The 55,402-nt window shown below is 66.8% G+C and carries 53 protein-coding genes and 2 pseudogenes (1 of these 55 cut by a window edge); 26 read left to right on the top strand and 29 right to left on the bottom strand.

The genetic code is table 11. The features are described 5' to 3' along the window. The 4 genes in view from ligK to BLW05_RS22525 are tightly spaced (at most 55 nt apart) and all read right to left on the bottom strand, a layout consistent with a single transcriptional unit that may run on beyond the window. On the bottom strand, positions 1–115 hold the 5' end (the start) of the coding sequence (ligK, locus tag BLW05_RS22540) for a 4-carboxy-4-hydroxy-2-oxoadipate aldolase/oxaloacetate decarboxylase (RefSeq protein WP_093165801.1). Its footprint begins 569 nt before the window's first position; 115 of the gene's 684 nt are visible here — the first part of the coding sequence; its start codon is at positions 113–115; its stop codon lies off the left edge, out of view. A 23-nt stretch (positions 116–138) separates the two neighbouring features. Beyond that, positions 139–1,167, bottom strand: a complete 1,029-nt coding sequence (locus tag BLW05_RS22535) for an amidohydrolase family protein (protein ID WP_093165800.1) — start codon at positions 1,165–1,167, stop codon at positions 139–141. A 55-nt stretch (positions 1,168–1,222) separates the two neighbouring features. Beyond that, positions 1,223–2,605, bottom strand: coding sequence for an MFS transporter (locus tag BLW05_RS22530; RefSeq protein ID WP_093165799.1), 1,383 nt, complete (start codon positions 2,603–2,605; stop codon positions 1,223–1,225). Between the two features lie 43 nt (positions 2,606–2,648). Continuing rightward, entirely contained in the window at positions 2,649–3,341 is a 693-nt protein-coding gene (locus BLW05_RS22525; RefSeq protein WP_093165798.1) for a substrate-binding domain-containing protein, read from the bottom strand. 185 nt (positions 3,342–3,526) lie between these two features. Here BLW05_RS22525 and BLW05_RS22520 point away from each other — a divergent pair, with 185 nt between their 5' ends. Together BLW05_RS22520 and BLW05_RS22510 are read left to right on the top strand one after the other, a co-directional pair. Further along, entirely contained in the window at positions 3,527–4,423 is an 897-nt protein-coding gene (locus BLW05_RS22520) for a LysR substrate-binding domain-containing protein (RefSeq protein ID WP_093165797.1), read from the top strand. 662 nt (positions 4,424–5,085) lie between these two features. Next, complete coding sequence (locus tag BLW05_RS22510; protein WP_093165796.1) at positions 5,086–6,201, top strand: S1C family serine protease; 1,116 nt, start codon at positions 5,086–5,088, stop codon at positions 6,199–6,201. A gap of 40 nt (positions 6,202–6,241) precedes the next feature. On the opposite strand, the gene BLW05_RS22505 is transcribed toward BLW05_RS22510, so the two are convergent. From BLW05_RS22505 to BLW05_RS22490, 4 genes are all read right to left on the bottom strand, one after another. Continuing rightward, a complete protein-coding gene (locus tag BLW05_RS22505; protein ID WP_093165795.1) occupies positions 6,242–7,183 on the bottom strand; it encodes a 3-hydroxyacyl-CoA dehydrogenase NAD-binding domain-containing protein in 942 nt (313 codons plus the stop codon). Positions 7,184–7,196: 13 nt separating this feature from the next. After that, on the bottom strand, positions 7,197–8,087 hold the full coding sequence (locus BLW05_RS22500; protein ID WP_093165794.1) for a beta-keto acid cleavage family enzyme: 891 nt from the start codon (positions 8,085–8,087) through the stop codon (positions 7,197–7,199). 44 nt (positions 8,088–8,131) lie between these two features. After that, on the bottom strand, positions 8,132–9,496 hold the full coding sequence (locus BLW05_RS22495) for an MFS transporter (protein ID WP_093165793.1): 1,365 nt from the start codon (positions 9,494–9,496) through the stop codon (positions 8,132–8,134). 129 nt (positions 9,497–9,625) lie between these two features. Continuing rightward, positions 9,626–10,330, bottom strand: a complete 705-nt coding sequence (locus BLW05_RS22490) for a Crp/Fnr family transcriptional regulator (protein WP_093165792.1) — start codon at positions 10,328–10,330, stop codon at positions 9,626–9,628. A gap of 126 nt (positions 10,331–10,456) precedes the next feature. Here BLW05_RS22490 and BLW05_RS22485 point away from each other — a divergent pair, with 126 nt between their 5' ends. From BLW05_RS22485 to BLW05_RS22475, 3 genes are read left to right on the top strand one after another with little or no spacing between them, the layout of a single operon-like run. Beyond that, positions 10,457–10,870, top strand: coding sequence for an acyl-CoA thioesterase (locus BLW05_RS22485; protein ID WP_093165791.1), 414 nt, complete (start codon positions 10,457–10,459; stop codon positions 10,868–10,870). A 34-nt stretch (positions 10,871–10,904) separates the two neighbouring features. Then, positions 10,905–11,678, top strand: a complete 774-nt coding sequence (locus BLW05_RS22480) for an SDR family oxidoreductase (protein WP_093165790.1) — start codon at positions 10,905–10,907, stop codon at positions 11,676–11,678. 33 nt (positions 11,679–11,711) lie between these two features. Next, positions 11,712–13,595, top strand: coding sequence for an FAD-binding monooxygenase (locus tag BLW05_RS22475; RefSeq protein WP_093165789.1), 1,884 nt, complete (start codon positions 11,712–11,714; stop codon positions 13,593–13,595). Positions 13,596–13,625: 30 nt separating this feature from the next. Here BLW05_RS22475 and BLW05_RS22470 read toward each other — a convergent pair whose 3' ends face one another. Beyond that, positions 13,626–14,522 (bottom strand): hypothetical protein, encoded by an 897-nt coding sequence (locus BLW05_RS22470; protein WP_093165788.1) that lies wholly within the window; start codon positions 14,520–14,522, stop codon positions 13,626–13,628. Positions 14,523–14,537: 15 nt separating this feature from the next. Further along, entirely contained in the window at positions 14,538–15,218 is a 681-nt protein-coding gene (locus BLW05_RS22465) for a TetR/AcrR family transcriptional regulator (protein ID WP_093165787.1), read from the bottom strand. Between the two features lie 144 nt (positions 15,219–15,362). On the opposite strand from BLW05_RS22465, the gene BLW05_RS22460 reads away from it, so the two are divergent. Genes BLW05_RS22460 through BLW05_RS22440 form a run of 5 tightly spaced genes read left to right on the top strand, consistent with a single transcriptional unit; the run spans position 15,363 to position 22,884 of the window. After that, entirely contained in the window at positions 15,363–17,189 is a 1,827-nt protein-coding gene (locus tag BLW05_RS22460; protein WP_093165786.1) for a tannase/feruloyl esterase family alpha/beta hydrolase, read from the top strand. Between the two features lie 34 nt (positions 17,190–17,223). Further along, on the top strand, positions 17,224–18,855 hold the full coding sequence (locus BLW05_RS22455) for a carboxylesterase/lipase family protein (protein ID WP_093165785.1): 1,632 nt from the start codon (positions 17,224–17,226) through the stop codon (positions 18,853–18,855). A 9-nt stretch (positions 18,856–18,864) separates the two neighbouring features. Continuing rightward, complete coding sequence (locus BLW05_RS22450) at positions 18,865–20,766, top strand: TRAP transporter large permease (protein ID WP_177142776.1); 1,902 nt, start codon at positions 18,865–18,867, stop codon at positions 20,764–20,766. Between the two features lie 58 nt (positions 20,767–20,824). Then, a complete protein-coding gene (locus BLW05_RS22445) occupies positions 20,825–21,853 on the top strand; it encodes a TRAP transporter substrate-binding protein (RefSeq protein ID WP_093165783.1) in 1,029 nt (342 codons plus the stop codon). Between the two features lie 5 nt (positions 21,854–21,858). Next, complete coding sequence (locus BLW05_RS22440) at positions 21,859–22,884, top strand: Gfo/Idh/MocA family protein (RefSeq protein WP_093165782.1); 1,026 nt, start codon at positions 21,859–21,861, stop codon at positions 22,882–22,884. Between the two features lie 17 nt (positions 22,885–22,901). Here BLW05_RS22440 and BLW05_RS22435 read toward each other — a convergent pair whose 3' ends face one another. Beyond that, complete coding sequence (locus BLW05_RS22435) at positions 22,902–23,792, bottom strand: helix-turn-helix domain-containing protein (RefSeq protein ID WP_093165781.1); 891 nt, start codon at positions 23,790–23,792, stop codon at positions 22,902–22,904. Between the two features lie 112 nt (positions 23,793–23,904). Between BLW05_RS22435 and BLW05_RS22430 the strand changes: the two genes are divergently transcribed. Genes BLW05_RS22430 through BLW05_RS22420 form a run of 3 tightly spaced genes read left to right on the top strand, consistent with a single transcriptional unit; the run spans position 23,905 to position 26,865 of the window. Then, positions 23,905–24,738: an SDR family NAD(P)-dependent oxidoreductase gene (locus tag BLW05_RS22430; protein ID WP_093165780.1), complete on the top strand. Its 834-nt coding sequence runs from the start codon at positions 23,905–23,907 to the stop codon at positions 24,736–24,738. A 22-nt stretch (positions 24,739–24,760) separates the two neighbouring features. Beyond that, positions 24,761–26,518, top strand: coding sequence for an FAD-dependent oxidoreductase (locus tag BLW05_RS22425; RefSeq protein WP_093165779.1), 1,758 nt, complete (start codon positions 24,761–24,763; stop codon positions 26,516–26,518). After that, the gene (locus BLW05_RS22420; RefSeq protein ID WP_093165778.1) at positions 26,515–26,865 is read left to right on the top strand and encodes an NIPSNAP family protein; all 351 of its coding nucleotides are present in this window, start codon (positions 26,515–26,517) and stop codon (positions 26,863–26,865) included. Before BLW05_RS22425 ends, BLW05_RS22420 begins: the two co-directional genes overlap by 4 nt. On the opposite strand, the gene BLW05_RS22415 is transcribed toward BLW05_RS22420, so the two are convergent. Genes BLW05_RS22415 through BLW05_RS22385 form a run of 7 tightly spaced genes read right to left on the bottom strand, consistent with a single transcriptional unit; the run spans position 26,849 to position 34,847 of the window. After that, a complete protein-coding gene (locus BLW05_RS22415) occupies positions 26,849–28,441 on the bottom strand; it encodes an acyl CoA:acetate/3-ketoacid CoA transferase (protein ID WP_093165777.1) in 1,593 nt (530 codons plus the stop codon). The two genes, BLW05_RS22420 and BLW05_RS22415, sit on opposite strands and share 17 nt — an antisense overlap. 11 nt (positions 28,442–28,452) lie before the next feature. After that, on the bottom strand, positions 28,453–29,613 hold the full coding sequence (locus tag BLW05_RS22410) for an acyl-CoA dehydrogenase family protein (RefSeq protein ID WP_093165776.1): 1,161 nt from the start codon (positions 29,611–29,613) through the stop codon (positions 28,453–28,455). 38 nt (positions 29,614–29,651) lie between these two features. Then, positions 29,652–30,470, bottom strand: coding sequence for a sugar phosphate isomerase/epimerase family protein (locus BLW05_RS22405; RefSeq protein WP_093165775.1), 819 nt, complete (start codon positions 30,468–30,470; stop codon positions 29,652–29,654). A gap of 9 nt (positions 30,471–30,479) precedes the next feature. Next, a complete protein-coding gene (locus tag BLW05_RS22400; RefSeq protein WP_093165774.1) occupies positions 30,480–31,106 on the bottom strand; it encodes an NIPSNAP family protein in 627 nt (208 codons plus the stop codon). After that, a complete protein-coding gene (locus tag BLW05_RS22395; protein ID WP_093165773.1) occupies positions 31,091–32,926 on the bottom strand; it encodes an FAD-dependent oxidoreductase in 1,836 nt (611 codons plus the stop codon). Before BLW05_RS22395 ends, BLW05_RS22400 begins: the two co-directional genes overlap by 16 nt. Before the next feature lie 14 nt (positions 32,927–32,940). Beyond that, complete coding sequence (locus BLW05_RS22390; RefSeq protein WP_093165772.1) at positions 32,941–33,771, bottom strand: IclR family transcriptional regulator; 831 nt, start codon at positions 33,769–33,771, stop codon at positions 32,941–32,943. Then, entirely contained in the window at positions 33,768–34,847 is a 1,080-nt protein-coding gene (locus BLW05_RS22385; protein ID WP_093165771.1) for a Gfo/Idh/MocA family protein, read from the bottom strand. Before BLW05_RS22385 ends, BLW05_RS22390 begins: the two co-directional genes overlap by 4 nt. Before the next feature lie 133 nt (positions 34,848–34,980). On the opposite strand from BLW05_RS22385, the gene BLW05_RS22380 reads away from it, so the two are divergent. The 10 genes from BLW05_RS22380 to BLW05_RS22335 all read left to right on the top strand — a co-directional run bounded on the left by BLW05_RS22380 (position 34,981) and on the right by BLW05_RS22335 (position 45,070). Further along, a complete protein-coding gene (locus BLW05_RS22380; RefSeq protein ID WP_093165770.1) occupies positions 34,981–35,781 on the top strand; it encodes a shikimate dehydrogenase family protein in 801 nt (266 codons plus the stop codon). Position 35,782: 1 nt separating this feature from the next. Continuing rightward, positions 35,783–37,555 (top strand): FAD-dependent oxidoreductase, encoded by a 1,773-nt coding sequence (locus BLW05_RS22375; RefSeq protein ID WP_093165769.1) that lies wholly within the window; start codon positions 35,783–35,785, stop codon positions 37,553–37,555. A gap of 260 nt (positions 37,556–37,815) precedes the next feature. Further along, entirely contained in the window at positions 37,816–38,619 is an 804-nt protein-coding gene (locus BLW05_RS22370; protein WP_093165768.1) for an SDR family NAD(P)-dependent oxidoreductase, read from the top strand. A gap of 19 nt (positions 38,620–38,638) precedes the next feature. Then, complete coding sequence (locus BLW05_RS22365; protein ID WP_093165767.1) at positions 38,639–39,490, top strand: branched-chain amino acid ABC transporter permease; 852 nt, start codon at positions 38,639–38,641, stop codon at positions 39,488–39,490. A 142-nt stretch (positions 39,491–39,632) separates the two neighbouring features. Beyond that, positions 39,633–40,613 (top strand): branched-chain amino acid ABC transporter permease, encoded by a 981-nt coding sequence (locus BLW05_RS22360; protein ID WP_093165766.1) that lies wholly within the window; start codon positions 39,633–39,635, stop codon positions 40,611–40,613. A gap of 13 nt (positions 40,614–40,626) precedes the next feature. After that, on the top strand, positions 40,627–41,346 hold the full coding sequence (locus BLW05_RS22355; protein ID WP_093165765.1) for an ABC transporter ATP-binding protein: 720 nt from the start codon (positions 40,627–40,629) through the stop codon (positions 41,344–41,346). After that, positions 41,346–42,050: an ABC transporter ATP-binding protein gene (locus tag BLW05_RS22350; protein ID WP_093165764.1), complete on the top strand. Its 705-nt coding sequence runs from the start codon at positions 41,346–41,348 to the stop codon at positions 42,048–42,050. The genes BLW05_RS22355 and BLW05_RS22350 overlap by 1 nt, the downstream gene beginning before the upstream one ends. Before the next feature lie 74 nt (positions 42,051–42,124). Next, the gene (locus BLW05_RS22345; RefSeq protein ID WP_093165763.1) at positions 42,125–43,327 is read left to right on the top strand and encodes an ABC transporter substrate-binding protein; all 1,203 of its coding nucleotides are present in this window, start codon (positions 42,125–42,127) and stop codon (positions 43,325–43,327) included. Between the two features lie 13 nt (positions 43,328–43,340). Then, entirely contained in the window at positions 43,341–44,249 is a 909-nt protein-coding gene (locus BLW05_RS22340) for an NAD-dependent epimerase/dehydratase family protein (protein ID WP_093165762.1), read from the top strand. After that, positions 44,246–45,070 (top strand): SDR family NAD(P)-dependent oxidoreductase, encoded by an 825-nt coding sequence (locus BLW05_RS22335; protein ID WP_093165761.1) that lies wholly within the window; start codon positions 44,246–44,248, stop codon positions 45,068–45,070. The genes BLW05_RS22340 and BLW05_RS22335 overlap by 4 nt, the downstream gene beginning before the upstream one ends. A 72-nt stretch (positions 45,071–45,142) precedes the next feature. On the opposite strand, the gene BLW05_RS22330 is transcribed toward BLW05_RS22335, so the two are convergent. The 4 genes from BLW05_RS22330 to BLW05_RS36040 all read right to left on the bottom strand — a co-directional run bounded on the left by BLW05_RS22330 (position 45,143) and on the right by BLW05_RS36040 (position 47,570). Next, the gene (locus BLW05_RS22330) at positions 45,143–45,499 is read right to left on the bottom strand and encodes a hypothetical protein (protein ID WP_093165760.1); all 357 of its coding nucleotides are present in this window, start codon (positions 45,497–45,499) and stop codon (positions 45,143–45,145) included. Between the two features lie 122 nt (positions 45,500–45,621). Further along, positions 45,622–46,467 carry a hypothetical protein gene (locus BLW05_RS22325; protein ID WP_143044897.1) on the bottom strand — a complete coding sequence of 282 codons (846 nt, stop codon included), beginning with the start codon at positions 46,465–46,467 and terminating at the stop codon, positions 45,622–45,624. A gap of 242 nt (positions 46,468–46,709) precedes the next feature. Beyond that, entirely contained in the window at positions 46,710–47,258 is a 549-nt protein-coding gene (locus BLW05_RS22320; RefSeq protein ID WP_093165758.1) for a hypothetical protein, read from the bottom strand. Between the two features lie 144 nt (positions 47,259–47,402). Continuing rightward, entirely contained in the window at positions 47,403–47,570 is a 168-nt protein-coding gene (locus tag BLW05_RS36040) for a hypothetical protein (protein ID WP_177142775.1), read from the bottom strand. Between BLW05_RS36040 and BLW05_RS22315 the strand changes: the two genes are divergently transcribed. Beyond that, the gene (locus BLW05_RS22315) at positions 47,569–48,192 is read left to right on the top strand and encodes a LuxR C-terminal-related transcriptional regulator (RefSeq protein ID WP_093165757.1); all 624 of its coding nucleotides are present in this window, start codon (positions 47,569–47,571) and stop codon (positions 48,190–48,192) included. The genes BLW05_RS36040 and BLW05_RS22315 overlap by 2 nt on opposite strands. A 21-nt stretch (positions 48,193–48,213) precedes the next feature. On the opposite strand, the gene BLW05_RS22310 is transcribed toward BLW05_RS22315, so the two are convergent. The 4 genes from BLW05_RS22310 to BLW05_RS22295 all read right to left on the bottom strand — a co-directional run bounded on the left by BLW05_RS22310 (position 48,214) and on the right by BLW05_RS22295 (position 50,386). Beyond that, positions 48,214–48,963: a peptidoglycan DD-metalloendopeptidase family protein gene (locus BLW05_RS22310; RefSeq protein ID WP_093165756.1), complete on the bottom strand. Its 750-nt coding sequence runs from the start codon at positions 48,961–48,963 to the stop codon at positions 48,214–48,216. Positions 48,964–49,009: 46 nt separating this feature from the next. Continuing rightward, the gene (locus tag BLW05_RS22305) at positions 49,010–49,213 is read right to left on the bottom strand and encodes a hypothetical protein (RefSeq protein ID WP_093165755.1); all 204 of its coding nucleotides are present in this window, start codon (positions 49,211–49,213) and stop codon (positions 49,010–49,012) included. Between the two features lie 103 nt (positions 49,214–49,316). Then, a complete protein-coding gene (locus BLW05_RS22300) occupies positions 49,317–49,955 on the bottom strand; it encodes a hypothetical protein (RefSeq protein WP_093165754.1) in 639 nt (212 codons plus the stop codon). A 194-nt stretch (positions 49,956–50,149) separates the two neighbouring features. Continuing rightward, on the bottom strand, positions 50,150–50,386 hold the full coding sequence (locus tag BLW05_RS22295; protein ID WP_093165922.1) for a hypothetical protein: 237 nt from the start codon (positions 50,384–50,386) through the stop codon (positions 50,150–50,152). 158 nt (positions 50,387–50,544) lie between these two features. On the opposite strand from BLW05_RS22295, the gene gltS reads away from it, so the two are divergent. Continuing rightward, a complete protein-coding gene (gene gltS, locus BLW05_RS22290; RefSeq protein ID WP_093165753.1) occupies positions 50,545–51,759 on the top strand; it encodes a sodium/glutamate symporter in 1,215 nt (404 codons plus the stop codon). Positions 51,760–51,765: 6 nt separating this feature from the next. Here the strand turns inward: gltS and BLW05_RS22285 are convergent, their stop codons facing one another. Together BLW05_RS22285 and BLW05_RS36535 are read right to left on the bottom strand one after the other, a co-directional pair. Beyond that, a complete protein-coding gene (locus BLW05_RS22285; protein ID WP_143044896.1) occupies positions 51,766–52,212 on the bottom strand; it encodes a GAF domain-containing protein in 447 nt (148 codons plus the stop codon). Between the two features lie 950 nt (positions 52,213–53,162). Then, a pseudogene (locus BLW05_RS36535) lies at positions 53,163–53,553 on the bottom strand (phosphohydrolase). A 549-nt stretch (positions 53,554–54,102) separates the two neighbouring features. Between BLW05_RS36535 and BLW05_RS22275 the strand changes: the two are divergent. Then, entirely contained in the window at positions 54,103–54,303 is a 201-nt protein-coding gene (locus BLW05_RS22275) for a hypothetical protein (RefSeq protein ID WP_093165751.1), read from the top strand. 331 nt (positions 54,304–54,634) lie between these two features. Here BLW05_RS22275 and BLW05_RS36030 read toward each other — a convergent pair. Further along, positions 54,635–55,402: pseudogene (locus BLW05_RS36030) on the bottom strand (aminopeptidase); the annotation flags it as partial.

Here is a 55,402-nt window from a genome sequence, read left to right as displayed (position 1 = left end):
GGCCGACGCGGCCCATGGCCTCGTGCACGGTGGCCGAGCCGAGTGCGGCCAGCGCGTCGGCCGTTTCGCGATCGGTGCGCTGGATGTTGCGATAGACAACGCCGAGTTCATACATGTTCGTTCTCCTAGATTGCTGGATTACTTGCCCTTGGCCTTCAAGGCGGCGTCGAGGCGCGGGAAGACACGCCGTGCATTGCCCTCGAACACCATGTAGCGCTGCTCGTCCGTGAGGTTGGCGGTGGCGCTCACATAGCGCTTGGTGTCGTCGTAGTAGTTGCCGGTCTCCGGATCGATGCCGCGCACCGCGCCGATCATCTCGCTCGCGAACAGGATGTTCTCGACCGGGATCACCTTGGTCAGCAGGTCGATGCCCGGCTGGTGGTACACGCAGGTGTCGAAGAAGATGTTCTTCAGGATGTGCTCGGAGAGCAGCGGCTTCTTCATCTCCTGCGCCAGGCCGCGGAAGCGGCCCCAGTGGTAAGGCACTGCGCCGCCGCCGTGCGGAATGACGAACCTGAGCGTCGGGAAGTCCTTGAACAGGTCGCCCTGGATGCACTGCATGACCGCGGTGGTGTCGGCGTTCAGGTAGTGCGCGCCGGTCGTGTGGAAGCAGGCGTTGCAGCTCGTGCTGACGTGGATCATGGCCGGGATGTCGTACTCGACCATCTTCTCGTAGATGGGGTACCAGTGGCGATCGGTCAGCGGCGGGCTGTTCCAGTGGCCGCCCGAGGGGTCCGGGTTGAGGTTGATGCCGACGAAGCCGTATTCCTTGACGCATTTCTCCAGTTCGGGAATGCAGGTCTTCGGATCGACGCCCGGCGATTGCGGCAGCATGGCCGCGCCGATGAAGTTGTCTGGGAACAGCTGGCTCACGCGATGGCACAGCTCGTTGCAGATCGCGGCCCAGGTGCTGGAGACCTCGAAGTCGCCGATGTGGTGCGCCATGAAGCTCGCGCGCGGGCTGAAGATGGTGAGGTCGGAACCGCGCTCCTTCATCAGACGCAGCTGGTTCGTCTCGATCGATTCACGCAGCTCGTCGTCGCTGATCTTCAGGTCGGCAGGATTCGGTTTGGCCGATGGGTCCTTGATGCCGGCGATCTGGGCATTGCGCCAGTTCTCCAGCGCCTTCGGCGCCGTCGTGTAGTGGCCGTGGCAGTCGATGATCATGCTTGAGCTCCTGTTCTGTTTTGCAGTAGGTGAATATGTTCGGCCTGTTTGCCGGTCAGTGGGCGACAACCTGCATCGCCGCACCGCCCGCCGGGCCGGTCACGCGGTTCTTGATGAGCAGCGCCGCCGCGGCGATCAGCCCGGGGATGCCCACGATCAGGAAGACCTGCGGCAGTTCCAGGTGACGACGGGAGAGTTCCGCGACCAGGAACGAACCGGCGATGCCGCCGAAGCGACCGATGCCGAGCATCCAGGAAACACCGCTCGCCCGTCCGGACGTGGGATAGAACTCAGCCGCCAGTGCCTGCATCGACGACTGCGAGGCGTTCATGATCAGGCCAGCCAGGAACACTGCCACCACGAGCGATGCCACGCCGGAGCCGAGCACCTGCCCGATCAGCGCCACCGCGATGGCGGTCAGGAAGTAGCCGACCGCAATGATGAGGTTGGCGTTCCAACGGTCCATCAGCAGACCGAAGAAGATGGCGCCCACGCCGCCCAGCTGGAACAGCGCCGCGACGATCGAAGCCTGTGCGGGCGGGATGCCGGACTCCTTGAACAGCACCGGCATCCAGTTCACCAGCCCGTAGACGATGACCAGGCCCATGAAGTAGGCGATCCAGAGCATCAGCGTGCCGACGATGAACTTGCTGGTGAAGATCAGCCGCAGGCCCTGCGGACCGGCCTCGCCTGCCGCATGGGCCGGCTCGCGCATTTCATCGAGCGTGAAACTCTCTACCTTCGCGGCGCGCGGCGTGATGCGGGACAGCACCTTGCGAATTCGGTCGGCCGGATAGCGGCGCGCGACCATGAAGCGCACCGACTCGGGAAGCGCCACCAGCATCAGCACCGCCAGCAGCAGGGGCACGATGCCGCCGAGGATCAGCAGGCTGCGCCAGCCGAAATGGGGAATCAGCCAGGCCGCGAAAAAGCCGCCGAAGGCCGAACCCACGGGGAACCCGCAGAACATGCAATTGGTGATGAAGGACCGCTTGCTGTCTGGACAATATTCATTCATCAGCGTCACCGCGTTGGGCATCGCCGCACCGAGGCCGAGACCGGTGATGAAACGCCAGATCGTCAGGGACGTCAACGAGCCGGAACTGGCCGACACGAGGGAGGCCGCGCCCATGATCACGACCGCGACGGTCAGCACGCTCTTGCGGCCGAAGCGATCGGCCAGCGGGCCCGCGCTCAGTGCGCCGAACGCCAGCCCGAACAGGGCGGCGCTCAGCACCGGGCCGAGATCGCCCTTGTCGATGCCCCACTCGCTGATGAGCGACGGCGCGATGAAGCCGATGGCCGCCGTATCGAAGCCGTCGAGCAGCACGATGAGAAAGCACAACCCGAACACCATCCATTGGTAGGGCGTGAAGGGGGTTTCATTGAGCAGGGTCTGGACATTCGCCTGCGATCCGCGAAGAGTCGTTTCAGTCATTGCGTCTCCCGTTTGTTGTGTGATCGGTTGAAGAAAACTGCGCTCAGGCCGCGTCCATGCCCTGGCGCCGCTTGGCCTCGGCCGCTTCGGGCGAGGCCATGAAAGTCAGCAGGCGGCGCACGGCGTCGGCGTTCGCCGAACCGGCCACGATGCCGCCTGAGAAGGTGGTGGTGATCTGGATCTCTGCCGGCAGCGGGCCGACCACGTCGATGCCTTGCAGGCTGATCAGTTCGCTCAACTGCTGGAAGCCGAGCGCGACTTGCCCCTGGGCCACCAGCGAGCCGACGGGGACGCCGGGCGGGGCCTGCACCGTGCGCTCGCGCACCTGTTCGGCAATGCCCCAGCGCTCGAAGAGCTTCTGCAGTGCGACGCCGCTGGGGCCGGTCGAATAGCCGATCGTGGGAGCTGCCAGCACGGCCTGCCGGACAGTCGCTTCGGAGCTCAGATCTGGATGCGGCGTGCCCGTACGCACCGCTACCGCGACGCCGGAATGCACGAGGTCCACCTTGCTGCCCGGCACCACGCGCCCGGCGGCCTGCAGCTTGTCGATGGCGTCGGAAGCCAGGAAAACGACGTCGAAGGGTTCCTCGCCACCCTGCACGCGACGGGCCGCATCGACGCCGCCGACCGATTCGATGGCGACTGGTTCGCCGCCGCGCGTCGTCCAACCCTGGACCAGTTCGGCGAGAACCTGGCGGGTCGCCATGGACGAGATGCCTCGCAAGGGAGTGGTCATGCACTTGTCTCCTGATAGATGCTTCGCTCGGATGAAAGCGGCGGGAAGCTGAGCCGGATTGTCGGAAGGGCAACGCCTTCTGAACAGCGACTTCTGTTGCTATCAGTTAGAGCAAATCGGCATATCTTTCGATAAGATTCCCGTTTTCGCGATACCTATTGTCACGATCGACAGCGGCGGCGGACGTGGATCTCAAGCAACTTGAATATTTCGTGCGCGTAGCGGAGCTCGGCAGCTTCACGCGGGCCTCGCAGGTGCTGGACGTGGCTCAACCGGCCCTCTCCCGCCAGGTGCGATCGCTGGAGGTGGAACTGCGCCAGAACCTCCTGGCGCGCAACGGCCGCGGCGTCACGCTGACCGAGGCCGGGAACCTCCTGCTGGAGCATGGGCGAGGCATCCTGCACCAGGTCGCGCGCGCACAGGAGGAGCTGGCCTTCGAGCGCGGCGGTCTGGCCGGCCGCGTGGCGCTGGGCCTGCCTCCCAGCGTGGCCCGCGCCTACGCGGTGCCGCTGATGCGCGAATTTCGCCAGCGGCTGCCGCAGGCGCAGTTGTCGATCACCGAAGGACTGAGCATCTCCATGCAGGAGTCGCTGGCCTCCGGCCGCCTCGATGTCGCGGTGCTCTACAACGCCCAGCCCACCGCGGGCTTCGACATCCTTCCCCTGATGGAAGAGGAACTGGTGCTGGTGCAACAGCGCCCGCTCGGCCTGGCGGAAGACCCGCCGCTGCCCGTGTCCGCGCTGCAGTTGGCCGATTTGCCTTTGATCATTCCCAGCCGGCCCAATGCCATTCGCATGCAGGTGGAATCGGAATTGGCCGCGCTTGGCCGGCTGCCGCAGGTGGCGATGGAAATCGACGGCGTTCCTGCGATCCTCGAACTGGTCGCCGAGGGACTGGGCAGCGCCGTCCTGACGCGCCACGCGGTGGCGAGCTCGGTGCGGCCCTCGGCTTACATGGTGCGGCCGATCGGCGAGCCGTCATTGCGGGTGCGGGCCTGGTTGGCGACCAGTTCGCAACGACCGGTCACGCGCACCCAGCAGGCGGCTATCAAATTGCTGAAGGAACTGGTGGCGAGCCACTGATCTCGGCCGTCGCCTCAAGCTTTTCCAAGCGGCGGCCGCGAGAACGATCCGGAAGCGGTGGGTTTGCCGGCCCGGCGAACCGGTTCGGCCAACGCCGTCATTCCGCGAATTCAATCTCTATCGTGGTGTCGGCCTTCGTGCCGGCCATGGTCCCCGTGGCGATGGCCTTGATCGTTCCAGCCATGACCGCGCCGCTGGTCGTAGTGCGGTGCCGGGCCGTAGTACACGGGAGGCGGAGCAACGTAGACGGGACGCGGCGGAGCGACGTACACCGGGGCCGGGACATACACCGGGGCAGGTGCAGGAACGGGAAGCACTCCCGGGAGGTTGATGCCCACGCCGACGCTCACGTCGGCGGCATTGGCCGGTGCGGCAAGAAGCATGGCCGCAAGCGCAGCACCAGCAGTGGACAGGCGGAGGAAAGAAGATCGATCGAGGCTCAAGGCGTGGCTCTTGTCGGATAGGGCCCAAAACGGCCCTGCCATGAAAAAGCGACCCGAAGGCCGCGTTTGCTTCCAGACAGGCTGACGAAGCAGCATCGGGCAAGACTAGCACGGATGTGGATGACGAAGAGCGCGAGTACATGCCGAAACACTTGGCACGGCCAGCGCGCCGTATGGATACAAAATCCGTGAACTGCTCCCGCACATGAGCCAGCTCGAATGAAAGCCAATTGGAATACTCTGCATCGACTCTGGATGCTGCTCGCCCAAGCCGTCACCGTGGGCGCCGGCCTGCTGATCGCCTGGCATGCGTTCGGCCCTGCCTCGCCGCCGCCCGCCCGCAACGACGTCGTCACGATTCATGAGGCAGCCGGCAGTACATCGCTGGCGAGCACGATACTTGGCCGGCGCGACACGGGCTATCGCTCGGCAGCGCGCAAGGCGTCGGCCTCGGTCGTCAACATCTACACGCGCAGCGCGTCGAGCCGCCGCAGCCGGCGCGGCCAGGATTCGCTGAGCCTGGGCTCCGGCGTGATCGTCGCGGCACAGGGCTATATCCTGACCAACAACCACGTGGTGGACGGTGCGACTGAAATCGCCGTCATGCTGCCGAGCGGCAAGGTGGCTGACGCGCAGTTGCTCGGCCGCGACCCCGACACCGATCTCGCGGTGCTGAAGGTGGATGCGACGGACCTCCCGCCGATCACGTTCGCGGAGCCGGGCTCGGTACAGGTGGGGGACATCGTGCTTGCCGTGGGGGATCCGTTCGGGGTCGGACAGACCGTGACTCAGGGCATCGTCAGTGCCACCGGCCGGAATCGCCTTGGTATCAACACGTTCGAGAACTTCATCCAGACCGACGCAGCGATCAACCCCGGAAACTCGGGCGGTGCATTGGTGGACATCGACGGCAACCTGGTCGGAATCAATGCGGCCATCTTTTCGGAAAGCGGAGGATCCCAGGGCATCGGCTTCGCGATTCCGGTGAGCCTGGCGCGCGAAGTGATGGACCAGATCATTGCGCACGGGCGCGTCGAGCGAGGCTGGATCGGCGTGGTCGCGCGCGACGCCAAACACGGCGCCGAAGATGCCGCCGGCGCGGTGGTGGAGAAGGTTCAGCGCGGTGGGCCGGGCGAGAGAGCCGGGTTGCGCGTGGGCGATACCGTCACTGCGATGAATGGCAAGGGGATCGCCGATGCCACGGCCCTCATCAATGAAACGGCGATGCTGGCACCCGGCAGCCGTGTCGAGTTCAAGGTGACTCGCCACGGCGTGCCCATGGCCGTTGCAGTCGAGCTGGGCCGGCGTCCGATGCCGGCAGAGCGTCGCCGGTGATCGGCCTTCTCGTCGCGAAGGTCCCCGGCGCTGAATCGCCCTACGGAATCTGCGACTTCGACGCCTTCGTCGCAATCAACTGAACCAGCAGTTCATCCCGCTCACGGAGCATCGCGGCAAAGTCGCGCCCCTTCAGTTCGTCATCGACACCCCGCGCAATCTGATCGATATAGTCGTCCGTCTCCGGATACTTTCCGAGGTCGCGCGCCCATTCGCGCTGCGAGCCCCCCAGATGCTGCAGCAGATGGGTGATGCCCCCTGCCCCACCGGATGCGTGCAGGTTGATGAAGGGGCCGAGCAATGCCCATCGCAGGCCCGGCCCGTACGAGATCGCGGTGTCGATGTCTTCCACCGAGGCGACACCGCGCTGCACCAGCGAGATGGCTTCCTGCCAGAGCGCCACCTGCAGGCGGTTTGCAATGTGGCCCTTGACTTCCTTGTTGATGCGGATGGCCTTCTTGCCGGTCGATGCATAGAACGCCATCGCCCGGGTCACGTTCTCGGCCGACGTCAGCTTGCCGCCGCCAACCTCCACCAGCGGAATGAGGTGCGGCGGATTGAAGGGATGGCCCAGCACGATGCGCTCTGGATGCGTGGCGCCCGCCTGGATCTCGCTGGCCGACAGGCCGGACGAAGACGAGGCGATGATGACGTCGGTCCCCGCGGCGGATTCGATCGCCCGGATCAAGGCGTGCTTGACGTCCAGTCGCTCGGGGCTGCTCTCCTGGATGAAGACGGCGCCCTGCACCGCTTGCGCCACGTCCGTCGTGAACGACAGCCTGTCCTTCGATGCGCCATGCGCCAGGCCGAGCGCCTGAGCGGTTGGCCACTCGGCGTCGACCCATTCGCGCAGGCGCGCCTCGGCGCCGGGCGCCGGGTCCGTCGCCGTGACGTCGAATCCCTGCGCCAGGAAGTGAACCGCCCAGCCTGCACCGATGACGCCGGTGCCGACGACGGCCACCTTGGTGTTCGCTCTGTCCATGATCTCGCGTGTCTCAGCGCAGCGGACGCAGGCCGATGATCTCGCGCGCTTCGGCCGGCGTGGCCGGCTCGTAGCCCATCTCGCGAATCAGCCGGACGAGCCGCTCGACGAGCTGCACGTTGGTGGCCAGCACGCCGTGCTCGTAGTAGAGGTTGTCCTCGAGCCCAACGCGGACGTGGCCGCCCAGCAGCAGCGAGTTCATCGCCGCCGGCAGCTGCGCCGCGCCGATCGCGCTGACGTTGAACACGGTCTTCGCCGGAAGGTGGTCCACCATCGTCTGCAGCAGCTTCGGGGTGTAGGGCAAGGCGCCCTGGAAGGCATTGGCACCGATGACGATGTTGATGAAGTGAGGCGCGTCGTCGAGGCCCTCGTTGAGCGAGCGCTGGACGTCCTGGACGATGTCAGCGAGGCCGAACACCTCCCATTCGGGCTTGATGCCGCGCTCCTTCATCATGGTTGCGATCTGGCGGATCCACGTGGGCGGTGTCGCCACCAGGATTTCCTTGCCGCCGAAGCTCGCAATGACCGTCTGCGCATCGAGCGTGCACATCTCGACGCCCTCGCCCTGCATGCCTTTCAGGCGCTGCTCCCACTGGATCTCCCACAGGCCGTTGGGCAGCTCGCGCACCATGTCCCCGTTGATGCCGCCGCCGGTGGAGTTGTTCAGGATGATGTCGCACTTGTCCCGGATCAGCCGGTTGATGCGGGTGTAGATCGACGGCTCGCAGGTCGCCTCGTCGTCGGGCCGGCGCGCATGCACCGCCACCAGGCTGGCGCCGGCGTTGTAGCAGCGGTAGGTGTCGTCCGCGATCTCCTGCGGCTGCGTCGGCAGGTTCGGGTTCATCTTCTTGGTGGCCATGCCGCCGGTCGGGGCGATGGTCACGATGACTTTGGGTTTGCTCATGGCTCGGGTCTCGATAGAAGGACTTGTGGGGAGGGATGAAGTAATCAGGCGTCGGTGCCGACGCGCACCGCGCTCTTCGGCAAGGCGATCAGGATCGTGAGTCCGCCGACGATGACCAGTGCAGTCAAGGCGCCCAGGCCCATCTGGATGCTGCCGGTGAGGCTCTTGATCCAGCCGATCACCGTGGGACTGACGAAGCCCCCCAGGATGCCGAGCGAGCTGATGACGGCAATGCCGGCGGCGGCCGCGTCGCGGCCGAGGTAGGTCGGCGGAATCGACCAGAACAACGAGCCGCCGCCGAAGATGAAGAAGGCCGCGAAGCACAGCAGCAGCATCACCGGCGCGAAGGCCGTGCCGAGGAACGAGGTGGCGAACAGCGCCGCCGCACCCACGACGAGGGTTCCGCCGACATGCCAGCGACGCTCCTTGAATCGGTCGGAGCTGCGGCTGATCACCAGCACGCCGAGCGCGCCGAAGACGTAGGGAACGGCGGTGATCCAGCCGATCGCCCCGATCGAGGAAATGCCCAGGCCCTTGATCATCGTCGGCAGCCAGAAGGTGACTGTGTAGACCGCGCAGGCACAGCAGAAGTAGACGAAGGCGAGCACGTAGGTCTTTGGGTCCGACAGCGCGGCAGCCAGCTTGCCGTGGTGGCCGGATTTCGCGTCGGCCTTGTGGTCGGCCTTGTGGTCGGCGTCGAGCACCGATTGCACATGGGCCTTTTCAGCGTCGCTCAGCCACGGCGCCTGCGCCGGCTTGTTCGGCAGAAGGCGGTAGAGCAGGAAGCCGATCAGGACGGTCGGCAGGCCCTGCACGATGAACAGCCACTGCCAGCCATGCATCCCGGCCATGCCTTCCATGCCGCCCATGATCATTCCCGACAGGGGCCCGCCGAGCACGCCCGTGATCGGCATGCCGAAGAGGAACAGCCCGGTCACGCGGCCGCGGCGGTGGCTCGGATACCAGTAGGTGAGGTACAGGATGATGCCGGGGAAGAAGCCGGCTTCGAACATGCCCAGCAGCAGGCGCACGCCGTAGAACTGCCAGGGCTCGGTGACGAAGGCCGTGGCCGACGAGGCCAGCCCCCACAGCACCATGATGCGCAGGAAGGTCAGGCGGGCGCCGATCTTTTCGAGGAGCAGGTTGCTCGGCACCTCGAACAGCAGATAGGTGACGAAGAAGAGGCCGGCGCCCAGTCCGTAGATCGCATCGGAGAACGCCAGGTCCTGCTTCATCTGGAGCTGGGCGTAGCCGACGTTGATGCGGTCGAGGAACGCGAAGACGTAGGCGACCAGCACGATCGGCATGACCCGCCAGCTGATCCTGCGATAGATGTCGTCCTCCGCGGATCGGATCGATGACGGGTGGATGTCCGCGACCCCAGGGGCCACCGACGCTGCGTGGTTCATTGCGTGTCTCCTTGTGATGGCGCCATGCCATGGCACGCATCATTCCGGGCGGCCCGCCTTGCCGCAGTCGATCGTCCGACAGTTCGGATAAGGGTAAACCCGAGGGGCGCAATGCGGCCCTCGAAACGCCTACGGCACCAGTCGTTCCAGGCCGGGCAGATCGAGCATGACGATGCCTCCGTACTCGCTTCGCACGAGGCCGGCGTTCTTGAAGCGCATCAACGCGCTGTTGCAGCTCTGGCGCGAGACTGCGGCCAGATTGGCGAGCTCTTCCTGCGATATCTGCAGGTGGCGCTCGCCGCGCGGGTTCGCCAGCGGATGCACCATGCCCATGAGTGCGCGGGCCACCTGGCTGTCGGTATCCAGCAGGCCCTGCGCCGCGTAGTTGCCCATGAACCAGTGCAGGCGCTCGTTCACCTGCAGCAGGAGGAAGTCGTTGAACGACGGCCGGTGGTGGCGCAGCCAGTCGAAGGTGTCGAACGGAATCAGTGCGACCCTGCTGTGGCGCAGCGCCACGAGATCCGACTGGCGCGGCGTGTTGCGGATCAGCGTGCCCTCTCCGAACCAGCTGCCCACCGACTGGCCGCCCAGGGAGACCGTGCGCCCGTCGTGCGCGGTGATCGCCCACTTGACCAGCCCTTCGAGAACGCCATACCAGGCGTGCTGCTGCTCGCCGTGATGGCCGAGCGAATCACCCATCGCCACCGCGCGCTCGGTCGCATCGCGGCGAACCTGCGCCTGCGCGGGCTCGTCGAGCTGGACGAACCACGCGGACTGTTCGAGCAACTCGTCGAGCGTGAGCGACATGGCGGGCGCGCGTTGCTGGCGGCTCATCCCATCCTCCTCGGGCTCAACGCCTTGATATAGGGCAAACCCTTATCCCGAGTGTCGGCGCATCGACTGTGCGTTCGTGCGCAACGAAGAACAATGATCCCTATCGGAGCGAGCAGTTTGAAACCCATGAGCAAGACCATCGTCTATGTCGTCGACGTGCAGTTCGGCGACTGCGATCCCGCGGGCATTGTCTTCTTTCCGAACTACTCGCGATGGATGGATGCCGCTTCGCATCACTACTTCACCGCCTGCGGGCTGCCGCCCTGGCGTGCAATGACGGCGCTGCCGGGCTGCATCGGCGCGCCGCTGCTGGAAATCCACACCCGCTTCCGCACCGCGGTCTCCTATGGCGAGCGCATCGAGATTCACACCAGCGTCGAAGAATGGCGCGGCAAGGTCTTCATCCAGACCCACCGCGTGACGCGGGGCGACACGCTGATCTGCGAAGGGCGCGAGACCCGGGCGCTGTGCGTGAAGGAAGACAGCGGGAAGCTCAAGGCGGTGGTGGTGCCCGAATTCATCCGCGCCGCGTGCGCCTGAGCCAGGCCGCGATCCAGCGATCAAGGAGTTCCCCATGACAGCAGTCGACAGTCAACGCGTCCTTGTCACCGCGGGCGCGGGCGGCATCGGCCGTTCCATCGCCATGGCCTTCGCCTCCGCGGGCGCGCGCGTCCACGCCTGCGACATCGACGCGAATGCACTGGACGAACTGCGCACGCAGGCGCCCGGCATCACGACCAGCGTCTGCGACATCGCCGATCGCGGCGCGGTGCAGCGCATGGTCCAGGAGGCGACGGATGCGCTCGGCGGCCTCGACGTGCTGGTGAACAACGCCGGCATCGCGGGGCCGACTGCGAGCGTCGCGGACATGGACCCGGACGCATGGGAAGCCGTTCTGCGCATCAACCTCACGGGCACCTTCACGGTCACGCAGGCCGCCATCCCCCACCTGAAGAAGTCGGCCGCGGGATCGATCGTGGTGATGTCATCGCTCGCGGGGCGCTTCGGCTACCCGAATCGCAGCCCGTACGCGACCACCAAGTGGGGGCTCATCGGTTTCACCAAGACCCTCGCGCGCGAACTCGGCGAGTTCGGCATTCGCGTCAACGCGATCCTGCCCGGCGCGGTGGACGGCCCGCGCCTGCGCCAGGTCTTCGAAGGCCGCGCATCGGTCAGCGGACGCAGCATGGCGCAGGAAGAAGCGGCGGCGCTGGCCAACCAGTCCATCAAGCGCTTCGTCGATCCGGCGGACATCGCGGCACTGGTGGTCTTCCTGGCTTCCGGCGCCGGACGCTCGATCTCGGGACAGATGATCCCGATCGACGGCGATTCGCAGGCCGCGTCCTGAACCCTCACGCAACACCCAGCGACGGAGGCAAACATGCAGTTCTATCTGAATGGCTACGCGCCCGGCGACCCCGACATCACCAAGGAAAAGCTCCCCGACACCGTCGACGTGCTCATCGTCGGCAGCGGGCCCGCAGGGGCACTGCTGGCCGCGCAGCTGTCGAACTTCCCCAGCATCAGCACCCGGCTGATCGAGCGACGCGAGGGCCCGCTCAAGGTCGGCCAGGCGGACGGCATCGCCTGCCGCACGGTCGAGATGTTCGAGGCCTTCGGCCTGGCGCAGAAGCTCATCCGCGAGGCCTACTGGGTCAACGAGACCGTCTTCTGGCGGCCGTCGAAACAGGACCGCACGCGCATCGAGCGCACCGGCCGCGTGCAGGACACCGAGGACGGCCTGTCCGAGTTTCCGCACCTGATCGTCAACCAGGCCCGGCTGCAGCAGTACCTGCTCGACTACATGCGCATGTCGCCGACGCGGCTCGAGGCCAACTACGGGCTGGAGTTCGTCACCCTGGAGGTCGAGCCCGAGGGCGATCATCCGGTCGTGGTGACGCTGCGCGACGTGGCCAAGGGCTCCGAGAGCACGGTCCGCGCCCGGTACGTGGTGGGTTGCGATGGCGCGCGAAGCCTGGTGCGCAATTCGATCGGCGCGATGCCGCACGGCGACTTCGCCAACCACGCCTGGGGCGTCGTGGACATGCTGGCCGTCACCGACTTCCCGGACATCCGGCTGAAGGCCGCCATCCAGTCCGCGGACGAGGGCAACATCCTGCTCATCCCGCGCGAGGGCGGGTACATGGTGCGGCTCTACGTCGACCTCGGCGACATCGACCCGAACCATCGCGAAGCCATCAAGGACTTCACCCAGGAGAAGGTCATCGCGACGGCCCAGCGCGTCCTGCATCCCTACTCGCTCGACGTGAAACGGGTGGTGTGGTTCGCGGTGTACCAGGTCGGCCAGCGCGTCACCGACCGCTTCGACGACGTGCCCGCGGACCAGGCCGGCTCGCGCCTGCCGCACGTCTTCATCGCCGGCGATGCCTGCCACACCCACAGCGCGAAGGCCGGCCAGGGCATGAACGTCTCGATGCAGGACGCGTTCAACCTGGGCTGGAAGCTCGCCTCGGTGCTCGAAGGACGTGCCGGCCCGGAACTGCTGCGCACCTACCACACCGAGCGCCATGCGATCGCGCAGCAGCTCATCGACTTCGACAAGGAGTGGTCGAAGATCATGGCATCGCCACCGAAGGATCCGGCGCATCCGGAACTCGGCGGTGTCGATCCGCAGGAGCTCCAGGCCTACTTCGTGAAGTCGGGTCGCTACACGGCCGGGGTCGCGACGCACTACACACCGACGACGCCGCTGACGGCCGAAGCAACCCACCAGGACCTCGCCCGCGGATTCACGATCGGCATGCGCTTCCACTCGGGCCCGGTCGTGCGCCTTGCCGACGCCAAGCCGGTCCAGCTCGGCCATGCGGCGCGCGCCGATGGGGCCTGGCGCATCTATGCGTTCGCCGATGCGACCGGCAAGCGGCTGCGGGACCTCATGGCGTTCCTGGCGGATGCGCCGGACTCGCCGATCCACCGCTTCACGCCCACTGGGACCGATGTCGACATCGACAGCGTCATCGACGTCCGCGCGGTCTTCCAGCAGGGACACCGCGAGCTCAAGGTGGAGGAGCTGCCTTCGATCCTGATGCCGCGCAAGGGCTGCTTCGGCCTCATCGACTACGAGAAGGCCTATTGCCCGGATCTCAGGAAAGGCCCGGACATCTTCGACCTGCGCGGCATCGATCGCGCGAACGGCGCGATGGTCATCGTGCGTCCCGACCAGTACGTCTCGAACGTGCTTGCGCTGGACGCGCACAACGAACTGGCCGACTTCTTCGGCCAGTTCCTGCTCGATCGACGCTAGGCATCGGCGGGGACGCGCGCTTCGCGCGGATCAGAAGTCCCCGGCGAATGCTTCGTTTCCGCGCCGGTAGTCGATGTTCGTGATCGCGGGATTGCGGTTGACCAGCGGCCGGTTGAACAGCGGATGCCGCATGCTGCGGACCTCGTGCTCGACCTGGAAAAGGCGGCGTCCGTCTTCGGGATCGCAGATCCATTCGAGCCGCCATTCGTGCGGATCCACGTCCTTCGTGATGAGTCCGCGGTCCTTCAGCCACTGATACGGACCGGAGAAGTCCGCGAGGTAGATCAGGAAATGATGGCCGTCGTAGTCCGGCAAGGGGCGCTCGGTCTCGGTGAACCGCAACGATTGCGAAACGCCGGCCATGACTTCGACGCCCTGCTGCGCGAGGCGCACGGGCGTCTTCATCACCTGCTCGTAGAAACGCCCGATGCCCGCCGCGGTGCCCGGCGGCACGTCGAACTCGATATAGGAAAGGCCGAGTTCCATGCGGCCGAATCGCGCCGAAGGCGCATGGCAGCGGATTCGATTGCCCCACGGGCAACGCAGCTCGATCGCGTCCAGGCCCACCTGGTAGTCGAAGAGATGACCGCGCTCCGGTGCGACGCGTGCCATCTCGGCGCGAACAAAGTCCAGCCGGGCCGCCATGGCGGCGAGGTCGGGCACGACGAAACCGGCGGTGCCGCGCAGCCGCTGCGCCACGGGCGGATGGCCACGGCTGGGCATGTGGACCTGCGTTCGCCCGAAGTTGACCCACATGTTGTCGAGCCCGGTGAAGAGATACGGGTCGCGGGTTCCACCCATCGCCGTCACGTAGAACAGCGTCGCCAGGCGCTGGTCGTCGATCACGCAGTTGTAGTGCTCCAGGAGCACGATGTTGCCCACGCTCTCGGCCGCTCGATCAAGGGGTGTGGAAAGGATCTCGGTCATCGGGTCACCTGTGCGTCAATCTTGAACCGTTTTCCTCGCGGGCGCGAGATACCGGAGCACCACTTCCGTCGCCAGCTTTCGCGTCCGCGCGAGCTGCGCCGGGCTCGACAGGTCGCGCCCGAAGATCAGCCCGAAGGTGTGGCGGTTGGACACGTTGAAGATGCCGAGCGACACCATGACCTGATGAAGTTCGAACGGATCGACATCCTTGCGGAACACGCCCTCTCGCTGGCCACGCTCCAACACGGAGCGGGTCCGTGCGAGGTTGTGGGTGCCGCGGTCGCGCACGATGCCGGTTTGCCTCAGGAAGACGCCTTCCAATTGGTTCTCCACCGCAACGAGCGCGACAAAGCTCGGGTTCTGCGCATAGAAGTCGATCCGGAAATCGATCAGCTTGCGCATTGCCTTTTCCGGATCGAGTTTGTCCACATCCAGCGCCATTTCGGCCAGGTTGATGCCGCGGTACGCCTCTTCCAGCGTCGCCAGGTAGAGGCCCTCGCGCCCGCCGAAGTAGTAATAGATCATGGCCCGCGTGATGCCGACGGCTCGCGCCACGTTCTCCAGGCTGGCGCCCTTGAGACCATGGCTCGCGAACTCCAGCTTCGCAGCCTCGAGCAGCGCGCTGCGATTCAACTCGAGTTCGCCGTCGGCGGTTGAAGTCTTCGATGCAGCGGACGATGTTTTTGCGCGGGCCATGAGCCGAGTATGCGAGATGCGAGGCTGCGGGAAATCCCGGACCGGCGCGTGTTAACAACATTGTTAGCATGAGGCCATCGCGCAAGCGAGCCCATCGATACGCCACGCCAAGACCGCGCGAGCCCTTTCTTCCGGAGAACCGACGTGAAACTGCTCAGCGCCTGCCTGCTCGCCTTGCCGGCCGCCTTGCTGGTGGCCTGCGCATCACCCCAGCCGACGAGCGCCAAGCCCCCTGCGCTCGCCTGCGACGACAGCATCAAGACCGCGTTCCAGCCTGACGCGCAGACCCGCGTGATCGCGGTCCGCCGCATCGCCAAGGGCACGCAGCTCACGGCGGTCGATTCACAGAAGCCGGTCACCGCCGCGCGCGACATGTGTCTCGTCAAGCTGCTCGTGGGCCCCGGCGCCACCGCCGAGAAGGACCCAACCGCGCGCTCCTATACGGAGGGCATCGGCATGGAGATCTGGCTGCCCGACGGCTGGAACGAACGCATCCGCAACTACGGCGGCGGCGGCTGGGTGGGCGGTGGTCATCGCGAGCCCGACAAGATCGGCAGCAAGGTGCCGGCGATCGCCATCGCGAACATGGGATTCGCATCCGGCACGCACGATGGCGGCCAGCCGTGGTACCAGGATGTGTCATTCGCCTTTCTTTCCAACGGCGCGATCAACCTCGAAAGCATGCGCGACATGAGCCGGCGCGCCATGTACGAACAGGCGGTGAAGACCCGTGCACTCGTCGAGGCGTACTACGGCCGCGCGCCACGCTACGCCTACTACGACGGCCATTCCACCGGCGGCCGGCAGGGCCTGAAGGTGGCGCAGGAATGGCCGGCGCAGTACGACGGCTACCTCATCGCACAGCCGGCGGTGAACGCATCGCTGTTCGGGCTCGCGGCGCTCTATCCGCAGGTCGTGATGAAGTCCGACCTGGGCATCTCCGCGCTCGACAAGCCTGCCGCCACGACGTTCGCCCGCAAGGTATCGGCAGCCACCGCGCGCGCGGTCGCGAGCTGCGACAGGCCGAAGCTCGGCTACATCGTCGACCCGGCGTCGTGTGCCTACGATCCCCTGCGCGATGCTGCGACGCTCTGCACCGGCGCAGCGGGCGAAGGCGTCACCGGCACGAACGCCGATGCCGCAACCTGCATGTCCGTGCCCGAGGCTCGCGCGCTGAACAAGATCTGGTACGGCCCGACCACCGACGGCAGCTACGACCCGCAGCAGACGCGGGAAGGCCGCACGGGTGCCGTGCTGGGACCCAAGCAGCTCTGGTGGGGCTTTCCGCGCGGTTCCAACCTGACCGGGCAGATCGTCAATGCCCGCACCGATGTGCTCGCGCTCGCGATGCAGGACGTGCGATACGCCGCCGACGCCTCGGCCAACTCGGACCCGCCGATCGTCAATGCCTCGACACAGGAGCGCAACCGCTGGCAGGAGCTCACCTATGCCAGCTATGCGCAGGCACTGCAGCGCGTGCCCAGCGTCGCCTTCCTGCGCGAGCACCTCGCCGACAAGGCCGAGCTCGCGGAACTGCGCGACGGCGGCCGAAAGATGATCCTGTGGAACGGCCTCGCCGAGGACTCGATCCCGCCCGCCGGCGCCACCTTCTATTACGAGCGGGTCAAGTCGTGGGCCGGCGGCGACGCGCAGACACAGCGCTTCCTGCGCATGTACAACATTCCGGGCATGGCCCACAGCTCGCAGGGCCGCGGCTACACGGTGGCCGGGGCCAACGACATCGTCGCGATGCCCGCGCTCCCGGGTGACAACAACCAGGCGCCCACACGCGAATCGGACCAGATGTTCACCACTCTGCAGGACTGGGTGGAACGCGGCATCGCGCCCGACACGATCGTGATCACCTCGCGCGACAAGGCCACCACGCTGCCGATCTGCATCTACCCGCAGAAGCCGACCTGGAACGGGTCCGGTCCGGCGCGCACCGCTTCGTCGTACGCCTGTCTTTGATCGGCTTTCCTCTTCCCTAGCAACAGGATTCAGCATGCGCACCCTTCTCCTGACGGCCGCGACCGTTCTCGCTCTGGCCGGGCCGCTGCACGCGCAGGTCGTCGACAGACCCGTCCCCGGTGACCCGTTGCAGATCGATTCCGGCAAGGTGGCAGGCAAGGTGCTGGCATCGGGCGTGAAAGCGTACTTCGGCGTCCCGTTCGCCGCGCCGCCGGTGCGCGAACTGCGCTGGCGCGATCCCCAGCCCGTCAAGCCATGGAAGGGTGTCTACAACGCCGACCGGAAGGCGCCGGAGTGCATCCAGGTCCTGCGCCGCAAGAACATCAATCACTACTTCGGCGAAGAGGCCACGAACGAGGACTGCCTCTACCTCAACGTTTGGGAGCCCGCCCATGCGAAGCCGGGTGCAAAGCTGCCCGTCGTCGTGTTCATCTACGGCGGCGGCTACTCGCTCGGCTCCAGCGGCTCCGCGCTCTATGACGGCGAGAACGTCGCGAAGCGCGGTGCGGTGTTCGTCAACTTCAACTACCGCCTCGGCATCCTCGGCAACATGGCGCACCCGGAGCTGACGGCCGAGTCGTCGCACGGCAGCTCGGGCAACTATGGCTTCCTCGATCAGGTGGCAGCACTGCAATGGGTCCAGCGCAACATCGCGCGTTTTGGAGGCGATCCGCACAACGTGACGATCTCCGGGCAGTCCGCAGGCGCGTCCTCGGTATCGGCCCACACTGCAAGCCCGCTCTCGAAGGGCCTGTTCCATCGCGCCTTCGCGATGAGCGGCACCTTCATGGACCCCGGCCGCCCGCTGATCGGCCGCATGGAGGCCGAGAAGATCGGACTTGAAGTGCAGAAGGCATCCGGTGCCACCACGCTGGCCGAGATGCGCAATCTTCCGGCCGACAAGGTGCTCGAACTGCAGAAGGACTGCCAACTTGGCTGCGCGGGAACGATCACCGTGCCGGTGATCGTCGACGGCTACTTCCTGCCGGACTCCGTGCCGAACATCTATGCGGCCGGCAAGCAGAACGACGTACCGATCTTGGACGGATTTACGCGGGACGAAAGTTCCAATGCGCTTCGCACGGCGGCCACTCTCGACGAGTACAAGACCACCGCGAAGAAGCTGTTCGGTGAGAAGTCCGAGCGCTTCCTGCAGATCTATCCCGCCTCGACCGATGCCGAAGCGAAGGCCATGGGCAAGATCGCAGCGCGCGAGGGCTTGATCGAGCTGGGCGCGAACAGTTGGGCAGTGGCCCAGAGCCGTACCGGGAAGTCGCCGTTCTACATGTACATGTTCTCGCGCGTGCATCCCTTCGCGCCGGGCGTGACCTTCTACGACAACCCTGCCGCGATCGGGGCGTACCACACCTCGGACCTGCCCTACTTCTTCGACACGCTCGATGCGTTCAATCTCTTCCGAACGACCCGCGAGTGGACGCCCCTCGACCGCGAGCTTTCGGCACGCATGATGGACAGCCTGCTCGCCTTTGCGCGCACCGGCAACCCCGCAACGCGCGCCACACCATGGCCGCGCTGGACTTCCGAGCAGCCGCAGCTCGTCGAGTTCGGCGAAGACACGCGCGTGATCTCGGAAAGCCGCGAGCGGATGGCCTTCCACACGCCCGAGACGCTGACATCGTCGACGCCAAGACTTTCGCGGGACTGAATGAACAACATGAAAACTGCAGCAGTCGCAAGTCCGGGGCACCCGATGACGGGCCACGATGCGACCGCCGCGCTCGATGCGCCCCACCAGAGGTTCCCGCCAGGGGTGGAACGGACCTTCGACGTGATCCTCGCGGTGGTGCTTCTGCTGGAGCTGGTGCTCCTGTTCGGCAACACCGCCATTCGCGCGCTCTTCAATACCTCGCTGGTGTGGGCGAACGAAGTGGCCGAGTATTCCCTCACCAGCCTCGCCTTCATCGGCGGCGCCCTGGCCTATCACCGCGGGCAGCATCTGGTCGTGCGCTTTGCGATCGACCGGCTTCCCGGCAGCTGGCGCGAGTTTGTCGAGTGCGCCCGCCACTACTTCGTGATCGCCGTGGCGGTCATCGGCCTTTGCTACGCCCTTCCGATGTGGCAGGAGTCATGGACGCACCTGACGGTCGTGCTGCAGATCCCCAAGTCCTGGACACTGCTGCCGTTCTTCATCGGCATGGCGCTCACTGTCGTCTTTGCGCTGGCGGAATTGCGCCGGCACTCCAGGAAAGAGAACGCCGTCGCCGCGGCAGTCGTCGCCGTGCTGACCCTTGTCTGGTACGCCGCGCAGTACTGGACCGGCCCCTGGACGGGCGCGCCGGGGATCGGGTTCGCCCTCCTCCTGCTGCTGTTCCTCGTGTTCGCCGGCGTCCCGATCGCCTATGTGCTGGCGATCACCGCCTATCTCTTCATCTACAGCTCGGGCGAAGACATGATGGCGGTCTCCCTGGCGATGTCCAACGGCATCAGCAGCTTCATCCTGCTCGCGGTGCCGTTCTTCATTCTTGCGGGCAACGTGATGACCGACGGCGGCCTGACCAAGCCGCTGGCCGACTGGGTCACCGCGATGGTGGGACGCATGCGCGGCGGCCTCTTGCAGGCGCTCATCGTGGCGATGTACATCTTCTCGGGCATCTCGGGGTCGAAGATCGCCGATGTGGCAGCCGTGGGCACCACGCTCAAGGGCATGCTCAAGGAACAGGGCTACGACCCCGCGGAAAGCGGCGCCGTGCTGGCGGCCGCCGGCGTCATGGGCGAGACCATTCCGCCCAGCCTCGTGATGATGGTGCTGGCTTCAATCACCACGCTCTCGGTCGCGACATTCTTCGTCGCCGGGGTGGTGCCTGCTGCGCTGCTGGGCATCTGCATCATGTTCATCGTCAACCGGCGCGCCAGGAAGTTCGACTGGCCGCGCTGCGCCGCGATCAGCGTCTCCGAGAAGGCCGGGCTCAGCGTGCGGGCGCTGCCGGCGCTGCTGGTTCCCGTCATCCTGATCATCGGCATCGTCGGCGGCATCGCGACCACGACGGAGGTGTCATCGATCGCGGTGGTCTTCTCGATCCTCGTCTCGGTGTTCATCTACCGCGGCATGAGCTTCAAGTCGTTCATCACCACGCTGGCGGAGTCCGCCGCGATGTCCGGCATGGTGCTGTTCATGGTCAGTGCCGGTGCCGCCTTCTCCTGGACCCTGGCACTCAGCGGCTTGCAGGCGGTGGTGACGGACTTCCTCGCGCTGCTGGGCGGGTCGGCCTTCGCGTTCGTGACCTTCTCGATCGTGCTGATGGTGGTGATGGGGTCCATCCTGGAAGGCATGCCGTCGCTGCTGATCTTCGGGCCGATGCTGCTGCAGCTGACCAAGAACTACGGCGTCGATCCGATGGCATTCGGCATCGTCGTGATCATCGCCATGGGCATCGGCACCTTCATTCCGCCTTTCGGCGTCTGCTACTTCGTCACCTGCTCGGTGATGGACACCTCGGTCGAGCGCATGACGCCGCGCTTCCTGCCCTACCTGGTGGTCCTGCTGATCGGCCTGGTGCTCATCGCCCTCTTCCCGGCCATCAGCCTGGCGCTGCCGCACGCATTCAACCTTCATTGAGCCCGCCGCGCGCGCTCGGCATTCAATCCACAACCATCACAACCTTGGAGACTTCAGCATGAATCATTCGAAACGTTTTCTCTTGGCCGCCACGGCCTTCGCGGCCCTGTGCTGCGCCGTATCGCCGGCGCTCGCGCAGAACAAGTTCGTCCTGAAGCTCGCGCATTCGGACTCGGTCGACCTGAGCACCTCGCGCAAGGCGGTGATGGCCGACACCTTCGCCAAGGAGGTCAAGGCGAAGAGCAACGGACGAATCGACGTCCAGATCTTCGGCGCCGGCGCGCTCGGCGGCGAGCGCGAGCTGGTCGAAGGCGTCAAGAACGGGTTCATCCAGGCGGGCCTCGCGTCCGGCGTGGTGGCCAACTTCTATCCGAGCGCGATGGTCACGGACATCCCGTACCTGTTTCCCAGCAACGACGTCGCCGACCAGGTGATGGACGGACCCTTCGGCCAGAAGCTCTCGGAGAACTTCACGGCGGCCACGGGCATGCACAACCTCTGCTTCGGCGAAGTGGGCTTCCGCCACTTCAGCACCGGCAAGACGCCGGTTCACTCGCCGAAGGACCTGAACGGGTTGAAGATCCGCGTGCAGGAGACGCCTGTGTACGTGACCGAAATGAAGGCACTTGGCGCCATCCCGACGCCGATCGCGTTCCCCGAGACCTACACCGCGCTTCAGACGGGCGTGGTGGACGGCCAGGAGAACCCGGTGCCCACGGTCATCTTCGCCAAGCTCTACGAGGTGCAGAAGCACGTGACGCTCGATGGTCACAACTACGGCGTGGACTGGTTCGTCATGAGCGACAAGTTCTACAAGTCGCTGCCGCCGGATCTGCTCAAGGTGGTCAACGATGCGGCGAAGGTCGCCTGCGCGGCCGAACGCAAGGCGAACCGCGAATTCACCGCGAACGGCAACAAGATCCTGGTCGAGAAGGGCGTGACGGTGTACACACCAACGGCCGCGGAGATCGACCAGTTCCGCGCCGCCGCGCAGCCGCCGGTCGTCGAGTTCCTGAAGACCAAGATCGATCCGAAGCTGATCGACAGCATCCAGGCGGCGGTCAAGGAAGCCAACCCCAAGAAGTAGGAAGCATGAGCTCGACCATTCGTTGGGGCGTGCTCGGTGCGGCCGCCATCGCGGTCGGCCGCACGATGCCCGCACTCAAGGAGGCGCCCAGCGCAACCCTGTCGGCCCTGGCTTCGCGCGATCTCGAAAAAGGACGTGCGGCCGCGCAGAGCCTGGGTATCCCGAAGGTGTACGGCAGCTATGACGCGTTGCTCACCGACCCCGAAATCGACGCGGTGTATGTCCCGCTGCCCAATCAACTGCACTTCGAGTGGTCGATGCGCGCGATGCAGGCGGGCAAGCATGTGCTCTGCGAAAAGCCGCTTGCGATCAGCTCGGAGCAGATCAGGCAACTGTGCGCCGAACGCGATCGCAGCGGCAGGCACATCGAGGAGGGTTTCGCCTTCCGCAACCATCCGCAATGGGCCAGGCTGGACGAGATCATCGCTTCTGGCGTGATCGGCGATGTGCGGTCCGTGCACGTCACGCTCGCCAAGCAGTTCCTCGATCCCGCCGATGTGCGCAACGATCCGGCCGCGGGCGGCGGGGCCCTGTACGACCTGGGTTCCTACGCCATCAGCGCCTGCAACCTGGTGTTCAAGCGGCCGCCCCGGCGTGTGGTGGCCGCACTTGATCGCGACCCGGCCTTCGGCATCGATCGGCTGACCAGCGGACTGCTCGACTATGGCGACCGTCACGCGATGTTCACGGTGGGAACGCAAGCCGGGTCCGACGCATGGGGAACCCACCAGCAGTTCTCGGTGCTCGGGTCGCAGGGCTGGGCGCGGATGAACTTCGGCTTTGCGCACGCCCGCCCGACCGCATGCCAGCTGGAGGTCGGCGACGCCACCAGCGTGGGCGCATTTCCGACGCAGACCTTTGCCTTCGAGCCGGTCAATCACTACCTTCTTCAGGTGGAGCGGTTCTCCAGGCTCCTGCTGGGCCAATCCGTTCCGAGCTGGCCCATCGAGGACGCATTGCAGACGCTGCGCACGGTCGAGGCCCTCTTTGCGTCGGCGCGTACCGACGCCTGGGTCGCGGTCGCCGACTGACCGGCCGCGACTTCAGCTCACGGCATCGCTGTACGCGCGCGAGACCGGAACTCGCGCGGCGTGAGCCCGGTGTGCTTGCGGAAGAAGCGGCCGAAATACGCTTCGTCGACGAAGCCCAGGTCGCTCGCGAGCCGCTTGATGCTGACGTCGGTGTAGACCAGCTCGCGCTGCGCCTCGTGCACCAGCCGCGCGTGCAGCACCGCCAGGCTGGATGTCCCGAGCACTTCGCGGCACAGCCGCGTGAGCTGCCCCGGCGTGATGCCGAGCTCGGAGGCGTAGTCCTGCAGCGGCATGTGCTGCTTGAATCGCGCATCGACCAGCGCGCGGAACTTCTGGATCTGCCCGTGCTTGCGTGAATCGCGCAGCACCGGCGTGGCTGCATCGACCTGTCGCAGCCGCGCCACCTGCACCATCAGCGCGGTGATCAGCGACAGCGCCGCCGCGACCTGCCCGATCGAGCTTCGCCGCGATTCGCGTTCGATCGCGAGGAAGATCGGCATCAGCGCGTCCATCGCCTCGTCCTGCGATGCGAGCGACATCACGAGCGGCTTGCGGATGCTCTCGACGAGATCGGGCATGACCACCTGCGCCAGCGATTCGAGCGGCCGCTGCGCCGCGGTGACCACCGGTCCGTCGGTGTCGGGCGCGAAGTGGAATCCATGCACGGTTTGTGCAGGAATCAGGATCAGGCACGGCGCGCGTTCGCTGATCCGCGCATGGTCGAGCTGCACATCGGCAGCGCCCTCGCGCAGCAGGAGGATCTGCACGAAGGCGTCATGCGTGTGGGGCTGGATCTCCCAGTTGTAGCGCTTGGAACGTACAGGGATCCATTCGAAATCGAAGGTCGACTGCCAGCTCGGCTGTGCCTGATCGCCATAGAGCGAGTAGTTCGGAATGACTCTTGGCATGTGGGCAAGGCGCGGACGGGAAGGCCGGAATTGTCCTGTTGTTGGCATGAATCGTCAAACCGCTGCCAAGGGGTGCGCCGAACAATGAAGCCGTAGACCCAAGGAGACATTCATGACGACAACACATCCTTTCGGCAACGCATGGCTGGCGCTCGAAGACCAGGTCGCAGTGGTGACCGGCGCGGCCAGTGGCATCGGCGCGGCGGTCGCCCGATCGCTGGGCGATGCGGGCGCGAAGGTCGCACTGCTCGACCTGGACGGCAAGGGCGCTGAAACGGTCGCCGCGCAGTTGCGTTCGCAGGGACGAAGCGCCATCGGCATCGAGTGCGACATCGCCAGCGAGGGCAGCATCGGCAAGGCCGCGCAGCGCGTGGCCGACGAATTCGGCGCCTGCAGCGTGCTGGTCAACAACGCGGGCATGCTGCGCGCGGGCGACCTGGCGGACGTGAGCCTCGAGGCGTGGAACCAGGTGCTGGCCGTCAACCTCACCGGCTACCTGCTGTGCGCGCGCGCCTTCTCGAAGCCGATGCGCGACGCGCGGCGCGGCAGCATCGTGAACGTGGCTTCGATCTCGGCGCTGCATCCTCAGACCGGCAGCGGCGCCTACAGCGCGAGCAAGGCCGGCGTGCTGCTGATGTCGCGGCAGATGGCCGTGGAGTGGGGTCCGCTGGGCGTTCGCAGCAATGCGATCTGCCCCGGCATGATCCGCACCGCGCTCTCCTCCACCTTCTACGAGGAGCCCGGCTTCGAGGCGCGGCGCGCACAGGTGACCGCGAGCCGCCGCATCGGCGAGCCGCAGGACATCGCCGACGCCGCCCTCTTCCTCGCGAGCCCCCGTTCGGCGTATGTGAATGGCGCCGAACTCGTGGTGGACGGCGGCATGTCCAGCATGTTGATGGACATGGTGCCCCGCCCCGGCTTCAACCGCACGCCGGCTGCCGCCTGAACCCCTCCAAGGAGACACAGTCATGACCCACGAAACCGAATGCGATCTGCTGGTGGTCGGTTCCGGCGCAGCCGGGCTGGCCTGCGCGATCACCGCGAAGAAGCGCGGCCTCGATGTGATGGTGATCGAGAAGGAGCCCGTCTTCGGCGGCACCACGGCCCTGTCGGGCGGCGTGCTGTGGATCCCGCTGGCGCCGCATGGCCGTAAGCAGAATCCGGCCGACACCCGCGAGGCGGTGCGCGAATACCTCATGCAGGAGACGGGCCGCTTCTTCGACGCAGCCGCCGTCGACACCTTTCTAGACAACGGACCGAAGATGGTGGAGTTCTTCGAGCGCGAGACCGCCATGCAGTTCGTGCCGACGCTCTACCCCGACTATCACTGCGACGAGCCCGGCGGTGCGCAGATCGGCCGCTCGATCCTCGCTGCACCGTACGACATCCGCGGCCTCGGCGGGGACATGCAGCGGCTGAAGCCGCCGTTGAAGACCATCACCTTCATCGGGATGATGTTCAACTCGTCCAACGCGGACCTCAAGCATTTCTTCCGCGCCACGAAATCGCTCACCTCCTTCCTCTATGTCGCCCGGCGGCTGGCCACGCACATGAAGGAACTGCTGCTCTATCGTCGCGGCATCAACGTCACCAGCGGCAACGCGCTGGCCGCGCGGCTGGCCAAGTCGGCGCTCGACCTCGGCATCCCGATCGAGACCTCGACGCCCGCGCGCAAGGTGTTGATCGAAGACGGCCACGCGGTCGGTTTGCAGGTCGAAGGGCCCAACGGCAAGCGCACCATTCGCGCGCGGCGCGGCGTGGTGCTCGCCTGCGGTGGCTTCCCGCATGACGTACAGCGCATCGCCAAGGCGTATCCGCATGTGGCACGCGGCGGTGAGCACCTCTCGCCCACGCCGGTCGGCAACACCGGCGACGGCGTCGCGATGGCGGAAGCCGCCGGCGGCACCGCCGACATCCGCTTCGCCGACAGCGCAGCCTGGATGCCGGTGTCGCGCGTGCCCTATGCGAACGGCGAGTTCGGTGTGTTCCCCCATTTGCTCGACCGCTACAAGCCCGGCGTCATCGGCGTGCTGCGAAGCGGCAAGCGCTTCACCAACGAGTCGAACTCGTACCACGATGTCGGCGCCGCGATGATCCGCGCGTGCGCAGGCCAGAAGGAAACCGCGATGTGGCTGGTGGTCGCCAAGACCGCGCTCGCGAAGTACGGCCTCGGCTACGTGAAGCCCGCGCCGATGCCGATCGGGCCGCACCTGCGCAGCGGTTACCTGATCAAGGGCCGCACGCTGGCCGAGCTCGCGCAGCGCGCAGGCATCGACCCGGCGGGACTGGAAGCCACCGTGCGCGCGTACAACGCGGGCGGTGCTGCCCAAGGCAAGGACCCGGCCTTCGACCGCGGCCGCACTGCGTTCAACCGCTATCTGGCGGACCCCGAACACCGGCCCAACCCGTGCGTGGCGCCGATCGAAACCGGGCCGTTCTATGCGGTGAAGGTGGTGATGGGCGACCTCGGCACCTTCGACGGCATCCGCACGAGCGCGGTCGGTGAAGTGCTCAAGCGCGACGGCTCGCCAATCGCCGGCCTCTACGCCGTCGGCAACGACCGCGCGAGCATGATGGGCGGCAACTATCCGGGGGCCGGGATCACGCACGGGCCGAACATGACCTTCGCGTACGTCACGGCCAACCACGTCGCGGACCTGGCTGCCAGGCCCAGCGCAGCGGCATCCGAGGCCACCGACACCCGCCACCTGGAACCCGTTGCATGAACGCCATCGCCAGACCGCTCATCGACCATCGCATCTACACCATCGCGCTGCGCAAGATGCCGGAATTCCTCGATGTCTTCGACCGGCTCGCGATGCCCATCCTGCTGCAGACGCTCGGCCATCCGGTCGGCTTCTACACGAGCCTCATCGGCCCGCAGAACCAGTTCGTGCATCTGTGGGCCTACGAGAGCCTGGCCGACTACGAGGCCCGCAGCCGGGCCCGCGACTCGCATCCGGATTTCCCCGCGTACCTGCAGGCCTCGGCGCACCTGATCACGGCCCAGGAGACGCGGCTCGTTCGCGCTGCGGATCTCCCGAGCGTCGGAAGCCTCAGCCCGCAGCGCTGAAGAAGCGCGCCGGCATCACCGCGAGGTCCTTTGCAACGCGGGGCGCAAAGCCCATTTCGGCGAGCACGTCGCGTTCCAGGTCGATGCCGGGCGCGATCTCGAAAAGCTCCACACCCCCGGGCGTCAGCCGGAAGCTCGCGCGTTCGGTGAGGTAGAGCACTTCCTGCCCGCGAACGATCGACTGCGGGCCGCTGAAGGTGATCTGGTCCACGCGCTGCACCAGCTTCTTCACGGCGCCCTGCTGCATCACGCGCAGGGTGCCGCCGCCGGTGGCGAGCTTCACGCCCTTGGCCGCGAAGGTGCCGCAGAAGACCACCTTGCGCGCGTTCTGCGCGATGTCGATGAAGCCGCCCGGCCCGACGGTGAAGCCGCCCAAGCGCGAGACGTTGACACTGCCTTCCTCGTCGAACTCGCCGAAGCCGAGGAAGGCGATGTCGAGCCCGCCGCCCGCGTAGAAGTCGAACTGCGTCGCGGCGTCCAGCATGGCGCTCGCGTTGCGCGCATAGCCGAACAGTTCGCCATCCATCAGGAGGCCGCCGTAGGTGCCGTGCTCGATGGTCTGGTAGATGCGGCCGCTGTCGCCGCGCAGGGCGACGAGCCGCGCCACCGCGTCGGGCACGCCGACACCATAGTTGACGACCGGGCGCGCCTTGCCGGTGTTGAACAGTTCCTCGGCCGCACGGCGCGCCACGGCCTGGCGCTCCCCGAAGGCCTCGGCGGACGCGGCCTTTTCCATCGCGTGGTCGGTGGCTTCGCTGTCAAGGCGCGATGCGCCGGTGAGTTCGCCGGAGAACGCCGGATCGAACGGAATCGCGTAGCTGGTGGCCTGCGCCGGATCGACCACGATCGCATCGACCCAGGCCGACGGAATGCGCACCTCGCGCGCCTTGAGCGACCCGTTGGGCACCCGCTCCTTCACCTGCACGATCACCTTGCCGCCGCTGTTGCGCGCGGCCAGTGCGAGCGATTGCGCATCGAGGTTGGCCGCCTCGTGTTCGAAGCTGATGTTGCCGTCCTCGTCGGCCGCGCTCGCACGCACCAGCGCCACGTGGATCGGGAACGGCTTGTAGCGCAGGTATTCGCGGCCATCCATCTGCACGACTTCGGCGAGGTCCTCGCGCGCCGAGGCATTCATGCGTCCGCCGCCCTGGCGCGGGTCGCACACGGTGCCGATCCCGACATGCGTGAAGAGCCCCGGCCTTCCGGCGCCGATCTCGCGCATGAGCTGGCTGGAGACGCCACCCGGCAGGATGTAGGCCTCGATCTTTTCTTCTTCCGCGAGTCGCTGCATCGCCGGCGACCAGACCCAGTGGCCGCCGATCACGCGCTTCACCAGCCCTTCGTGCGCGAAGCAGTTCATCCCCTTGGTCTTCTTATCGCCGATGCCCAGCGCGTGCATCACGGTGAGTGCGCGCGGCGACTGCGTTTCGAGAAACCGTGCCTGCACGGCTTCGAAAAGATGCGTGGCTTCCATCAGGCCGCCGCCGCCGCCCATCAGGCCCACCGTGTCGCCATCGCAGATCAGCGCGGCGGCCTCGCGCGCCGTCATGAACTTGCCGCTGTTCGAATGTGTCATCGCCGTGGCTCCTAGCGATGAACATCGAAGAGCGCAGCGCCCTTCTTGATGACGCTCTTGGCGATCACGCCGCGATGGATCTCGCTGGTGCCGTCGAAGATGCGATAGATGCGCGCATCACGGTAGTAACGCTCGATCGGCAGCTCCTTGCAGAAGCCCATGCCACCGAAGACCTGCACCGCACGATCGACCACACGGCCCAGTGTTTCAGCCGCATGCACCTTGACCATGGCGATCTGCTCGCGCGCATCGAAGCCCTGGTCGAGCATCCACGCGGCGTGATAGACCATCCAGCGCGCGGCGTTGATCTCGATCACGCTGTCGGCCAGCATCTGCTGGACCATCTGGAAGTCGCCGATCCGCTGGCCGAACTGCTGGCGGTCATTGGCATAGGCAGTCATCAGCTCCAGCACATGCGTCGCCTTGCCGACGGCGCGTGCGCCGACCTGCGCGAGACGCACCACGTTGAGTGCACCCATCGCGAGCTTGAAGCCCTGGCCGCGCTCGCCGAGCAACGCAGCGTCTTCCAGTTGCACGTTGTCGAAGAAGAGTTCCAGGTGCGGCGTGCCGCGGATTCCCATCATCTTCTGGTCCTTGCCGACGCTGAAGCCCGCGAGGCCCTTGTCGACCATGAACATCGAGATCTCCTTCTCGCCGGTCTTCGCCGACACGAGGAAGAAGTCGCTCCATTCGCCGTCGCTGATGAAGTGCTTGCCGCCGTTGAGCACCCAGCCGGTGCCGGTCTTCTTCGCGTGGGTGCGGATGCCGGCCGCGTCCGACCCGGCGCCGGGCTCGGTGATCGCGATCGCGCAGGTGCGCTTTCCCGCGACCGCGGGTTCGAGCCATCGCGCGACCTGCTCGCCGCGGCAATGCAGCAGCGGCTCGTAGACGTTGCCGAAAGCGCGGCGGATCAGGTAGTCGGTGGTATGGCCGAACTGCTCTTCGCACAGGATGCGATCGAGGTTCGACAACCCGCCGCCGCCGAGCTCGGCCGGCATGTTCAGCGCGTAGAGGCCGAGCGCCTTCGCCTTCTCGTGGATCGTGGTGGCGGTGTCTCGATCGATGTGGCCGTCGTTCTCGAGCCGGTCCTCCAGCGGACGAAGCTCCTCGGCGATGAAGCGCCGCAAGGTGTCGATCATCATCTTCTGCTCGTCGTTGAGCGCGAAATCCATAACTTGTCTCTCGATCTGTCTATAGGGGTTGGGTGGACTCAGGCGATGAACGGGTGGCTGGCCTCGAGGCACTGGCGTGCCCATTCGGCAGGGTCCATGGCGCGCATGCGGTCGAGGTGCACCACCTCCACGCTCACGGGCAGGTCGGCCGGCAGCGCCGCAAAGAGGCCGGCGAGGTCGATGTCGCCTTCGCCGGGTTGCAGGCGGGCGCAGCGCGCGGTGTGGATCATTTCCTCGACCGTGAAGTCACGGCCCTGCCGCGCGCGACCCGGCGCGTCGCAGATCTGCGCGTAGTGCAGCAGTTGCCGCGGCAACGCGCGGATGTCCTCCAGCGTGGTGGCCGAGCGGTCGAAGTGCAGCGCGTCGACGAGGATGCCGGCGTTCGACGGCATGCCGGCAGCCTCGATGACCGACAGTGCTGCGCGTGCGTGCGGCACGGCGGTCCAGGGCATGAATTCGAGGTCGGCCGTCATGCCGTAGGGCTTCATCAGCTCGCACAGGCGCGCGTAGCCGTCGGCGAGGCGCGTTGCATTGGCATCGTCGCCCGCCACGAGCACCGCGCGTGCGCCAAGCGCCGCACCGGCATCGAGGAGCGGCCGATAGTCCAGCGGCTCGAAGCCCTCGTTGATGCGGATGATCTCCAGGTCGAACACGCCGACACCGGTGTCGCGCAGCAGCGCCACGGTTTCGCGCATCGCCTCGGGTTTGTCGATCAGATGCTGCTGAGGCGCACCGGGCGCATTGGGCAGCAGGCGCAGGCCCACGTGCGCATAGCCGAGCCGGGCCGCGATGCGCACCGCCTCTTGCGGCGTGGCATCGCATGCGGTGAGATACGCCATCGAAAGAACACGGGACATCACTGCTCCTTACTTCAGCGGCGAGACGGCCGTCGGCAGCGCGATCGTCGAGACCATGTCGGTGGTGAGCCACGCCGGCCCGCCCTTGGGCGGCCAGATGCCCTGCGCGACCGCATCGGCGCGTGCCTTGCTGCGCGCATCCAGCGAGGGATAGGCCCAGATGTTGGTGAAGCGCGGCGCGCCATCGAGCGCGACCATCGCGATGACGCACGGCGACAGCTTCTCGCGTGCGGGCAGGTACTCGGCCCACAGCTCGCTGGTCTTGCTCACGCCGCCGGGCTTGATGCCGTAGGTGCGGATCTCGTAGACCGGGCCGGCGATGCCGGATTCGGCGCTCGGCCGCACCGGCTTCATCCAGTCGAAGGCGCGGTAGCTCGCGAGTTCGAGGCGCTGGTAGAGCTCGCCGCAGCCGAAGGGGCTGGCGCTGGCAAGGGTGCGCTGTCGCGCGGCATCGAGCGCCGAGCGGTCCTCGAAGCCGCGCAGCACGATCATCTGGTTCAGCACGCCGATGTCGCTGGTCCAGCACGCCAGCAGTTCGCCGCCCGCGCCGGGCGCGTTCGCGAAGGCTTGCACCTGTTGCGCGGCCTGCGCGGCGGTGCCGAAGGGCAGGGTCAGAGTGGCTATCTCGTAGTACATGCGATGGATTCCTCGAAGAGTGGGTCGGGCGTGGAGACGGTTGGGATTGACGCCGGCGCGGAGGGCCGGCGATCGGCGGAAGTGAGCGTCGCGCCTGCGGCGTCGTGCGCGGCGATCCAGGCGAAGGTCATGGCGGGGCCGAGCGTGATGCCGCCGCTCGGGTAGTGGCCGCCCATCACGCTGGCCATGTCGTTGCCGGCCGCGTAGAGGCCGGCGATCGGCGCGCCATGCCGGTCGAGCACGCGCGCGTTCGCGTCGACACGCAATCCCGCGAAGGTGCCGAGGCTGCCGGCGACGACCTTCACGGCATGGAAGGGGCCGCGCTCGATCGGCGCCATGCAAGGATTCGCGAAACCAGTGCGCGCTTCGCCCTGTACCCGGTTGTAGGGCGTCTCGCCTTTTGCGAAATCTTCGTCGCGGCCCTGCCGGGCCTGCGCGTTGTAGCGCTCGACGGTGCCGGCCAGGGCCGCTGCGTCGATGCCGCACGCCGCAGCCAGTTCGTCCAGCGTGCGACCGCGCTTGAGATAGCCGTTCGCCAGCATTCGGCGTTGAGGGATCGGCGCAGGCTTGACGGCGCCGAGGCCGAAGCGGCGGATGAACCGGGCGTCGCAGATCAGCCAGGCCTCGACTGGCTCGCCGGCCGGTGTGGCGGCTATGAGTCCGCGCATGAAGTCGTGATAGGAGTCGGCCTCGTTGACGAAGCGGCGCCCGTCGCGACGCACGGCGATCAAGCCCGGCTTGGCGCGTTCGATCAGGTGCGGGAAGTGCGCGACCGAACCGTCGCCACGCGGCACCAGCGACACCGGTGCGAGCGCTGCGGCCTGCGCGAGATCGCCGGCGACATGGCCGCCCACCGACTCCCCCAGGCGCAGTCCGTCGCCCGTATTGCCGCGCGATGCGGCCGACCAGTGCTCTCGGCCGGTGGGTGCGTGCGGCAACAGCGCCTTCAGGCGTTCGGTGTCATGCGGAAATCCGCCGCATGCGAGGACGACGCCGCGCGATGCTTCGATGCGCACACGGCCCGCTGGCGACTCGACCATCGCGCCCACCACGCGCTCGCCACGACGCAACAGGCGGTGCGCCGCATGATCGACGAAGACCTGCACGCCGGCCTCGAAGGCCGATGCCGCGAGCGCACCGGTGAGCGCATTGCCATTGACCAGCCGGAGCCCGCGTCCATGCAGCAGGCGATCGCGGGCATAGGCGGCGAGGCGTTTCGCGACGTACCACGCGGAACGCGGCGACGTGCTCGCATCGAGGAAGTGCCGCAGCTCCCGCCCGGACGCGATGCCCATGCCCCAGAGCGTGGTCTCGGGCAACGGCGGCTTGATCTGGTGGATGCGCTCGCCGAGCCGCCGCGCGTCGAAGGGCGCTGCGCAGACCGAGCGCCCGCCCGTCGCGGCCTCGGGCGTGCGTCCATGGAAGTCGGGAACCGCATTGCCGTCGATGAACTGCAGTGCCGTGTGGCGCCGGAAGAAATCCACCATGCGCGGGCCGTTTTCGAGGAAGGCGCGCGCGCGCGCTTCGTCGAACTGCGCGCCAAGCTCGTGGCGCAGGTAGGCCAGCGGCCGCGCCATGTCTTCCTCGATGCCCGCGGCGCAGGCCAGCGGATTGCGCGGGATCCACATCCAGCCGCCGGACCACGCGGTGGTTCCGCCGAGCCGGGATTCTTTCTCCACGACGATGACCGAGAGGCCCAGGTGCGCGGCAGTGACCGCCGAGGCCAGGCCTCCGGCGCCGGAGCCGACGACAAGCAGATCGCACGCGAGGGTGGCCGAAGAACGGGGCGTGGAATCGTGAGGGTCTGTGTCGTCGGGCATCGTCGGAAGTGCCGCTACGCGGCGTAGATCGGCAATCGGCCGGACTTGCGTCCGCCGCTGCCGGAGTGGGCGCCCTGGAAGAAGGGCGAGGCGCCGCTCGCGGCGGCCATCTGGTCGCAGATCGAGAGCAGCTCGGGCGCGAGCGCGTGCATGCGCTCCTCGGTGAATCGCACCGTGGGTCCGGCGATCGTGATGACGCCGATCGGCGGCCGGTTTGCGAGGCGCACCGGCGCGGCCATCGCGTTGAGGCCCGCGGTGAAGGTTTCGACGGTCACGCTGTAGCCGCGTTCGCGCGTGGCATGCACCATGGCCATCATTTCCTGCATGGTGCGCGGTGCGTTGGGCCCGTATTCGTCAGGCTGGCCGATGCCCTGCCGGGAGGCGAGCGTCATCGCCTCGTCGTCGCTGAGGCCGGCCAACCATGCGAGGCCCGACGAGGAGCACGAAAGGCGCGCGTCACTGCCCATGTCGGGGTCGTAGCGCAGGCCCTGCCGCGCGCCCTGCGCGCGCGCAACCCATGTCAGCCGCTCGCCATCGACGACCGACAGGCGCACGAGTTCGCCAGAGATCTCGGCCAGCCGGTCGAGCAGCGGCTGCGAGAAGTCCACGATGCCGCTCTGGCTCAGGAACGACAGGCCGACCGACACCAGCTTGGTGGTCAGCATGTAGTCGCCGTGATCGCGCAACTGGCGCACGTAGCCGACGCGGATCAGGTCGTTCAGCAGGCGGTGTGCCGCGCTGCGCGGCATGTTGAGCCGGTCGGCGACGGCCGCGAGTTCGAGGCCTTCTCCGTGCTGGGACAGCAGCTCGAGAATGCCCAGTGTTCTTTCCATGACGCCGCTCATGATTCGTTCCTTCCTTCGTTGACGGGAAGGACCAGCGTATCCGAAGCGCGGGGCGCCCTGGCCGCGGCTTCGAGCACCGCGCGAGTCGCGGCCAATGTGCGCATGCCGTCGAGCGCGCTGCACAGGGAATCGGTTTCGCGGCCGTCGACGAGGTCGGCGAAATGTGCGAGCTGCCGCTCGTACGGATCGCCCGGGTGCACCACGCTCTGTTCGCGGGTGAGCTCCTCGTGCCAGCCGCGAGCGCCCTTGTAGTGCCACAGCGCGAGGTCGGGCAGCGAGAGCGAGCCGTGTGTGCCGGCAATGAAGTGCGACTGCACCGCCTGCCGCGGATATGCGGGCGATTCGCCGGCGCAGAAGTCCCAGCACCAGGGGGCCGCGGCTGCGTCCGAGACGATCACCGTACCGATCGCGCCGCTGCCGAATCGCAGCACGGCCGCCGCGCTGTCCTCGACGTCGAAGCCGCGCACGGCATGGCTGTCCGCCGCCTGCACCGATTCGATCTCGCCGACCAGGAAGCGCAGCAGGTCGATGTCGTGAATGAGGTTGATCAGCACAGGCCCGCCGCCGGGCTGGCGTCGCCATGCGGTCTCGAAGTAGCTGTCGGGCTTGAGGAAGGTCGCGAGCGCATTGACCGCAACGATGCGACCCAGCCGTCCGCCGGCAACGATCTCTCGCGCGCGCCGGATCACCGGGTTGTGACGGCGGTGGTGGCCGACCAGCACTGGCACGCGGTGTCGGGCTTCAGCCTCGACGAGCCGCTTCGCATCGGCCACGGTGTCGGCCACCGGCTTTTCGACCAGCACGGCGACACCCTCGGCGAGGCAGTCAAGCGCGAGCGACACGTGGGCCGCGTTCGGAGTCGCCACGATCGCACCGGCCGGTCGCACCGCTTCGAGCAACGCGCGGTGGTCCGCGAACCAGGGCACGCCGGCAATCTGCGCCGCTGCGCGGCCCGCTTCCGTCGGGTCGGCAATGCCGGCGAGCGCGACGCGATCGCTGCGCTGCAGCCGATCGAGATGCGTGCGGCCGATGGCGCCGGCGCCGAACAAGGCGATGGGGGTCTTTCGATGGTCCATGGTTGTCTCCGGCCAAATTCTAGAGATTTTCTGAATCAAATTCAACACTTGAATTGCATTCCATTTTTGACTACTATTTCGCCATCGGCCCGCACACGGCACGCGGACAGACACAACCAGGAGACGGATCGACATGTCGGAAGAGCTTTTGTTGAACGGTGCAACCCGCGTCCACTACATCGTGGGCGACCCCATCGCACAGGTGAAATCGCCGGGCGACGTGAGCCGCGCCTTCGCCGCCCGCGGACTCAATGCGATGGTGATGCCCGCCCATGTGGCCCCGGCGGCGCTCGCGCGCTGGCTGGAAGGTGTCTCGCTCGCGCAGAACGTGGATGGCGTCATCGTGACCGTGCCCCACAAGTTCGCGTGCTTCGCGCTCTGCGCCAGTGCGTCCGACCGCGCTCGCTTCCTCGGCGCGGTGAACACGATGCGCCGCAACCCCGATGGCACCTGGCACGGCGACATGTTCGACGGCCTCGGCTATGTCGCCGCGCTACGCGATCGCGACTACGACCCGGCCGGCCGCAAGGCGCTGCTCGTCGGTGCCGGCGGCGCGGGCTCCGCGATCGCGCATGCGCTCGTCATGGCCGGCGTCACCTCGCTCGCCATTCACGATGGCGACACCACGCGCCGCGATGCACTCGTGGCGCGCCTTGCGGGTCAGGGAAAGTGCCCGGTGGTCGCCGGCACCAGCGACCCGGCGGGCTTCGATCTCGTCATCAATGCCTCGCCAGCCGGCATGAAGGAAGGCGATCCGTATCCGATCGACGTCGGGCGCCTCGACCCGAAGACCTTCGTCGGGTGCGTGATCACCGCGCCCGCCATCTCGCCGCTGATCGCCGCGGCGCGCGCGAAGGGCTGCCGCACCGCCACCGGCGCCGACATGTTCGCGCGGGTGCGCGACCTGATGGTCGACTTCCTCGTGGAGCAATGACATGCATCGTATCCAGACCCTCGCTTCGCTGCCGCAGGACGCATCCTTCGACGTGGCGGTGATCGGCGCCGGCGGCGCCGGCATGGCCGCCGCGCTCTTCGCGGCGCTCGAAGGCCAGAAGGTGCTGCTCGTCGAGCGCACATCGCATGTCGGCGGAACCACCGCGCTGTCCGCCGGAACCACCTGGGTGCCCGGCACGCGCCTCGGCGCCGGCGTGAATCCGCAGGACACGATCGCGCAAGCAGCCCGCTACCTCGACAACGCGATCGGCGCCCGCACGCCCGCCGATCTGCGCCAGGCCTTTCTCGACCACGGCGCCGAAGCCATCGACGCGCTGGAAGCGAAGACCGACGTCAGGTTCCGCGCCTGTCCGAAGCACCCCGACTACATCTCCGATCTCGGCGGCTCGACGATCAACGGACGCGCGCTCGAACCGATGCCGTTCGACGGCCGGCTCCTGGGCGAGCTGTTCCCGCTCGTGCGCCCGCCGATCCCCGAATTCACGGTGCTCGGCGGCATGATGGTCGACCGCACCGACATCAACCATCTGCTGGGCATGTCGCGCTCCGCGGCCTCGCTGCGGCACTCGGCGAAGATCCTCGGACGCCACGCCGCCGACCGCTTGCGGCATGCGCGCGGCACACGGCTCGTGATGGGCAACGCGCTCGTCGCGCGGCTGCTGTATTCGCTCGCGCAACGCGACGAAGTCAGCCTCGCGCTCGACACCAGCGTCGAAAGGATCGGCCGAGCGAACGGCGGCATCGAATCGATTGTCCTCAAGCAGGGCGACACGCGCCGGACAGTGCGCATCCACGGCGGCGTCGTGCTGGCCAGCGGGGGCTTCAACCGCGATCCCGCGCGGCGTGAAGCGATGCTGCCGGGCGTCGACATCCAGTGGTGCCCCGGCGCACCCGGCCACACCGGCGAAGCGCACCCGCTCGCGGAGGCGGTCGGCGCGCGCTACGGCGAAGGTGCGATGAGCCCCGCCTTCTGGGCGCCCGTTTCCAAGCGCCGCCGCGCCGACGGCAGCACCGGCGTGTTCCCCCATTTCGTGATGGACCGCGCCAAGCCCGGCATGCTCACGGTGAACCAGGCCGGCGAGCGCTTCGTCAACGAAAGCACCTCGTATCACCTGTTCGGCCTCGCGATGCAGAAGCTGCAGCAGGGCGGCCGCAACAGCGTTCCGGCCTTTCTCATCTGCGACGCCGAGGCATTGCGCAAGTACGGCATCGGCATGGTTCGCCCTGGCGGCAAGGGCCTCGCGCCCTACCTCGCCGACGGCTACCTGGTGCGCGGCGACACGATCGCCTCGCTGGCGGACGCGCTGTCGATCGACCCCGCGAGGCTCGAGGCAACAGTGCGGCGCTTCAACGCGAATGCAAGTCAAGGCATCGACCCCGACTTCCACAGAGGCAGCACCGTCTACTCGCAGAACATCGGCGACGCGAGCTGGCCCGGCCCCAATCCCTGCCTCGGTCCGCTGACCCAGGGCCCCTTCTACGCGGTGCGTCTTTATCCGGGCGACATCGGCGCGGCGACCGGCTTCGCCACAGATTCGAATGCACGCGCGCTCGATGCGAACGGCGCACCGATCGAAGGCCTCTACGCGGTGGGCAACGACATGCACTCGATCATGGGCGGCGTCTACACCGCGCCCGGCATCACGATCGGGCCCGGCATCGTGTTCGCACGGCTTGCCGCGCGCCACGCCGCGCAGCGGGCCGCCCGTGCAGCGCCGCGCGCGGAGCCGGCAGAAGCCCTAGGGAAAACCTGATCGGCCGTGCACGAATTGTCCGGGTGTCGGCCGGAATCGTCGACACACGCGACACCCCCCTCGCAAAGAATTCCGCCATGGATGCGACGCGCGTCGAACACCGCGCAAACCGCATGGCAATTGAGGAAAGAAGGAGACAAGACATGCAGAAGACAGCGGACCACGAGCGCCCGCAGCGCGGCCGGCAGCACCTTGCCGCGGCGTCCCGCGATGCCGGATTCGGCCGGACACCAAACACGCGCCTCGCGGCCGCCTGAGCCATGGCCAACGCATCTCCCCACGCGCTGACCGCGCTGGTGACCGGCGCCGCCGACGGCATCGGCTGGGCGACCGCGGAGCGCTTTGCAGCGGCCGGCTGGCGCGTCGCGCTGCTCGACCTGCGCGACGACGCCGCGCAGGCACGGGCGGCCGCACTCGGCGGCGATCACATCGCCATCGCCTGCGATGTCACCGACGCCACCAGCGTGCGCGCGGCCGTGACGCACGCCGTCGAGCGCTTCGGCCGCATCGACGCGCTCGTCAACAACGCCGGCATCAGCGAACAGAACGCGCCGACGCTCGAGCAGACGCCCGAGGGTTTCGACCGCGTGCTGGCGGTCAACCTGAAGGGCGCGTTCCTCATGACGCAGGCGGTGCTCGCCACGATGCGCTCGCAGGCGCGCGATGCACGCGGCCAGCGCGGCGCGGTCGTCAACCTCGGCTCGATCGCAAGCCTCGCGGGCATCCCCGGCCGCAACGCCTACAGCGCCGCCAAGGCCGGCGTGCTCGGCATGACACGCGCACTCGCCAGCGAATGGGCGCGCGACGGCATCCGCGTCAATGCGGTGGCCCCCGGCTATGTGCGCACCGCGCTCGTGGCCGACCTGGTGCAACGCGGCGCGATCGATGCGCACGCCATCGCCGCGCGCACGCCGCTGGGCCGCATGGCCGAGCCGGCGGAGATCGCCGACGCGATCTTCTTCCTTTCATCGCCGGCTGCGAGCTACGTGACCGGTGCCGTCCTGTCCGCGGATGGCGGCTGGACAGCATTCGGCGCGCCCACCGGCGCGCTGGCCGATATCTGATTCGCAAGGAGACAAGACGATGCTCACCATCAACCTCTTCAACGGCCTGGTCTACGGCGCGCTGCTGATCATCATGTGCTCCGGCCTGGCGCTCATCTATGGCCTGCGGCGCGTGGTCAATTTCGCGCACGGCTCGCTCTACATGCTGGGTGCATACATCGGCTACTCGATCGCGCTGCACAGCAACTTCTGGGTTGCGCTCGTCGCCGCGCCCGCGGTGATGGCCCTGCTTGGCGTGGTGCTCGACCGCTACGGCTTCCGGCTCCTGCAGGACCGCGATCCGCTGACCGTGGTGCTGGTCACCTTCGGCCTGCTCCTCGTGATCGAGGACTTCGTGCAGACCGTCTGGGGCAAGAGCAACCTCACGGTCGACGTGCCCGCGGCGCTCGCGATGTCGGTCAACGTCCTCGGCACGCCGCTGCCCGCCTACCGCATCGGCGTGATCGTGATCGGCGCACTCGTCGCGCTCGGCCTCACGCTGTGGCTACGCCGTTCGAAGGTGGGGCTCTTCGTGCGCGCCGCGAGCACCGATCCGACGACCACCGCGATGCAGGGGGTGAACACCGACCTGCTCAGCGCCGGCGTGGTCGGGCTGGGCACCGCGCTCGCGGGCCTGGCCGGCGTGGTGGCCGCGCCCTTCCTCTCGCTCTCGCCGTCGATGAGCAGCGACGTGATCATCGATTCCTTCGTCGTCGTGGTCGTCGGCGGGCTCGGCTCGCTGGCCGGCGCCTTCGTCGCGGCGATGGCGCTCGGCATGATCCAGGCGCTCGGCGCGGTCTACGTGCCCGACTTCTCCGCGATCCTGCCCTTCGTGATCATGGTCGCGGTGCTGATCTGGAAGCCCTCGGGCTTTGCCGGCAGCAGGACATGAAGGACATGAGGTTCACCCCCAGGCTCCGCGCACTTCGTGTCGCTGCGCCAACCCCCTCTCCGGGGGCGCACCCGGCGGCCCGGCCAAGCCGGTTCCGCGGGTGCCCCACATCAAAAGTCTTTCTTCCCTCTAGGAAACTCGTATGAACATCACTCGGATGGGCTCGAGCGCGGTGGTCGCGCTTGTCGCCGGCGGCCTCGTGGCGGCATTCATCACATCGGGCACCGTTCTCTCGCTGCTCACGCAGGCCGTGATCTACGCTGTCTTCGCCATGGGCGTGGGCCTGCTGTTGCGGCAGAACGGCATGGTGAGTTTCGGCCACGCGCTCTTCTTCGGCGTGTCGGGCTACTCGATGGGGATCATCCTGGAACTCGGGCTGATGCCGGCCGAACTCGCGATCGCGCTCACGCTGCTCGGGGTCGCGGTCGTCGCGTTCGTCGTCGGCCTCGTGATCGTCCGCGTACCGGGCGTTGCCTTCAGCATGCTCACGCTGGCGATCGGGCAGATGGCCTTCCTCACCGCATCGCGGGCCCGGGGCCTGACGGGCGGTGCCGACGGCATGAACATCAACTGGCCGCAAAGCCTGTTCGGGTTGTCGCAATCGCAGTTGCATCAGCCGGCCGTGCTCTTCATCGTGTGCTGGACCGTGCTCGTTCTCGTCACGCTCGCGCTCGCCATGCTGCTGCGCAGCCGCTTCGGCGGCGTGACGGAGGCAGTGCGCGACAACGAGGAGCGCGCGCGCTTCATCGGCGTGCGCACGCTGCTGCCGCGCGCCGCGATCTATGCGCTGTCGGCACTCGTCACCAGCCTCGGCGGCGTGCTCTCGGCGCTGAACACCGGCTTCGTCTCGCCCGAGAGCCTGCACTGGAGCGTGTCGGGCGTCGCGCTGATGATGGTCGTCGTGGGTGGCTACAAGGCCCTGTGGGGCCCCGCTCTCGGCGCGATCGTGTACTTCCTGTTCAAGGATGTGCTCGGCGACTACGCGAACCACTGGATGGCGATCTTCGGCGTGGCGCTGATCACCGTCATCGTCTTCTCGCCCACCGGCATCGCAGGCGCGCTGGGCCGGGTCTTCAAGCCCCGCAAGATCCAGCCCGTCGCGCGCGCCGCGTCCGTCCACTGAAGGGAAATCTGAAATGGTCGACTACGTACTCCAGGCCGACGACGTCGCGATCCACTACGGTGGCGTGAAGGCGGTCGACGGCGTCTCGCTCACCCTCGAACGCGGCCAGATCCGCGGCCTGATCGGGCCCAACGGCGCGGGCAAGTCCACCGTGATCGATGCGATCACCGGTCGCCGCCGCCTCACGCGCGGCAAGGTGATGCTCGGCGGCGAGGACGTCACCGCCTTCGGCGTGGTCGAGCGCCGAGCGCGCGGCCTCTCGCGCAGCTTCCAGCGCACCAGCATCTTCGGGCAGATGAAGGTGCGCCGGCAGGTCGAGCTGGCCTCGCACCGCATGAACCCGAAGGACCACGAAGCGGACGCGCAGGCAGTCCTGCGCGAGCTCGATCTCCTGCATCGCGCCGACGATGTCGCGGAAGACCTCGGCTACGGCGAACAGCGCCGGCTCGATCTCGCGCTTGCGCTCGTGGGGCGGCCGACGGTGCTGCTGCTCGACGAGCCGATGGCCGGCCTGTCGGCGAAGGAATCGCACGACCTCGCCCATCACCTGAAGGCGCTGACCTCGCGCTGGAACGTGTCGGTGCTGCTGGTCGAGCACGACATGGACGTGGTGTTCGGCATCTCCGATGTCGTCACCGTCTTCGAACTTGGCCGTGTGATTGCGCAGGGCGAGCCCACCGCCGTGCGCGCCGATCCGCGCGTGCGTGAAGCCTATCTCGGGAGTGCCGCCTGATGAACCCTCTTCTCGAACTCGACAAGGTCGATGCCTGCTACGGCTCGGCGCACATCCTCCACAAGCTGAGCCTGAAGGTGAACGCCGGCGAGCGCGTCGCGCTGGTGGGCCGCAACGGCGTCGGCAAGACGACGGTGGTCAACACCATCCTGGGCCTGGCCAGCCTGCGCAGCGGCCGTGTCGCACTCGGCGGCCAGGTGCTCGCGCGGCCGCGCCCGTACGTCGCGGCCCAGCACGGCGTGGTGGTCGTTCCGCAGGGGCGGCGCATCGTCGCCAACCTCAGCGTGGAAGAGAACCTGTTGCTGGGCGCCGCGGTCGGCCGCAAGGGCCCGTGGAACGTGCCCGAGGTCTACAAGCTGTTCCCGATCCTCGCCGAGCGCGCGCACACGCCGGGCACTGCGCTTTCCGGCGGGCAGCAGCAGATGCTCGCGGTCGGGCGTGCGCTGATGGCGAACCCCTCGCTGATCCTGCTCGACGAACCGACCGAAGGCCTCGCGCCGGTGATCGTCGACCAGCTCTCGGACATCTTCAATCGCGTGGCGGACCAGGGCACGGCGCTGCTGCTCATCGAGCAGAACATGAGCCTCGTGGTGCGCGTCGCGCGTCGCTACTACGCCATGGCCAAGGGATCGGTCATCGCGCAAGGACAGGTCGAGGCCTCGCGAGAGAGCCTGCACGACCTCGAAGCCCACGTGATGGTCTGACCCCCGACAACTTCCGCACGGCCGCCGGACCGCCTCCGGCCTTTGCTTTGACTTTGATGACTCAGGAGACTCGTATGTTGAATCGAAAGACTTTCCGCTTCGGCCGTCACGCGATCGCGCTTGGCGCACTCGCGGCCGTGATTCCGTTCGCCGCGCTGGCGCAAGGCAAGGAGCCGGTCAAGGTCGGACTCGTTTCGTCCAAGTCGGGGGTCTTCGCGCAGCAGGGCGAAGAAGTCATGCGCGCGGTGAAGTTCGCGATCGACGAGGCCAATACCGCGGGCGGCGTGGACGGCCGCAAGGTCGAATACGCCGAAGCCGACGACGAAGGCACGCCCGATGCGGGCCGGCGCGTGGCCGAGAAGCTCGCGCGCGACGGCAACAACCTGCTGATCGGCGCCATCCCTTCTTCGATCTCGCTGGCGATCGCACAGAACCTCGATCGCTGGGACGCGGCCTATTTCGTGGTCGCGAGCAAATCCGACAAGCTCACGGGCGACACCTGCCGGCCGCGCAGCTTCCGCACCAACCATTCGGATGCGATGGACATCGCGATGATCAACGAGTGGGCCAAGGACCTGAAGGAGAAGACCTTCGCCGTGCTCGCGGCCGACTATGTGTGGGGGCGCGACTCCGGGGAGTCCTTCAAGAAGGCGGTCGAAGCCACCGGCAAGACGGTTCCGCTGTCGCTCTACGTGCCGCTGGGCACCAAGGACTTCTCGCCCTACATCGCACAGCTCAAGGCGGCCAACGTCGACGCGGTCTGGGTGGCCGAGACCGGCCGCGACGCGATCGCCTTCGTCAAGCAGGCCGAGGAGTTCGGCCTGATCCCGAAGACGAAGCTGATCGGCCACGCGCTGATCCAGAACTTCATGATCAACGCGACCGGCAAGGCGCTGGACGGCACGCCGGGCAACACCGCCTACACCGCCACCATCGACAACCCGCGCAACAAGGCCTTCGTCACGGCCTGGAAGGCGAAGTTCAATCGGCTGCCGACCGACAACGAAGGGCAGGCCTACAACGGCATGCAGGTGATGTTCGAGGGTGTGAAGAAGTCGGGCAGCGTGAAGCCGGCTGAAATCAGCAAGGCATTGCGCGGCGCGCAGATCGACTCCATCTACGGACCGGTGACGATGCGCGCCGCCGACAACCAGTTGCTGCTGCCCAACTACGTGGCGCGTGCGAAGCCTGTCGATGGCGCCATCGTGCCGGTGATCGAGCACACCTTCCCGCCGTCGCTGGTGCCGGCACCGTCGCCGCTGTGCAAGATGAGCTGAGGCCGGCCGACCGATGAAGCAGGTGCTCATCACCGGAGGCGGCGGCTTTCTCGCCGCATGGATCGCACGCCGCCTCGCGGCGCGCGGAACACGGCTCGCGCTGTTCGACGTTCCGGGCGCGCCAAGGACCGCGAGCGACATCGTCGGGCCGGGCCACGCATCGCTGCTCGAATGGCGCGAAGGCGACATCCGCAGCGCGGACGACGTGCACGCTGCGATGGAAGGCTGCGACGGCGTGATCCATCTCGCCGGCGTGCTCACGCCGGCGTGCAGCGCCAATCCGGTGCGCGGCGCGGAGATCAACCTGATCGGCTCGCTTCACGTGTTCGATGCCGCACGCGCGCAGGGTCTCTCGAAAGTGATCTACGCCAGCTCGGCGGGCGTGTATGGGCCCGCGCATTCACGGCATCCGGAGCCCGCGACGCACTACGGCGCGTTCAAGCTCGCGGTCGAAGGCGCTGCGCGTGCGTACTGGAACGAGCATCGCATCGCCAGCGTGGGCTTCCGGCCCTTCGTGGTCTACGGCCCGGGTCGCGAGACCGGCGTCAGCGCCGGCCCCAGCCTCGCGTGCCGTGCGGCCGTGCACGGCACCCCTTACGCGATCGGCTTCACGGGTGCGTGCGGACTGGTCTATGTCGACGATGTCGCGCAGGCTTTCGAAAACGCGCTCCTGGCGCCCGCCGACGGCGCGAACGTCTTCAATCTCGTGGGGCAGGTGCACACGATCGATGAGGTGATCGCCGAGATCCGGCGACAGGTGCCGGATGCCGACCTCCGCGCCGAAGGCCCGCCGCTGACGATTGCGGCCGACGTGGCCGAGGAAGGCCTCGACGCGTTGCTGCCGGCACGCGGACGAAGCACGCTGGCCGAGGGGATTGCCGCGACCCTTTCCTACTACCGTTCGTCTCGGGGTTCTGCATGACTGCGTCGACCACGAACAGGCGACACGCGCTCGTCACCGGCGGGCCCGGCGGCATCGGCCGCGGCATCTGCTTCGCGCTGATCGAGCAGGCACAGCGCGACGGGGCTGCGATCCACGTGACCGCGGCGGCATCACAGCCGGGTGATCGCCTCGATCGACTCGTGGATGAACTGCGTTCGGCCGGAGCGACCGCGACCGGCGTCGCCGGGGACCTCACCGATCCCGCATGCTGCGCGGACATCGTGCGGCAGGCCATCGACGCGGGCGGCGACCTCACGGCACTCGTGTGCAATGCCGGCGCATCGGGGCCTGGACGCCTCGCCGACCTGCCCACGGCCCAGTGGGACCGCACCTTCGATCTCAATGTGCGCGCGGTGTGGCTGCTCGCGCAATCGGCGCGCCCTTCTCTCGCACGGACAGGCGGGTCGATCACGGCGATCGCGTCCATGTCGGGCCACCTGCCGCATCCGGGCTACGGCGCGTACTCCGCGGCCAAGGCCGCCCTGGTGATGCTCTGCCGCCAGCTCGCGCAGGAATGGGCAGCCGATGGCGTCCGCGTGAACAGCGTCAGCCCGGGCATGATCCGGACCCCGCTGACCGAGGCGGCCTATGAGGATGAGGAAACGCATCGCGGCCGGCGCGCGCTCGTCCCGCTCGGGCGCATCGGAACCGTTGCCGACATCGGCGCCACGGTGGCATTTCTTGCGGGAACGGGGGCGGCCTACATCACAGGCCAGAGCATCGTGGTGGACGGAGGCATCTCCGATCGCATGCTCGGTTTGATTCCGGGGCGGCCGGGCAAGCCAGCCATCGTCGACTGAGCGGCGCCGCCGGAACATGACGCTGCGCCCGGCATCGCGGGCGCGCGCATCAGGAGAAGCCTCGCTCTGCCGTCAGGGCTTCTGCTTCTCGGGCGCGTCGGTGTTGCCGCCGCGCGCGAGCTCGCCGGACTTGTTGGCCTCGCGGGTCGCCGCGCGGCGCTTCGCGTTGGCGGCCTTGCGATCTTCACGCGAAACCTTCGGTGCTGCCGTGGGCTGCGGCTGGCCTTCGCCGATCTGCGGGCCGCGTGCAGCAGCGGCACCTGCGCCCTTGCGCTCGCCACGTGCCTCGGACCGCTCGGCCGGCGTGGTCGGCGCAACCGGGCGCGCCTTGCCTTGCGCAGGATCGACCTCGCCGCTCGACTGCGCAAATGCGGTGGACGCAATCATCGGAATCAGGGCAAGACCGGCGGTCAGGAGAATTTTTCGCATGGGGACCTTTATTGAAGTTGAAAGTGGCCCACGGCGTGGGCGCATGCATCTTGCCAAGAGTCCCCAGCCCTGTCCACATCGGGTGTTGCGCCCCGCCATCAGCGTTGACCTCGGGGAACCCATCAACCCGCGAGGACCGGATTGCGCCGGCTTTCGTCGATCCGCCGCTGACGATTGGCTTCCCTGCATTCGGCATGCTGTGCAGCCCTGGGCTGCGCACAGCTCCTGTTCACACAGACCGCGCGGGCGATGAAGGAGTAGCCACTGCATGCCGCCAGTGGGCCGCCTTGCTGCACAGGAAGGGCCTGATGCGAAGGGGTGGGCCTGGGCCGTACCGGCACGGTCTTCTGGATGTCGCGCTCTGCGTCGATCTCCGCGATGTTCGCGATGTTCGTGCCATCGACGGTCGCGGGGGTCTCGGAGCGCGCGTCCCTTTCCACACTCGGGTGCGTGTCGGACTTCGCCTGCGCATGCCTCGCATGCTCGCCCTGCGGAATGGCCAGCGGCGTCGCCGAGGCGCTCGCGTTCGGTGCGGGGAACACCGATTCGATGCTCGAGTGCTGGGGCAGCCCGACGGGGCCGGCCTCGCTCACGCGCAGCTTGTTCCATGCAAAGAAGCCGAGGAACATCAGGATCGGCGGCACCAACACGAGCAGCAGCATGCTTCGCAGCGCGGGGAGGTCAGAGAACTCCGGCCTCTCGAACGATTTGCGGTCCGTCGCCGTTGTCTCGCCGGACGGCTCATCGTCCGTCTCGTCCGCCGCCAGGAACGAGCCGCCGCACGCGCGGCAGCGGGCGGCCCCTCTGCGATTGAGGGTCTGGCAGAAGCCGCAGGTGGCAAAGACCGCCTCCTTCGGGTGAAGCAATATCTCCACCAGATCGCCGAGCTGCGCATAGGCGACGGACGGCGCCGCCGTTGACCAGATGGAATTCGCGGGCGTAACGAGTTGCATGCTGGACTCCTTCATGCTGGCGGCCTGATGTTCGACCCGCGCCTGTCGGGCCGTTGAAAGGCCATGCACGTGTCAAAGCAACTTTTGTCGATGCAAGACCGCAGCGTGCTTGTAAGACGGCACCTGTATCTGCATCACCAAAACGCTGAAGCAGCAATCGCTACCAAGAGTCAGGCAGGTGTCGAAACGCATCACGCGCTGACCCGTGCGAACTTGCGCGGACCGATCCGGTGTCGGCCGCGCCCTGGCGCCCGAATTCAGCGGGGCTTCAGCACCGTGAAATCGAGGTAGGCCGTCGGCGCGAAGCTTTCGCCGGCATCGTCCTGCTTCTCGGCGCGCGACTCGGGCACCGAGGGCAGGTATTCCATGAAGTCGGTGGCCGGGAAGGTGACGTCGTGGCGCACGGCTGCGCGCTGTTGAGCCTGGCGCTCGCGCGACTTCTCGCGCAGCCGCGCCAGATCGGCACGCACCTCGGCGAGCGTTCGCATGGGCTTGTCTTCAGGGACTTGCGCCTTCACGGCCGGCGCGACGACGGGCTGATCGACCACAGGTGCTGCCGCCCGCTGCGGAATCGCGACCGTCACAGGTTTCTCCACCTGGTCGACCTTGATGGACGCAACCGCCAACGGAGCCACGGCCTTCGCCGCCACCGCGGGCGATGCAACCGCTTTCGCTTCGACCGGCCGAGCGGGACGTGCCGCATGACGCCGGGCCGGCGCGGACTTCGCGAACACGGGCCTGTTGAGGAAGGCCATGAGTTCCTTGAAGAAGCGATTGAACGTTCCGAGAGACTGGGTTGCTTCCATGATGACGTGCGGTCGGGAGTTTCGGGCGATTGTGCTGTTGCACCGACTGAATGCAAACGAGTTACAGCGCGTCGCGCCGATCGATCCGCGCAAAAATGCACGGACCTTCAAGGCCATTTTTCCATTTCAGTGAGACATTAGTTTTCATTTCAAAAATCCCCCTGTCACGGTCCGTTCCATCTTCGTGAAATACGTCGCAGGCACACTTGGCGCTGTCGCGAACGGGATGGCGAATGCCGGGCCGGCCGTGCGAGTATCGAAATCTGAAACGAAATTTCCTGCGACGGGCAGCGAACCGAAGAGATCTTCCATGAGTATTTACGTCATCGACGACCACCCCCTGATGCGCGACGCCGTCTCGATGGTGCTGCGGCGCGTTCGTCCGGCCGCCAACATCGTCGAGCTCGACCGCCTCTCGAGGCTCTCGAGCGCCATCGGCAAGCATGGCGCCCCCACCCTGTTCTGTCTCGACCTGAACCTGCCGGATGCCAGCGGCTGCTCGGGCGTCGTCTCGCTGCGCGAAGAGTTCTCGGACGTTCCGCTCGCGGTCTACTCGGCATCGCCGGCCGAAGACATGGAGCAGCTCTGTCTCGCGAGCGGCGCCGACGTCTACATCGACAAGGCCACCGGCTCGTCGAGGCTCGCCGACTCCTTGCGCGCCCTGCTTTCGGAAGACACCGACGCGGAAGGCGACAGCGATGAAGCCGACATCCCTGCAGGTGCCGCAGCCGGCAAGCTGACCAAGCGTCAGGTGCAGCTCGTCGAGTGCATCGCTCGCGGTTACGGCAATCGCGAGATTGCCGAGCACCTGCAAGTCAGCGAGCACACGATCAAGGTCCACATGTACCGCCTGTTCAAGCGCATCGGCGTCACGAGCCGCACGCAGGCGCTGCACTACGCGCGGACCAACGGCCTGCTTCCTTCGAAGCACTGACGGCCCGAGGGCCGGGCGGTTTCAGGGCGCGGGCGGCTGCGCCTTGAGATAGGGCATCGGATCGACCGCATTGCCCTTTCGCCGAAGTTCGAAGTGAAGCTGGGTGCTGCTCGAATCCGTGCTGCCCATCTCCGCGATCTGCTGGCCCGCCTTCACCTGCTCGTCCTCGCGCACCAGGATCTTGCGGTTGTGTGCGTAGGCAGTGATGAACTCATCGTTGTGCTTCACCATGACGAGGTTGCCGTAGCCGCGCAGCTTCGAGCCCACATACACCACGCGCCCGCTGGCCGCCGCGACGACCGGATCGCCGGGATTGCCGCCAATGTTGATGCCCTTGTTGGTGCCTCCATTGAAGCGCCCGACGACCTGTCCCGAAGCAGGCCACAGGAAGGTGCCCGCCGCTGCGCCGGGTGATGGCGAAGCGGCGACCTTCGGCGCGGTCGAATTGCCGGATTTGCCCGCAGCGGCGGAACGGGTCGAACTGCTCTTGCGCCTCGGTTCAGCCTTCTTCGCGCGCGGCTTCTGGGTCTCGGTGCTGGCGGCGACATCGGACTTCGCGGTTGCCGAGTCCGCGCGCGAGACGGTCGGCGGCGAGGAGGAAGCACGCGAACGCGGTGGATCCTTCGGCGATGTGCCGCACGCCACGACCAGCGTGCAGATCAACACCCCGAAGGCGACGCGAAGACCCGAAACGATGCTTGAACTCTGGGGAATGTTTGCGAACTGACCCGTGCGGGTCGTTGGCCGGATGGCCCGATCTCTCTCTTGCATGTCGCGCTAATGTACCGGCCCGCGGCGCGAACCCGGAGTGTGCGCGTCAGCGAATCGTCGAGAGCCGGCCGAAGGCGGTGCCGCGTCCCATCGTGCTGGCGCATTCCCTCACCAGTTCCGCCGAGCGCGTGACCTGGTCGGTCATGCGGTCGTTGATGGTCTTTTCGCGGCGAAGGCGCGGCGCCAGCAGGCACCATCCAGCGCCGATCACGCCGATGGTCGCCGTCACACAGATCCAGTACGAGTCCATCCGAAACCCCTTGTTGAACTGGCAGGCAGTCTGCCTGCTGAGCTGGGGTCTTGCCTATACGCCGTTCGGACCGCCCTGTGCACAAGCGCACGGTCGGCACCGGTCAGATTTCACGGTTCGTGGGGGACTCTGCTTTCGCAGCCTTTGCCGCAGCGTGCGCGCGGACCCAATAGAACTCCTTGCGCGCACTCGTCTCGCCCACGCGCAGGGCACGGCGCGATGTCTCGAAGGGCGTGGGACTGATCGTCCCTCCCGCCTCGCAATAAAGCGGCAGGGCTGACGGCGTACGCCGATGCGCTTCGAGCAACTCGCGCAGCGGAACGCGGATGCTTTCAATCGACCTCGATGACGAACGCACCTTCACGAACTCGCGCGTCACGATCAGCTTGCTCGCCGCCTGGAACTCATCCCGGTCGCGTTCGCCGAGCGTCTCCCAGGTGGCCTCGACGGCCGGCGCCATCATGACCGAGTCGGGCGTCGGGTAGCCGCGCAGGTGCGCGCTGTCGGCGGCGGCGAGGCAGGCCAGCAGGTGCGGCGTGAGTTCGATGGCGACCCGTCCCGACACCGTCGTGCCGGCCGCACGGATTTCGATGATCGCCTTTCGCGCCGTGCTGCGCGCCCGCTCGGCGCGCGCCCGGCGCCGCCGAGCCCTGACACGCGCGAAGGCCGCGAGTCCGGCCACCGGCGTCGCGACGGCAACGAACTTGATGGCGAGGAGTTCGTTTCCTGAAAGGATCAGCAAAAGGCCCCCGGGCAATCGAAGCGGTGGGGCGCGGAAGAAGAGTCGGGCATCGGGAAGTGGCGCGTTCGCAAGTCGTACATGCGGCCCCTCAGCCGCTCAAGCATATTACCTGTGAACAGATGTTTCATGGGCGCGGCAAATACGGATGCGCGCCTCGCGATCCCGGGGGGCCGTTCCGGTCCCGGCGCGCAGCGTCAGCTACCGGTGACCCACCGCTTCCACCAGGGGCGCGGCGGCTCAGGCGGCTTCATCGCGAGCTGCTGGAGCTGGCTGGTTCTCTGCCGCCTGCGCAATTCGACCTCCAGAGCGTGCGCCACGCCGTAGGCCGACTTGTCGCCGCGCGAGGCTCGCGCGCGCCAGCCGTGCGCGTAGGCAATCAATTCCTCATCGTCGAGGCTCGCGAGTTCTTCATGGGAGGGGACGGCGGACATGGACTCGACCAATAGCAGGAAATTTCGCAGCAACCCCCCGGAATCTACACGAGGCGGCGCCGGGCGCTCACGCCTATGACGAATGCCATACGCATATCCGGCGCGCGCGCCCGCTATGCTCCTGCGGCATTCGTCATCGCATCGAACGGAGCACCGCCTTGCCTCAAGACCTCCACCTCGACGGCTACGTCAGCTTCACGATCGCAATCCTGCTGCTGTTCGTCGGCAAGGCGTGCACCCGGCGCTTCGAGTTGCTGCGGCGCTACAGCATTCCGGAAGCGGTCATGGGCGGCCTGGTCTGCATCGTCGTGGTCAGCGCGCTGTACCTGGGCATCGGGCTGAAGGTGGATTTCCAGCTCGGCGTGCGCGACATCCTGCTGCTCTATTTCTTCGCCGCGATCGGCCTGGGCTCGGACATACGGACGCTGCGCCAGGGCGGACGGCCGCTCCTGATTCTGGTGGCGCTCGCGAGCGCGTTCATCGTGATGCAAAACCTCGTCGGCATGGCGATCGCGAGCGCGTTCGGACTGGATCATCGCGCCGGTCTGCTCACGGGCTCGATCTCGCTGACCGGCGGCGTCGGCACCACGCTCGCCTGGGCGCCGCATTTCGCGCGCGACCTCGGCATCACCAACGCGGAGACCCTCGGGCTGGCCAGCAACATGGCAGGCCTGATCGCGGCCTGCGCGATCGGCGGGCCCATCGCGGCGTACCTGCTTCGACGCCGGCACGTCGTGTCGTCGGCCGAGGCGATGCTTCCCGCCGGCGGGCACTACGAGGACGAGGAACGCACCCGGCTCGACTACAACAGCGTGCTGATGGCGCTGCTCTGGCTCAACGTCGCGCTGATCCTCGGCCGCGGCGTGAGCGCCGCGATCGCGCTGACCGGCCTGCGACTGCCGGAGTTCGTCGGTTGCCTTATCGCCGGCATCCTGGTGCGCAACATCACCGCGATGTTCACGAAGCAGAAAGGCCAGCTCTGGCACTGGGACCGGATGCGCGCCGGCGTATCGCTGATCTCGGACATCTGTCTCGGGGTGTTCCTCACCATGGCGCTCATGGGCCTGCAGCTCTGGCAGATGCAGGGCGTCGCCACCTTCGTGCTGACTGCGCTGACGCTCCAGGTGCTCATGGCCATCGCGTTCACCGTGCTGGTGGTGTTCCGCTTCATGGGCCGCGACTACGACGCGGCCGTCGTCTGTGCGGGCTTCGGCGGCATCACGCTGGGGTCGACCGCCACCGCCATCGCCAACATGAGCGCGGTCACGCGAGAGCACGGCGCCGCGCCCCGCGCGTTCATCGTGGTGCCGCTGGTGTGCGGCTTCTTCATCGACCTGGTGAACGCCTTCGTGATCGGGTTCATGGCGCGCTGAGCACGCTCAGAGATACGCGGACAGCGCCTGCGCCGCTGCCTCGAGCAGCTGGAATTCCTCGTCGTCGAGGTGAATCGCCTCGGTATCGAAGTGCGAAATCGTGCCCCACACGTCGCCATACGGCGTCATCAACGGGACACTGTGGTAGGAGACGACGACGCCCCTGTAGGGATGCCCGCGCAGCCGCTCATCCACGGCAGAGTTGTCGGTACGGAACGAACCATCGCGCAGCGCGAAGCGACAGAAGCTCACCTCGAAAGGCACCGCGAGCAGGAATTCAGGCCGCGCGGCGCCCTTCTTGTCGAAGAGGAACTCGTTGCGCAGCAGCGCGCCCTCGAACCGGTAGATCGCACTGTACCGATGCGGCACGCCCGCGTTGAGCCAGGCGAGCGCCTCTTCGACGCCAGAACTGCGCACTACATCCAGAAAGGCCTCGACGCTGCGTAGGTTCATTCAAACAGTCTACGCCGGCACGGTGACGTGAGCATGGCGCTCACACCAACTGAAGCAATCGCCCATCCGCTGCGGGTGATTGCAGTCGACTGCAAGGGACTGCATACGACTGCAGAAAACTCTTTTGAAATCAATAGGTTAGCACCGTTTTTACGCACTGCAGACTTGCCGTGCCGCGGGCGCCCTCCTACGCTTCTTTTGCCCCCGGCCAGATGACCGGGTGATGTCCGGCCCGCAAGGGCCCTTGTTGAAGGAGATAGCCATGACAGCTGACGACCATCCTCATGACCACGGTGAGACCCCCCGCCGTTGCCCCGCCGCAGTGCGAGCGCGTTCTCGTGCGCGACGCCATCCCTGCGAGGGCAACGACCCCGCGGCGGCGACCGACGCGAGCGGCACCGTGCCAGCCGACAACTCGCCATCGCTCGCAGGTCATCACAAGACGGCGGACCGGCGGCCATTCAGCAAGCTGAAGTTCAACGAGCTTCAGTGTGCGTACACCGATCGGTCGCAGAAGATCTGGGACAGCGAGACGCCCGGCCTCGGCATCCGGCTGTCGCCCGGCGGTGCCCGCAAGTTCATCGTACAGGGGCGCGTCAGGGGCGCCGTCGTTCCTGTCACGCTCACTCTCTCACGCGCGTGCGACGAGTCGTCGCTCCTGGATGTGAAAGTGGAAGCGCTCAAGAAGCTGCAAGCGATGGCGGCTGGCATCGATCCCCGCGAGGTAGCGCGCGAGGCCGTCGAAGGCAACGTGGCCAAGAAGATCACCTTGCAGGAGATCTTCGATCTCTACAAGTTGACGAACCAGAAAAAGCGCGGCGCCAAGAGCGGGCCGCGCCGCCCATCGACACTGCGTCTCATGCAGTACACCTTGGACACCTATCTGGAAGGGATCAAGGGTTCGCCAGTAGCTTCAATCACGCCGAGGCTAGTGGCCGCATCCGGGCTCACTATCGGCTGGGCCGTGCAGCAAAGGCCTCATCGAAGGCCGCACGCAATTCCGCGTTTACCGCAGGAAGACCGTCGACCACGCGCTTGGCCCAATCGAAGTACTCCTGCCGACGCGCCAAGGGCCAATCGGCTGGCGGGGCGGCTGCAATATCTCGCAAATTGCACGTCTTGTCGGCAAGTTTGACGAGCGCTGCGGCCGGACTTTTATGCTGTGCATGTTCCACCTGTAGTTCCTTGCGACGGAATTTCGGCAGCGACTGTCGCCATCAAGTGCGCAAGGGCGATGGGGTGGTTGATGTACGGTGACGCGTCAGCGTCCTTGCGTCGTTGGTTTCTATGACGCTCAGCAGCGAAAAGAACTGCGTCCAGAAGTACAGATAGCTCGCTCACCCGCTTCTCCTTGTTGTTGGGCTGGACACCTTTCGGATGAGCCCATCAGCTGACAAAGGTGACCCAATCACCTTACTTCGTTGAAACGGCAGGATACGACAAGGACCTGACGATGCGAATCTGGCGTCACGGCGGACCGCTTTTGACCGACGGCGGCCGACCGCCATCTGTTGCGGTGAAGCGCCTTTGCCCGGGCCGAAGCCGCCCACCGGCGCCGGCCCTGGCTCAGTTCGTTAAAGACGAGCTCGACACCTTCTCGAGTACGGGCATCCTGGCCCAGGGCCCGCACGAGGCAGGCCCAAGAAGGGTTGGTCCTTGAAGCCCACCCGGGAGAAACCACGGTCTCACGGTAGTGGACGTTGTCCTACGCGACAAGTCCGGAAAAAGTGCTCGTTTGCCGCGTCTTCGCAGCCTTCTACGGCAGCCAATTCGCATCAGCGACGCGCTAGGACCTCAATATTCCGATTCGAACTTCCTGACAAGAGAAATTCCAGGGTGGCGTGCTGGTTGTTAGACGCGCAATACTGCCGCCCGCTGAAGGAGATTGTCATGGCCAACAAGAAAGTTCAGCTGAACGACGAACAGTGGAGTGCGCTCCAAGCCCTCCGCGAGGCCAATGCCCGGCGGTATCCGACCGACTCAATCAAAGTCTCGAATCGCCTAAGGTCGAACGGATTTGTGGCAATGGACAGTCAAGGCGGCAAGCTCCTGACAGACCAAGGGCTCTACCGGTTGCAACAAGGACGGTAAGCGATTAGTCGCCTTTGTAGGCGCGAGCACGTCCCCTCGCGGCGTGGTTTGTAGGTGTAGGCAACCCTATCGCTGTCGCTTCGAGACTTTGGCTCGCGTGCCATGGCGTCGGCGAATCTTCTTTCTGTCACCCTCGAAGCCGTGTCTTGGTCGCAACCCTCAAGGCTGTTCGAGTGCTCAACACGGGACCGTGGCGAAGGTCAGGAACTGGCCGAACGGAGCCGCGGCAGTGCAGCGATAGCGGCCCTTCAGGAAGGCAAGCACGGAAGACCGCAAGCCAGCGCTCTGCAGACATTCCTTTGCTGGGTACGCGAAGGCCACGTCCATCGGCTCACGCCCGGCCGCGGACCATGTCGAGCAGGCGACCCACGATGCGCTCGCCATCGGCCCGCAGGCCGTTGTGGGCGTACTCGTTGGTAACCCAGGCCCGCAGCCCACGAACGCCACGGGCCGTCTCCTCGGCAAATGATCGCTCCACGTAGACATCGTCGACGTACACGGTCGCTGCCACTGGGACCTCATTGCGGGCAAGGCGGTCAGCGTCGTACAGGCGCGGCCATGGATGCTGGGCCAGAAGCTGCGCCACCTCGCGGTGCGCGCGTAAGCCCGAGTAGTCGTCCCACATCCAAGGGAAGACGTGCTCTGCGCCGAGGAGGTCGCCGGTCATCGCCTCCTCGGGCGCGAGCCGGTGTGCCGACCAGCGAGTTGCACCCCCGTCGGCGTACGAGGACTCATGGAGCGTCGCGTAGATCGGATTGCGCTCCCAAGATGACGCCATCTGCGCGTCGACCATGAATGCGGCCGAGCCGAAGGGCAACTCGAGCAGGTGGTGAAGCCGTTCGAACCCGGCGCTATCGCCGAGCCACATTCCGGTCTGCCGGAACCGACGCGATGTGAGGCGGTCGCCGTTGGGCAAGCGGACATCTTCCTCGTCGAGCCGGCGCAGGATCGTCCGCAAACGATCGAGGTCTCCTGGGTATCGCGCGTGATAGCGCTGGTTCGCCTCGCGCACGCGCGCCCATGTCGCCGCGTAGACCTCGTCGACCGGCCGATTCGTGATCGGCGCGAGGCCGCCGGTGATCAATACCTCCCGCAGGCC

The organism is Variovorax sp. YR216 (assembly GCF_900107745.1).
Classification (GTDB): domain Bacteria; phylum Pseudomonadota; class Gammaproteobacteria; order Burkholderiales; family Burkholderiaceae_C; genus Variovorax.
Note: the sequence above shows the minus strand (reverse complement) of the source record. Positions and strands in the feature narration are given on the sequence as shown.

Excerpts from the sequence above, each read along its gene's own strand:
- BLW05_RS22535 (WP_093165800.1), bottom strand. The coding sequence starts at position 1,167 with ATGATCATCGACTGCCACGGCCACTACACGACGGCGCCGAAGGCGCTG.
- BLW05_RS22530 (WP_093165799.1), bottom strand. The coding sequence starts at position 2,605 with ATGACTGAAACGACTCTTCGCGGATCGCAGGCGAATGTCCAGACCCTG.
- BLW05_RS22525 (WP_093165798.1), bottom strand. The coding sequence starts at position 3,341 with ATGACCACTCCCTTGCGAGGCATCTCGTCCATGGCGACCCGCCAGGTT.
- BLW05_RS22510 (WP_093165796.1), top strand. The coding sequence starts at position 5,086 with ATGAAAGCCAATTGGAATACTCTGCATCGACTCTGGATGCTGCTCGCC.
- BLW05_RS22505 (WP_093165795.1), bottom strand. The coding sequence starts at position 7,183 with ATGGACAGAGCGAACACCAAGGTGGCCGTCGTCGGCACCGGCGTCATC.
- BLW05_RS22500 (WP_093165794.1), bottom strand. The coding sequence starts at position 8,087 with ATGAGCAAACCCAAAGTCATCGTGACCATCGCCCCGACCGGCGGCATG.
- BLW05_RS22495 (WP_093165793.1), bottom strand. The coding sequence starts at position 9,496 with ATGAACCACGCAGCGTCGGTGGCCCCTGGGGTCGCGGACATCCACCCG.
- BLW05_RS22490 (WP_093165792.1), bottom strand. The coding sequence starts at position 10,330 with ATGAGCCGCCAGCAACGCGCGCCCGCCATGTCGCTCACGCTCGACGAG.
- BLW05_RS22485 (WP_093165791.1), top strand. The coding sequence starts at position 10,457 with ATGAGCAAGACCATCGTCTATGTCGTCGACGTGCAGTTCGGCGACTGC.
- BLW05_RS22480 (WP_093165790.1), top strand. The coding sequence starts at position 10,905 with ATGACAGCAGTCGACAGTCAACGCGTCCTTGTCACCGCGGGCGCGGGC.
- BLW05_RS22475 (WP_093165789.1), top strand. The coding sequence starts at position 11,712 with ATGCAGTTCTATCTGAATGGCTACGCGCCCGGCGACCCCGACATCACC.
- BLW05_RS22470 (WP_093165788.1), bottom strand. The coding sequence starts at position 14,522 with ATGACCGAGATCCTTTCCACACCCCTTGATCGAGCGGCCGAGAGCGTG.
- BLW05_RS22465 (WP_093165787.1), bottom strand. The coding sequence starts at position 15,218 with ATGGCCCGCGCAAAAACATCGTCCGCTGCATCGAAGACTTCAACCGCC.
- BLW05_RS22455 (WP_093165785.1), top strand. The coding sequence starts at position 17,224 with ATGCGCACCCTTCTCCTGACGGCCGCGACCGTTCTCGCTCTGGCCGGG.
- BLW05_RS22450 (WP_177142776.1), top strand. The coding sequence starts at position 18,865 with ATGAAAACTGCAGCAGTCGCAAGTCCGGGGCACCCGATGACGGGCCAC.
- BLW05_RS22445 (WP_093165783.1), top strand. The coding sequence starts at position 20,825 with ATGAATCATTCGAAACGTTTTCTCTTGGCCGCCACGGCCTTCGCGGCC.
- BLW05_RS22440 (WP_093165782.1), top strand. The coding sequence starts at position 21,859 with ATGAGCTCGACCATTCGTTGGGGCGTGCTCGGTGCGGCCGCCATCGCG.
- BLW05_RS22435 (WP_093165781.1), bottom strand. The coding sequence starts at position 23,792 with ATGCCAAGAGTCATTCCGAACTACTCGCTCTATGGCGATCAGGCACAG.
- BLW05_RS22430 (WP_093165780.1), top strand. The coding sequence starts at position 23,905 with ATGACGACAACACATCCTTTCGGCAACGCATGGCTGGCGCTCGAAGAC.
- BLW05_RS22425 (WP_093165779.1), top strand. The coding sequence starts at position 24,761 with ATGACCCACGAAACCGAATGCGATCTGCTGGTGGTCGGTTCCGGCGCA.
- BLW05_RS22420 (WP_093165778.1), top strand. The coding sequence starts at position 26,515 with ATGAACGCCATCGCCAGACCGCTCATCGACCATCGCATCTACACCATC.
- BLW05_RS22415 (WP_093165777.1), bottom strand. The coding sequence starts at position 28,441 with ATGACACATTCGAACAGCGGCAAGTTCATGACGGCGCGCGAGGCCGCC.
- BLW05_RS22410 (WP_093165776.1), bottom strand. The coding sequence starts at position 29,613 with ATGGATTTCGCGCTCAACGACGAGCAGAAGATGATGATCGACACCTTG.
- BLW05_RS22405 (WP_093165775.1), bottom strand. The coding sequence starts at position 30,470 with ATGTCCCGTGTTCTTTCGATGGCGTATCTCACCGCATGCGATGCCACG.
- BLW05_RS22400 (WP_093165774.1), bottom strand. The coding sequence starts at position 31,106 with ATGTACTACGAGATAGCCACTCTGACCCTGCCCTTCGGCACCGCCGCG.
- BLW05_RS22395 (WP_093165773.1), bottom strand. The coding sequence starts at position 32,926 with ATGCCCGACGACACAGACCCTCACGATTCCACGCCCCGTTCTTCGGCC.
- BLW05_RS22390 (WP_093165772.1), bottom strand. The coding sequence starts at position 33,771 with ATGAGCGGCGTCATGGAAAGAACACTGGGCATTCTCGAGCTGCTGTCC.
- BLW05_RS22385 (WP_093165771.1), bottom strand. The coding sequence starts at position 34,847 with ATGGACCATCGAAAGACCCCCATCGCCTTGTTCGGCGCCGGCGCCATC.
- BLW05_RS22380 (WP_093165770.1), top strand. The coding sequence starts at position 34,981 with ATGTCGGAAGAGCTTTTGTTGAACGGTGCAACCCGCGTCCACTACATC.
- BLW05_RS22375 (WP_093165769.1), top strand. The coding sequence starts at position 35,783 with ATGCATCGTATCCAGACCCTCGCTTCGCTGCCGCAGGACGCATCCTTC.
- BLW05_RS22370 (WP_093165768.1), top strand. The coding sequence starts at position 37,816 with ATGGCCAACGCATCTCCCCACGCGCTGACCGCGCTGGTGACCGGCGCC.
- BLW05_RS22365 (WP_093165767.1), top strand. The coding sequence starts at position 38,639 with ATGCTCACCATCAACCTCTTCAACGGCCTGGTCTACGGCGCGCTGCTG.
- BLW05_RS22360 (WP_093165766.1), top strand. The coding sequence starts at position 39,633 with ATGAACATCACTCGGATGGGCTCGAGCGCGGTGGTCGCGCTTGTCGCC.
- BLW05_RS22355 (WP_093165765.1), top strand. The coding sequence starts at position 40,627 with ATGGTCGACTACGTACTCCAGGCCGACGACGTCGCGATCCACTACGGT.
- BLW05_RS22350 (WP_093165764.1), top strand. The coding sequence starts at position 41,346 with ATGAACCCTCTTCTCGAACTCGACAAGGTCGATGCCTGCTACGGCTCG.
- BLW05_RS22345 (WP_093165763.1), top strand. The coding sequence starts at position 42,125 with ATGTTGAATCGAAAGACTTTCCGCTTCGGCCGTCACGCGATCGCGCTT.
- BLW05_RS22340 (WP_093165762.1), top strand. The coding sequence starts at position 43,341 with ATGAAGCAGGTGCTCATCACCGGAGGCGGCGGCTTTCTCGCCGCATGG.
- BLW05_RS22335 (WP_093165761.1), top strand. The coding sequence starts at position 44,246 with ATGACTGCGTCGACCACGAACAGGCGACACGCGCTCGTCACCGGCGGG.
- BLW05_RS22330 (WP_093165760.1), bottom strand. The coding sequence starts at position 45,499 with ATGCGAAAAATTCTCCTGACCGCCGGTCTTGCCCTGATTCCGATGATT.
- BLW05_RS22325 (WP_143044897.1), bottom strand. The coding sequence starts at position 46,467 with ATGAAGGAGTCCAGCATGCAACTCGTTACGCCCGCGAATTCCATCTGG.
- BLW05_RS22320 (WP_093165758.1), bottom strand. The coding sequence starts at position 47,258 with ATGGAAGCAACCCAGTCTCTCGGAACGTTCAATCGCTTCTTCAAGGAA.
- BLW05_RS22315 (WP_093165757.1), top strand. The coding sequence starts at position 47,569 with ATGAGTATTTACGTCATCGACGACCACCCCCTGATGCGCGACGCCGTC.
- BLW05_RS36040 (WP_177142775.1), bottom strand. The coding sequence starts at position 47,570 with ATGGAAGATCTCTTCGGTTCGCTGCCCGTCGCAGGAAATTTCGTTTCA.
- BLW05_RS22310 (WP_093165756.1), bottom strand. The coding sequence starts at position 48,963 with ATGCAAGAGAGAGATCGGGCCATCCGGCCAACGACCCGCACGGGTCAG.
- BLW05_RS22305 (WP_093165755.1), bottom strand. The coding sequence starts at position 49,213 with ATGGACTCGTACTGGATCTGTGTGACGGCGACCATCGGCGTGATCGGC.
- BLW05_RS22295 (WP_093165922.1), bottom strand. The coding sequence starts at position 50,386 with ATGTCCGCCGTCCCCTCCCATGAAGAACTCGCGAGCCTCGACGATGAG.
- BLW05_RS22285 (WP_143044896.1), bottom strand. The coding sequence starts at position 52,212 with ATGAACCTACGCAGCGTCGAGGCCTTTCTGGATGTAGTGCGCAGTTCT.
- BLW05_RS22275 (WP_093165751.1), top strand. The coding sequence starts at position 54,103 with ATGGCCAACAAGAAAGTTCAGCTGAACGACGAACAGTGGAGTGCGCTC.